This is a genomic window from Streptomyces sp. TAA486 (assembly GCF_000426165.1).
The window spans coordinates 1-56,994 of sequence record NZ_AUEV01000006.1 but is presented as its reverse complement, the minus strand read 5'-3'; the positions used below and the strand labels follow the sequence as shown (position 1 = coordinate 56,994).

Annotated in this window: 52 protein-coding genes and 1 pseudogene (1 of these 53 only partly in view); 21 read left to right on the top strand and 32 right to left on the bottom strand. The window is 69.8% G+C overall.

The window, feature by feature from the left end:
- From I004_RS39420 to I004_RS0109155, 3 genes are all read right to left on the bottom strand, one after another.
- Positions 1-827: the beginning of an NACHT domain-containing protein gene (locus I004_RS39420; protein ID WP_158677018.1), read on the bottom strand. It extends 1,867 nt beyond the left edge of the window; 827 of the gene's 2,694 nt are visible here — the first part of the coding sequence; the start codon lies at positions 825-827; its stop codon lies off the left edge, out of view.
- Between the two features lie 152 nt (positions 828-979).
- A complete protein-coding gene (locus I004_RS0109160; protein ID WP_028435228.1) occupies positions 980-2,386 on the bottom strand; it encodes an ATP-binding protein in 1,407 nt (468 codons plus the stop codon).
- Positions 2,379-3,044, bottom strand: a complete 666-nt coding sequence (locus tag I004_RS0109155) for a response regulator transcription factor (RefSeq protein ID WP_028435227.1) — start codon at positions 3,042-3,044, stop codon at positions 2,379-2,381. Before I004_RS0109155 ends, I004_RS0109160 begins: the two co-directional genes overlap by 8 nt.
- 109 nt (positions 3,045-3,153) lie before the next feature.
- Between I004_RS0109155 and I004_RS0109150 the strand changes: the two genes are divergently transcribed.
- Positions 3,154-3,855 (top strand): PepSY domain-containing protein, encoded by a 702-nt coding sequence (locus I004_RS0109150; RefSeq protein WP_028435226.1) that lies wholly within the window; start codon positions 3,154-3,156, stop codon positions 3,853-3,855.
- Between the two features lie 103 nt (positions 3,856-3,958).
- Here I004_RS0109150 and meaB read toward each other — a convergent pair whose 3' ends face one another.
- Both meaB and I004_RS0109140 read right to left on the bottom strand, forming a co-directional pair.
- A complete protein-coding gene (gene meaB / locus I004_RS0109145; protein WP_028435225.1) occupies positions 3,959-4,918 on the bottom strand; it encodes a methylmalonyl Co-A mutase-associated GTPase MeaB in 960 nt (319 codons plus the stop codon).
- A gap of 119 nt (positions 4,919-5,037) precedes the next feature.
- A complete protein-coding gene (locus I004_RS0109140) occupies positions 5,038-6,228 on the bottom strand; it encodes an acetyl-CoA C-acetyltransferase (protein ID WP_028435224.1) in 1,191 nt (396 codons plus the stop codon).
- Positions 6,229-6,470: 242 nt separating this feature from the next.
- Here I004_RS0109140 and mce point away from each other — a divergent pair, with 242 nt between their 5' ends.
- The 8 genes from mce to I004_RS0109100 all read left to right on the top strand — a co-directional run bounded on the left by mce (position 6,471) and on the right by I004_RS0109100 (position 16,764).
- A complete protein-coding gene (mce, locus tag I004_RS0109135; protein WP_028435223.1) occupies positions 6,471-6,932 on the top strand; it encodes a methylmalonyl-CoA epimerase in 462 nt (153 codons plus the stop codon).
- A gap of 170 nt (positions 6,933-7,102) precedes the next feature.
- Complete coding sequence (gene scy / locus I004_RS0109130) at positions 7,103-10,456, top strand: polarized growth protein Scy (RefSeq protein WP_028435222.1); 3,354 nt, start codon at positions 7,103-7,105, stop codon at positions 10,454-10,456.
- A 123-nt stretch (positions 10,457-10,579) separates the two neighbouring features.
- Positions 10,580-11,539, top strand: a complete 960-nt coding sequence (locus I004_RS0109125) for a cellulose-binding protein (RefSeq protein WP_028435221.1) — start codon at positions 10,580-10,582, stop codon at positions 11,537-11,539.
- A 265-nt stretch (positions 11,540-11,804) separates the two neighbouring features.
- A complete protein-coding gene (locus I004_RS33095; RefSeq protein WP_051344876.1) occupies positions 11,805-12,770 on the top strand; it encodes an ATP-binding cassette domain-containing protein in 966 nt (321 codons plus the stop codon).
- Positions 12,770-13,540, top strand: coding sequence for an ABC transporter permease (locus I004_RS0109115; protein WP_028435220.1), 771 nt, complete (start codon positions 12,770-12,772; stop codon positions 13,538-13,540). Before I004_RS33095 ends, I004_RS0109115 begins: the two co-directional genes overlap by 1 nt.
- Positions 13,541-13,741: 201 nt before the next feature.
- Positions 13,742-14,131, top strand: coding sequence for a DUF4440 domain-containing protein (locus tag I004_RS0109110; RefSeq protein WP_037975603.1), 390 nt, complete (start codon positions 13,742-13,744; stop codon positions 14,129-14,131).
- Between the two features lie 219 nt (positions 14,132-14,350).
- Complete coding sequence (locus tag I004_RS0109105) at positions 14,351-15,691, top strand: ABC transporter ATP-binding protein (RefSeq protein ID WP_028435218.1); 1,341 nt, start codon at positions 14,351-14,353, stop codon at positions 15,689-15,691.
- The gene (locus I004_RS0109100; protein ID WP_028435217.1) at positions 15,688-16,764 is read left to right on the top strand and encodes an ABC transporter permease; all 1,077 of its coding nucleotides are present in this window, start codon (positions 15,688-15,690) and stop codon (positions 16,762-16,764) included. Before I004_RS0109105 ends, I004_RS0109100 begins: the two co-directional genes overlap by 4 nt.
- A 216-nt stretch (positions 16,765-16,980) precedes the next feature.
- On the opposite strand, the gene I004_RS0109095 is transcribed toward I004_RS0109100, so the two are convergent.
- Both I004_RS0109095 and I004_RS0109090 read right to left on the bottom strand, forming a co-directional pair.
- The gene (locus tag I004_RS0109095) at positions 16,981-18,654 is read right to left on the bottom strand and encodes an ATP-binding cassette domain-containing protein (protein WP_028435216.1); all 1,674 of its coding nucleotides are present in this window, start codon (positions 18,652-18,654) and stop codon (positions 16,981-16,983) included.
- A gap of 377 nt (positions 18,655-19,031) precedes the next feature.
- Positions 19,032-19,361, bottom strand: a complete 330-nt coding sequence (locus I004_RS0109090; protein WP_028435215.1) for an ATP/GTP-binding protein — start codon at positions 19,359-19,361, stop codon at positions 19,032-19,034.
- Between the two features lie 214 nt (positions 19,362-19,575).
- Between I004_RS0109090 and I004_RS0109085 the strand changes: the two genes are divergently transcribed.
- Positions 19,576-20,664 carry an LLM class flavin-dependent oxidoreductase gene (locus I004_RS0109085; RefSeq protein WP_028435214.1) on the top strand — a complete coding sequence of 363 codons (1,089 nt, stop codon included), beginning with the start codon at positions 19,576-19,578 and terminating at the stop codon, positions 20,662-20,664.
- A 107-nt stretch (positions 20,665-20,771) separates the two neighbouring features.
- On the opposite strand, the gene I004_RS0109080 is transcribed toward I004_RS0109085, so the two are convergent.
- Positions 20,772-21,164, bottom strand: coding sequence for an SCO5389 family protein (locus I004_RS0109080; protein ID WP_028435213.1), 393 nt, complete (start codon positions 21,162-21,164; stop codon positions 20,772-20,774).
- A 231-nt stretch (positions 21,165-21,395) separates the two neighbouring features.
- On the opposite strand from I004_RS0109080, the gene nucS reads away from it, so the two are divergent.
- Together nucS and I004_RS0109070 are read left to right on the top strand one after the other, a co-directional pair.
- Positions 21,396-22,067: an endonuclease NucS gene (gene nucS / locus I004_RS0109075; protein WP_028435212.1), complete on the top strand. Its 672-nt coding sequence runs from the start codon at positions 21,396-21,398 to the stop codon at positions 22,065-22,067.
- A gap of 177 nt (positions 22,068-22,244) precedes the next feature.
- The gene (locus tag I004_RS0109070) at positions 22,245-23,948 is read left to right on the top strand and encodes a hydrogenase maturation protein (protein ID WP_028435211.1); all 1,704 of its coding nucleotides are present in this window, start codon (positions 22,245-22,247) and stop codon (positions 23,946-23,948) included.
- Between the two features lie 81 nt (positions 23,949-24,029).
- On the opposite strand, the gene I004_RS33090 is transcribed toward I004_RS0109070, so the two are convergent.
- The 3 genes from I004_RS33090 to I004_RS0109055 form a co-directional block, all read right to left on the bottom strand.
- Positions 24,030-26,699 carry an ATP-binding protein gene (locus I004_RS33090; RefSeq protein ID WP_051344875.1) on the bottom strand — a complete coding sequence of 890 codons (2,670 nt, stop codon included), beginning with the start codon at positions 26,697-26,699 and terminating at the stop codon, positions 24,030-24,032.
- Between the two features lie 143 nt (positions 26,700-26,842).
- Positions 26,843-27,175 carry an STAS domain-containing protein gene (locus tag I004_RS0109060; protein ID WP_028435210.1) on the bottom strand — a complete coding sequence of 111 codons (333 nt, stop codon included), beginning with the start codon at positions 27,173-27,175 and terminating at the stop codon, positions 26,843-26,845.
- 190 nt (positions 27,176-27,365) lie between these two features.
- Entirely contained in the window at positions 27,366-28,220 is an 855-nt protein-coding gene (locus tag I004_RS0109055) for a 3-hydroxyacyl-CoA dehydrogenase NAD-binding domain-containing protein (RefSeq protein ID WP_028435209.1), read from the bottom strand.
- A 721-nt stretch (positions 28,221-28,941) separates the two neighbouring features.
- Here I004_RS0109055 and I004_RS0109050 point away from each other — a divergent pair.
- Both I004_RS0109050 and I004_RS0109045 read left to right on the top strand, forming a co-directional pair.
- On the top strand, positions 28,942-30,642 hold the full coding sequence (locus I004_RS0109050; protein WP_037975601.1) for an APC family permease: 1,701 nt from the start codon (positions 28,942-28,944) through the stop codon (positions 30,640-30,642).
- Positions 30,643-30,797: 155 nt separating this feature from the next.
- On the top strand, positions 30,798-31,370 hold the full coding sequence (locus I004_RS0109045; protein WP_028435207.1) for a cob(I)yrinic acid a,c-diamide adenosyltransferase: 573 nt from the start codon (positions 30,798-30,800) through the stop codon (positions 31,368-31,370).
- A gap of 21 nt (positions 31,371-31,391) precedes the next feature.
- Here the strand turns inward: I004_RS0109045 and I004_RS33085 are convergent, their stop codons facing one another.
- Complete coding sequence (locus I004_RS33085) at positions 31,392-32,582, bottom strand: glycoside hydrolase family 3 N-terminal domain-containing protein (protein ID WP_486579877.1); 1,191 nt, start codon at positions 32,580-32,582, stop codon at positions 31,392-31,394.
- Between the two features lie 771 nt (positions 32,583-33,353).
- On the opposite strand from I004_RS33085, the gene I004_RS0109035 reads away from it, so the two are divergent.
- The 4 genes from I004_RS0109035 to I004_RS0109020 all read left to right on the top strand — a co-directional run bounded on the left by I004_RS0109035 (position 33,354) and on the right by I004_RS0109020 (position 36,599).
- On the top strand, positions 33,354-33,965 hold the full coding sequence (locus I004_RS0109035) for a hypothetical protein (protein ID WP_028435206.1): 612 nt from the start codon (positions 33,354-33,356) through the stop codon (positions 33,963-33,965).
- A gap of 62 nt (positions 33,966-34,027) precedes the next feature.
- Complete coding sequence (locus tag I004_RS0109030; protein WP_028435205.1) at positions 34,028-34,645, top strand: DUF4148 domain-containing protein; 618 nt, start codon at positions 34,028-34,030, stop codon at positions 34,643-34,645.
- A 194-nt stretch (positions 34,646-34,839) separates the two neighbouring features.
- Positions 34,840-35,460: a hypothetical protein gene (locus tag I004_RS0109025; RefSeq protein ID WP_028435204.1), complete on the top strand. Its 621-nt coding sequence runs from the start codon at positions 34,840-34,842 to the stop codon at positions 35,458-35,460.
- A 170-nt stretch (positions 35,461-35,630) separates the two neighbouring features.
- Entirely contained in the window at positions 35,631-36,599 is a 969-nt protein-coding gene (locus tag I004_RS0109020; protein ID WP_028435203.1) for a hypothetical protein, read from the top strand.
- A gap of 84 nt (positions 36,600-36,683) precedes the next feature.
- On the opposite strand, the gene I004_RS39415 is transcribed toward I004_RS0109020, so the two are convergent.
- Positions 36,684-36,875 carry a hypothetical protein gene (locus tag I004_RS39415; RefSeq protein ID WP_028435202.1) on the bottom strand — a complete coding sequence of 64 codons (192 nt, stop codon included), beginning with the start codon at positions 36,873-36,875 and terminating at the stop codon, positions 36,684-36,686.
- 166 nt (positions 36,876-37,041) lie between these two features.
- Positions 37,042-37,638, bottom strand: a complete 597-nt coding sequence (locus tag I004_RS33080; protein WP_037975599.1) for a hypothetical protein — start codon at positions 37,636-37,638, stop codon at positions 37,042-37,044.
- A 174-nt stretch (positions 37,639-37,812) separates the two neighbouring features.
- Between I004_RS33080 and I004_RS0109005 the strand changes: the two genes are divergently transcribed.
- The 3 genes from I004_RS0109005 (at position 37,813) to I004_RS0108995 (ending at position 40,863) form a co-directional block, all read left to right on the top strand.
- Positions 37,813-39,084: a sensor histidine kinase gene (locus tag I004_RS0109005; RefSeq protein WP_486579876.1), complete on the top strand. Its 1,272-nt coding sequence runs from the start codon at positions 37,813-37,815 to the stop codon at positions 39,082-39,084.
- A complete protein-coding gene (locus tag I004_RS0109000; RefSeq protein ID WP_028435200.1) occupies positions 39,081-39,776 on the top strand; it encodes a response regulator transcription factor in 696 nt (231 codons plus the stop codon). Before I004_RS0109005 ends, I004_RS0109000 begins: the two co-directional genes overlap by 4 nt.
- Before the next feature lie 163 nt (positions 39,777-39,939).
- Positions 39,940-40,863, top strand: a complete 924-nt coding sequence (locus tag I004_RS0108995; RefSeq protein ID WP_028435199.1) for an AEC family transporter — start codon at positions 39,940-39,942, stop codon at positions 40,861-40,863.
- Between the two features lie 79 nt (positions 40,864-40,942).
- Here the strand turns inward: I004_RS0108995 and I004_RS0108990 are convergent, their stop codons facing one another.
- The 18 genes and pseudogenes from I004_RS0108990 to I004_RS33065 all read right to left on the bottom strand — a co-directional run.
- On the bottom strand, positions 40,943-41,425 hold the full coding sequence (locus I004_RS0108990; RefSeq protein WP_028435198.1) for a DUF2550 domain-containing protein: 483 nt from the start codon (positions 41,423-41,425) through the stop codon (positions 40,943-40,945).
- Positions 41,426-41,615: 190 nt separating this feature from the next.
- On the bottom strand, positions 41,616-41,996 hold the full coding sequence (locus I004_RS0108985) for a F0F1 ATP synthase subunit epsilon (protein WP_028435197.1): 381 nt from the start codon (positions 41,994-41,996) through the stop codon (positions 41,616-41,618).
- 105 nt (positions 41,997-42,101) lie between these two features.
- Entirely contained in the window at positions 42,102-43,544 is a 1,443-nt protein-coding gene (gene atpD, locus I004_RS0108980; RefSeq protein ID WP_028435196.1) for a F0F1 ATP synthase subunit beta, read from the bottom strand.
- Positions 43,545-43,546: 2 nt separating this feature from the next.
- Positions 43,547-44,491: a F0F1 ATP synthase subunit gamma gene (locus I004_RS0108975; RefSeq protein ID WP_028435195.1), complete on the bottom strand. Its 945-nt coding sequence runs from the start codon at positions 44,489-44,491 to the stop codon at positions 43,547-43,549.
- Positions 44,492-44,494: 3 nt separating this feature from the next.
- Complete coding sequence (gene atpA, locus I004_RS0108970; RefSeq protein ID WP_028435194.1) at positions 44,495-46,066, bottom strand: F0F1 ATP synthase subunit alpha; 1,572 nt, start codon at positions 46,064-46,066, stop codon at positions 44,495-44,497.
- 117 nt (positions 46,067-46,183) lie between these two features.
- Positions 46,184-46,999 (bottom strand): F0F1 ATP synthase subunit delta, encoded by an 816-nt coding sequence (locus tag I004_RS0108965; RefSeq protein WP_028435193.1) that lies wholly within the window; start codon positions 46,997-46,999, stop codon positions 46,184-46,186.
- Complete coding sequence (locus tag I004_RS0108960) at positions 46,996-47,538, bottom strand: F0F1 ATP synthase subunit B (RefSeq protein WP_028435192.1); 543 nt, start codon at positions 47,536-47,538, stop codon at positions 46,996-46,998. The genes I004_RS0108965 and I004_RS0108960 overlap by 4 nt, the downstream gene beginning before the upstream one ends.
- A 41-nt stretch (positions 47,539-47,579) precedes the next feature.
- Positions 47,580-47,822: an ATP synthase F0 subunit C gene (gene atpE / locus I004_RS0108955; RefSeq protein ID WP_028435191.1), complete on the bottom strand. Its 243-nt coding sequence runs from the start codon at positions 47,820-47,822 to the stop codon at positions 47,580-47,582.
- Positions 47,823-47,900: 78 nt separating this feature from the next.
- Positions 47,901-48,707 carry a F0F1 ATP synthase subunit A gene (atpB, locus tag I004_RS0108950; RefSeq protein WP_028435190.1) on the bottom strand — a complete coding sequence of 269 codons (807 nt, stop codon included), beginning with the start codon at positions 48,705-48,707 and terminating at the stop codon, positions 47,901-47,903.
- 285 nt (positions 48,708-48,992) lie between these two features.
- Positions 48,993-49,448 (bottom strand): Cg1360 family ATP-synthase-associated protein, encoded by a 456-nt coding sequence (locus tag I004_RS0108945; RefSeq protein WP_028435189.1) that lies wholly within the window; start codon positions 49,446-49,448, stop codon positions 48,993-48,995.
- 228 nt (positions 49,449-49,676) lie between these two features.
- Positions 49,677-51,113 carry an MraY family glycosyltransferase gene (locus I004_RS33075; protein ID WP_037975596.1) on the bottom strand — a complete coding sequence of 479 codons (1,437 nt, stop codon included), beginning with the start codon at positions 51,111-51,113 and terminating at the stop codon, positions 49,677-49,679.
- Positions 51,114-51,204: 91 nt separating this feature from the next.
- The gene (locus tag I004_RS33070; protein WP_486579875.1) at positions 51,205-51,906 is read right to left on the bottom strand and encodes an arsenate reductase/protein-tyrosine-phosphatase family protein; all 702 of its coding nucleotides are present in this window, start codon (positions 51,904-51,906) and stop codon (positions 51,205-51,207) included.
- Positions 51,907-52,066: 160 nt separating this feature from the next.
- Positions 52,067-52,714 (bottom strand): L-threonylcarbamoyladenylate synthase, encoded by a 648-nt coding sequence (locus I004_RS0108930; RefSeq protein WP_028435188.1) that lies wholly within the window; start codon positions 52,712-52,714, stop codon positions 52,067-52,069.
- On the bottom strand, positions 52,714-53,595 hold the full coding sequence (gene prmC / locus I004_RS0108925; protein WP_051344874.1) for a peptide chain release factor N(5)-glutamine methyltransferase: 882 nt from the start codon (positions 53,593-53,595) through the stop codon (positions 52,714-52,716). The genes I004_RS0108930 and prmC overlap by 1 nt, the downstream gene beginning before the upstream one ends.
- A gap of 33 nt (positions 53,596-53,628) precedes the next feature.
- Positions 53,629-54,708, bottom strand: a complete 1,080-nt coding sequence (gene prfA, locus I004_RS0108920; protein WP_028435186.1) for a peptide chain release factor 1 — start codon at positions 54,706-54,708, stop codon at positions 53,629-53,631.
- Positions 54,709-54,809: 101 nt separating this feature from the next.
- Positions 54,810-55,034: a 50S ribosomal protein L31 gene (gene rpmE / locus I004_RS0108915; RefSeq protein WP_028435185.1), complete on the bottom strand. Its 225-nt coding sequence runs from the start codon at positions 55,032-55,034 to the stop codon at positions 54,810-54,812.
- 150 nt (positions 55,035-55,184) lie between these two features.
- Positions 55,185-56,312: an LCP family protein gene (locus tag I004_RS0108910; protein WP_028435184.1), complete on the bottom strand. Its 1,128-nt coding sequence runs from the start codon at positions 56,310-56,312 to the stop codon at positions 55,185-55,187.
- Between the two features lie 340 nt (positions 56,313-56,652).
- Positions 56,653-56,994, bottom strand: a pseudogene (locus tag I004_RS33065) (transcription termination factor Rho); the annotation flags it as partial.

Genomic DNA, 56,994 nt, shown 5'->3' with positions numbered 1-56,994 from the left:
TCCCAGCGGGGCGAGAGCTCAGGCTGAGCGGCCAGCTTCAGATAGTCGACGGCGTCGGCCGCTGCGATCGGCTCGGTCTCGAAGACCGCGGCGCGAGGGAGCACGCGCCCCTCCCTGAACAGCTCGCGATAGGCGTCGCTGCGGCACGTGAGGACGAGCGGCATGTCGTCCGTGAGTTCCGACCGCAGACGGTCGAGAACCCCGCGGCTGCGGTGTGCGGGCAGTTCGTCCAGGCCGTCCAGGACCGGCAGCACCCTGCGCTCGGAGACCAGTCGGGCGGCCGGGTGGCGGCCGTCGACCCCGGGCAGGCCGCGGTGGTCCTCGGTGATACGCCGCGTCAGCCAGGCATCGAAGTGCTCGCGTTCGGTGTCCCACGTCTCGAGGGACAGCACGACCGGCACCAGGTTGCGGTGCTCGGTGGCACGAGGCGAGGAGGAGCGAGGACGCCTCAGCAGTTCGAGAGCGAGCAGCACCGCCTCCGTCGTCTTCCCGGCACCGGGGCCGCCGAGCAGGACCATCCGGCGGTGCGGCAGATCGGCCAGCGCGTCGGCCATGGTGCTCGGCAGGACCTCGTACGAGCTGCCCGGAAGTCCCACGTTCCTCGCGTGGTCGGCGCAGTCCCACTTCAGCGTCCACCGGACGGAGATGCGCTCGGGAGCCGCCATGTCCCAGGCGCTCGCCTCCGCACGCCACTGCCGGAAGAGCGCGCCCCTGAGGCTCTCGGCCGCCAGCTCGACCGGATCTTGTGAGGGCCCGGCCGGTAACTCGACATGGACGTGCAGGTCGAGGACGCCCGCCTGGATCAGGGTCCCCACGGTGCTGTTCACGACCGTGTTGTGTACGTCTCGTACTCCCACAGGCTCCCCCGATGTGTCTGCCACGCGCTGCGCGAGGGGGCAACCCTACGCTTCTCCGGCCACGTCACGCGGGCCTCAACAGGCAGAGCACGCCGGGGAGTTGACGCGGACGCGCACCGCGGTCAGGCCGCGGCCGGCAGCCGCAGGACGAAGCGTGAGCCCTCCGTGACGGTCAGGGTCCCGCCGTGCCGCGTCGCCACGTCGCGGGCGATGGCGAGGCCGAGCCCCGCACCGCCCTCGTCGCGGCTGCGGGCGTCGTCGAGCCGTACGAACCGCTCGAAGATGCGCTCCCGCTCGGCCTCCGGCACGCCCGGGCCGTCGTCGCCGACCTCCAGCTCGACCCATCGGCCGCCCGCGTCCCGGGCCTCCCGTACGGCCACGGAGACCCGCGACGCCGCGTGCCGCTGAGCGTTCTGGAGCAGATTGATCACCACTCGCGCCAGCTGCGCCCGCGAGCCCGTCACTTGACCGTCGGCCATCTCCCCAAGCTCCACCGGGTGCGGACCCCACTCCTGCTGCGCCAGCTCCTCCCGTACGAGCGCGCCCAGCGCGACCGGGGCGTTCCCCGGTCGCTCTCCGGCGTCCAGGCGGGCGAGGAGCAGGAGGTCCGTTGCCAGCTGCTGGAGCCGCACGGTGTCCTGGACGGCTCCGTCCACATCCAGCAGATCGGGGTGCGCGGCGCCCACCTCGAGTTGTGTGCGCAGGGATGCGATGGGGCTGCGCAGCTCGTGCGAAACGTCCGCGACGAACCTTCGCTGCCGCTCCACGGACGCCTCCAGGGCGGCGAGGGTGTCGTTCGTCGTGCGGGCCAGGCGCGCCACCTCGTCCCGTGCGTCCGGTTCGGGCACGCGGCGCGACAGATCGGTGCTGGCCATGATCCCGGCCATCTCGCTGCGGATGCCCTCCACCGGCCGCAGGGCGCGCCGCGTAACGAGCCAGGTGACACCGCCCACGACCACCAGCAGCAGCGGCAGTCCCATGAGCATCGCCTGCGTGACGGAGGAGACCGCTTCCTGCTGATCCTTGAGCGAGGCGCCCGCGTAGACGGTGACGGGGGTTCCGTCGCGGGTCTTCGCCTGCACTCCGACCACGGTGAAGTCCGCCTTGGCCGAACCGTCGTCGTCCGTGGGGAGGGAGAGCGTCCGTTCCTCGCTGTCGCTGTCGACCTCGTCGTCCTCGTCCCGCTCCTCCGGATCCTCGTCGCTCTCGGGCCGGTTGAAGCTCGCGACGGGGCCCATGCCGCGCAGCGTCTCCCCCGCGCCGAGCACCCTTCCGGCGGGGCCGACCACCTGCACCGGCTCGTCCGTGTCGCCGTCGAGCCCGTCGACGTCCTCGCCGACGCTCGACGCGTCCACATCGGAGACCTGCGCAGCCACCTGCCGGGCGGTCGCTTCCGCCTGGAGCCGCGCGTTGCCGGCCAGCCCGTCCCGCAGCACTCCCACCACAGCGATCCCGGCGGCCACGAGCGCGACCGCCACCACGAGGGTCGCGCCCAGCGCGGCGCGCGTACGGACAGGCCACCTACGCACCGGCATCCACCAGCCGGTATCCGGCACCGCGCACCGTGGCGATCCAGCCCGCCCCGAGCTTGCGGCGCAGGGCGCTGACGTAGACCTCGACGATGTTGACGTCGCCCTCGTACGCGAAGTCCCAGACGTGTTCGAGGATGTCCGCCTTGGAGACGACGTCCCCTGCCCTGACCGCCAGATGTTCCAGCACCGCGAACTCCTTCGCCGTCACCTCCACGTCCCGCTCCCCCACGCTCACGCGGCGCGTCCCGGGGTCGACGCAGAGCGCGCCCAGCTGGAGCAGGGTGCGGGCGCCGCGCGTGCGGCGCCGCAGCAGCGCCCTGACCCTGGCGAGCAGCACGACGTACGAGAAGGGCTTGGTCAGATAGTCGTCGGCCCCGGTGTCCAGGCCCTCGGCCTCGTCGTACTCGCCGTCCTTCGCGGTCAGCATGAGCACGGGCGTCTCGTCACCGGCCGCGCGCAGGGCGGCGCAGACGCGGTAGCCGTTCATGCCCGGCAGCATGATGTCCAGGACGATCAGGTCGTACGTGCCCTCGCCGGCCCGGTGCAGGCCTTCCTTGCCGTCGTGCACGACATCGACGGCGAAGCCCTCGGCGCTCAACCCCCGGGCGAGGGAGAGGGCGAGCCGGCGTTCGTCCTCCACGATCAGCAGGCGCATGGCTCCACTCTCCCCCATCGCACCTGAAGTGATCTTCAGGTGGCTTCAGGCTCCCTTCAGCATCCTTCCGCCACGGTGAATCCCACACAGCAACGACTCGGGAGGAACCATGAAGCGCAAGCTCGCCATCGCCACCGTCACCGCCCTGGCGCTGATCGGCGGGGGCTCGGTCGCGGCGTTCGCCAGCGACGACGCCAACCAGCCCGCTGCGTCCTCGGCTTCGTCTGCGTCCTCCGCCTCCGCCGCGTCCCCGGCCGATGCCGACGACCGGGACGACGACCACGACGACGGCAAGGACGACAAGGACGGCAAGGACGACGACAGGAACGAGGGCCGTGCGGCCGGGAACGCCGGAATCACGGCTGCCGAGGCGGCGGCAGCGGCCCTCAAGACCGCCCCGGGCACCGTCACAAGCATCGACCTCGAGGCGGGCAAGCAGGGCCCGGTCTGGGAGGTCGACGTGACCAAGGGCGGCACGTCGCACGAGGTCCGGCTCGACGGGAACACGAAGAAGGTCCTGAGCGACAGGACGGAACAGGAAGAGGACGCGGTCCCCGGCTCGAAGCTCACGGCCGAGGACGTGGCCCGCGAGGCGGCCGAGCACGGCACGGTGACGGCTGTCGAGTTCGACGACGACGCGAAGGCCCCCACCTGGGAGGTGGAGACGACCGACAAGGGCAAGGAGACGGAACTGACCGTCGACGGCCGGTCGGGCAAGGTCACCCAGTCCGCCACGGACCAGGATGACGACGACCGGGACCAGGGCGAGGACCGCGACGACGACGCCGACGATCAGGGCGACGACGACTGACGAGGACCGCAAGGACGCCAACGCAACGCAAGAGGCGCCGGGACCTGAGGTCGCGGCACCTCTTGCGTGTGTGACAGCACGGTGGCCGGGACCGGGTGCGCCGTCAGACCTCCGTCACGCCCGCGACCAGCTCGTCGGCCGCAGCGTACGGATCGAGCGATCCGCCGACGACCTTCTCCGCCAGCGCGCCCAGTCGCTTCCTGCCGCGGAGTTCCCCCATCCGCTCCCTCAGGGCTGTCACCGCGATCGTCTCGATCTCGCGGGCCGCTCGCTTCGTGCGGCGCTCCGTGAGAACCCCGTGCTCCTCCATCCACGCGTGGTGCTTCTCCAGCGCCTCCATGAGCTCGCCGATGCCCTCGCTCCGCGCCGCGACGGTCTTGACGATCGGCGGACGCCAGTCGCCCGGCGAGCGTGCCTCGCCGAGCCCCAGCATGTGATTGAGCTCGCGGACGGTCGCGTCGGCCCCGTCACGGTCGGCCTTGTTGACGACGTACACGTCGCCGATCTCCAGGATTCCGGCCTTCGCGGCCTGGATCCCGTCCCCCATACCCGGGGCGAGCAGGACGACGCTCGTATCGGCCTGCGCGGCGATCTCGACCTCGCTCTGGCCCACGCCGACCGTCTCGACGAGCACCACGTCGCACCCGGCCGCGTCCAGCACCCGGATCGCCTGCGGCGCGGCCCACGCCAGCCCACCGAGGTGGCCGCGGGTCGCCATCGAACGGATGTAGACACCGGGGTCGGAGGCGTGCTCGCCCATCCGCACGCGGTCGCCCAGCAGCGCACCGCCGGAGAAGGGTGAGGACGGGTCGACGGCGAGGATGCCGACCCGCTTGCCCGCGCGCCGGAACGCCGTGACGAGTGCCGACGTCGACGTGGACTTGCCGACGCCGGGCGAACCCGTGAGGCCCACCACGTAGGCGTTGCCGCAGCGCGGCGCGAGCGCCGCCATGACCTCGCGCAGCTGTGGAGAGGCCCCCTCCACGAGGGAGATGAGACGGGCGACGGCCCTCGGCCGGCCCTCTCTCGCCTGATCGACCAGCTCGGAGACGTCCACCGCCATGCTTGCCGCTCTCCCCTGTCCTCTGTGCTCCTCAGACCGCCGGCCCCAGGGCCGACCCCTCTGCCCGCCGGCCCCGGACTCCCGCCGGGGCCGGCTCATCCGGCTCGTACCGGAGGGACCTACCGGCCCGCGTTCCCCGGAACCCGCAGCAGCAGCGCGTCTCCCTGCCCGCCGCCGCCGCAGAGGGCGGCCGCGCCGGTGCCGCCGCCCCTGCGCCGCAGCTCCAGGGCGAGATGCAGGACGATACGCGCACCGGACATCCCGATCGGGTGCCCGAGGGCGATGGCACCGCCGTTGACGTTCACCTTTTCGGGGCTGACGCCGAGATCCTTCGTTGACTGCACGGCGACGGCGGCGAACGCCTCGTTGATCTCGATGAGATCGAGGTCGGCGGCCTTGATGCCCGCACCGTCCTTCGCCAGCGCGTGCTCGATCGCACGGGACGGCTGCGACTGGAGGGAGTTGTCCGGACCGGCGACGTTGCCGTGCGCACCGATCTCCGCGAGCCACTCGACGCCCAGTTCCTCGGCCTTGGCGCGGCTCATCACGACGACCGCCGCGGCGCCGTCGGAGATCTGGGACGCCGAACCAGCCGTGATGGTCCCGTCCTTCGCGAAGGCGGGCTTCAGCTTGCCCAGCGACTCGGCGGTGGTCTCGCCGCGGATGCCCTCGTCCTGGCTGAAGACGACGGGGTCGCCCTTGCGCTGTGGGATCTCCACCGGCGTGATCTCGGCCTCGAACAGGCCGTTCTTCTGCGCCGCGGCGGCCCGCTGGTGGGACCGCGCCGCGATCTCGTCCTGTTCGGGACGTGCGATGCCGAGCCTGGTGTTGTGCTTCTCCGTCGAGGCACCCATCGCGATGTTCTCGAAGGAGTCGGTCAGCCCGTCGTGGGCCATCGCGTCGAGCATCTCGACGGCGCCGTACTTGTAACCCTCGCGGGACTTGGGCAGCAGGTGCGGCGCGTTGGTCATCGACTCCTGTCCGCCCGCGACGACGATGTCGAACTCGCCGGCCCGCACGAGCTGGTCGGCCAGGGCGATCGCGTCGAGCCCGGAGAGGCAGACCTTGTTGACGGTCAGGGCCGGCACGTTCATCGGGATGCCCGCCTTGACGGCCGCCTGCCGTGCCGGGATCTGGCCCGCACCGGCCTGGAGCACCTGCCCCATGATCACGTACTCGACCTGGTCGCCGCCGATACCGGCCCGCTCCAGCGCCGCCTTGATCGCGAAGCCGCCGAGGTCGGCGCCCGAGAAGGACTTCAGCGAGCCGAGCAGCCGCCCCATGGGCGTACGGGCACCGGAGACGATCACCGAGGTGCTGCCGTCCGTACGAGCTGACGTACCAGTCATCAGGTTCAGATCCCTTCCTGAGGGTCCCCCGGGCCGCGGGCTCACGGGGTGGGGTCCACCCGGCCGCGAGGCGCAGGAGGAGGTTAACGAGGGTTAAGGGGACTTCCGCCAATGTACTGAGCGGTACGGTCCCGGGTCACCGGTCGAAGGGTGTGACCGTGCGCACGTTGCGTAACCGGGCACGCAGACGCTGCACTGGGGCAATGCTGACGCGTATCGACCACATCGGGATCGCCTGTTTCGACCTGGACAAGACCACCGAGTTCTACCGTGCCACGTACGGGTTCGAGGTCTTCCACACCGAGGTCAACGAGGAGCAGGGGGTCCGCGAGGCCATGCTCCGGATCAACGGCACGGACGACGGCGGTGCCTCGTACATCCAGCTCCTGGAGCCGGTGCGTGAGGACTCCACCGTCGCGAAGTGGCTGGACAAGAACGGCGAGGGTGTACACCACATCGCCTTCGGCACCGCCGACGTGGACGCCGAGTCGGACGAGATCCGCGGCCGCGGTGTCCGTGTTCTCTACGACGAACCGCGCAGGGGTTCGATGGACTCGCGCATCACGTTCCTGCACCCCAAGGACTGCCACGGAGTCCTCACCGAGTTGGTCACGGCTGCCACCCCGGAGACCTCTGGGAACTCATCAGCAACAACGAGCCACTGACGGCTGCTTCTCGGCCCGGTAGAGTGGCCACTCGGCCGGGGCGGGCCTCTGCACCATCCCGAGGAGGGTCCGGGCTGGGGGTTCCGACCCCGGAGATCTGCCGATGATCTGTCACCCTCGCACGAGGGGCCAGTTCACCACCACGACCAGGGGACGGATGGGACCGCGCAGTGCGGGGCTACGACCGCTACGAGGCTGACGACCACCTCTCGCAATTCGAGGCCGAGATGGAGCGGCTGAAGAAGGAGCGGGAGAAGGCCGTCGACCATGCCGACGACCTCGGCTATCAGGTCGAAGTGCTGCGCGCCAAGCTGCACGAGGCGCGCCGCGCTCTTGCTACGCGCCCGACCAGCTACGACAACCTGTCCCAGCAGGCCGAATCGCTGCTTCGCAACGCCCAGCTCCAGGCCGACCAGATGCGGGCCGACGCCGAGCGCGAGCTGCGCGACGCCCGCATGGAGACGCAGCGGCTGCTCCAGGAGCGGGCCGAGCAGCAGTCGCGGCTGGAGTCGGAGCTGCACGCCGAGGCGGTACGCCGCCGCCAGCAGCTCGACCAGGAGCTGTCCGAGCGCCGCTCCACCGTCGAGTCCCACGTCAACGAGAACGTCGCCTGGGCCGAGCAGCTTCGTGCCCGTACGGAACAGCAGGCGCAGCGCCTCATGGAGGAAACGCGCGCCGAGTCCGAGCGGTCGCTGCAGCAGGCACGCGAAGAGGCCGAACGGCACGCGGACGACACCCGCAGCAGGATGACCTCGGAGGCCGAGAAGGCCCGCGAGGAGGCCGACGCGATCCTGCGCCGGGCCCGGGCCGAGGCGGAGCGGATGCTCAATTCCGCTTCGACGCAGGCCCAGGAGGCCAGCGAGCACGCGGAGCGGCTGCGCACCTCCTCCACCTCCGAGTCCGAGTCCTCCCGCCGCGAGGCCGCCGACCTGGTGCGCCGGGCCGGCGAGCGGATGCAGGAGGCCGAGGCGGCGCTGCGCGAGGCCCGCTCCGACGCCGAGCAGAAGCTGACGAAGGCGTCCGAGGCTGCGGAGAAGCTGCTCGCCGACGCCGAGTCGGACAACGAGCAGCGCCTGCGCACCGCGAAGAACGAGGTGGCCCGCCTGGTCGGCGAGGCCACCAAGGAGTCCGAGGCCATCAAGGCCGAGGCCCAGCAGCTGCGCGACGAGGCGAAGGCCCACGCCGAGCAGATGATCGAGGAGGCCAAGGCCGAGGCCCGCTCCCGGTCCGCCGAGGAGTCCGCGAACCAGCTCGCCGAGGCCGCCCGTACCGCCGAGGACGCACTCGACAAGGCGTCCGAGGAGGCCAAGGCCACGACGCGCAAGGCGTCCGAGGAAGCCGAACGCATCCGCCACGAGGCCCAGGAGGAAGCGGACCGGCTCCGCGCCGAGGCCGAGCGGCTGGTCGACGAGCTCGAGGGCGCCGCCAAGGACGACACCAAGGAGTACCGCGAGCGGACCGTCGAGTTCCAGGAGGAGGCCCGTCGGCTGCGCGGCGAGGCCGAACAGCTGCGCGCGGAGGCGGTCGAGGAGGGCGAGCGGCTGCGCTCGGAGGCGCGTCGCGAGGCCGTCCAGCAGATCGAGGAGGCGGCGAACCACGCCGAGGAACTCCTGATCAAGGCGAAGGCGGACGCCGAGGACACCCGCAGCGAGGCCGGCGCCGAGAGCGAGCGTGTGCGCACCGAGGCCATCGAGCGGGCCACGTCGTTGCGCCGCCAGGCAGAGGAGACCCTGGAGCGCGCCAACGCCGAGGCGGAGGAGCTGCGTTCGACCGCCGAGCAGCAGGCGGGGCAGACGCGCACCGACGCCGACGAGGCCGGCAGGCGCATCCGCGAGGAGGCCGAGCAGGCGGCCAAGGACCGCAAGGCGGAAGCGGCCGCGGAGCTGGAACGGCTGCACACCGAGGCGGAGACGAAGCTCTCGGAGGCCGAGCGCGAGCTCCGCGAGGCGCACACCGAGTCGGAGCGGCTGAGGGACGAGGCGCGCTCCGAGACCGAGCGGCTGCGCGCGGAGACGGCGGAGCGGCTGCGCACCCTCCAGCAGCAGGCGGAGGAAGAAGCCGAGCGGCTGCGCAGCGAGGCGCACTCGGACGCCTCCCAGTCCCGGGCCGAGGGCGAGGCGCTGGCCGTTCAGCTGCGCAGCGACGCCGTGTCGGAGGCCGAGCGCCTGCGCAACGAGGCGCAGGACACCGCCGACCGCATCAGGTCGGAGGCCGCCGCCGCCGCGGAGCGTACGAACACTGAGGCTGCTGAGGCCCTGGAGGCCGCCCGCGAGGAGGCCGACCGGCGGCGGCGCGAGGCCGAGGAGCTGCTCTCCGGCGCCCGCGAGGAGGCACACAGGGAGCGCACGGATGCGCGGCGGCAGAGCGACGAGCTCCTGGCCACCGCCCGGCAGCGGGTCGAGGACGCGCAGAGCGAAGCGGCCCGGCTCGTGGAGGAGGCGGAGCGCCGCGCCGCGGACATGGTCGGCACCGCCGAGGAGACCGCGCAGCAGGTGCGCGACTCGGTCACGGGGCTGCACGAGCAGGCCGAGGAAGAGATCACCCAGCGGCGGGCGGCGGCCGAGAAGGCCGCGGCGGAACTGCGCCGGGAGGCGAAAGAGGAGTCCGAGGCCGCCAAGTCGATGGCGGAGACGACGGTTTCCGAGGCCCTGGACGAGGCGGAGCGTACGCGTGCCGAGTCCGAGCGGGTGCTCGACGAGGCGCGCGAGGAGGCCGCCCGCCGGCGCAACGACGCCGCGGAGCAGGCCGACAGGCTGCTCGCCGAGGCCCGCGAGGAGGCCCGCCGCACCCAGACCTCCGCGGAGGAGCAGGCCGACACCATGGTGGGCGCGGCCCGGCGGGAGTCGGACCGTCTGGTCAGCGAGGCCCGCGAGGACAGCCGTCAGGTCGTGGAGAAGGCCCGCAACGACTCCAACACCATGCTGGAGGAGGCCAGGAGCGACGCCGTCGCGATCAGGGAACGCACGCAGGAGCAGCGGACCCGGGTCGAGCGCGAGATCGAGAAGCTGCACGAGCGGGCCCGCAGGGAGTCCTCCGAGGCGATGCAGGCCGCGGGCGAACGCTGCGACAAGCTCGTGAAGGCCGCGCAGGAACAGCTGCGCGAGGCCGAGGAGAAAGCCGCACGTCTTGTGCGAGAGGCCGACAACGAGGCGAGCAACGTGCGCGTCTCGGCGGTCAAGAAGGCCGAGGGCCTGCTCAAGGACGCCGAGCAGCGCAAGACCGAACTCGTCCGGGAGGCCGAGCAGATGCGCGACGAGGCCAGGACCGAGGCGGAGAGGACCGTCGAGGCCGGGCAGCGTGAGCTGGAGGTGCTGGAGCGCCGCCAGGAGGACATCAACGCTGAGATCTCCCGCGTGCAGGACGTACTGGAAGCACTGGAGTCCTTCGAAACTCCCGGATCCGGCGGTGGCCCGGAAGGCGGGGGTGGCAAGAAGGGCGGCACCGACACGGGATCAACAAATGGCGTGAAGGCGGGAGTTGGCGCAGGTACAACTCGGTCCGCTGGCAAGGAGTCCGGAAGTTAGCCACTCGAACGAGCGCACATTCTCCAGATCAAACCCGCAATGGCTCGATGACACGCCGTCTTGGCCCCTAGGATTCCCCTACAACTCCCCGTCTGATAACCCGTCTGACTCGACAGGAAACCCATGAGCGACACTTCCTCCCCCTTCGGCTTCGAGCTCGTGCGACGTGGCTATGACCGCGGGCAGGTGGACGACCGCATCACGAAGCTCGTCGCCGACCGTGACAGTGCACTGTCCCGTATCACCTCGCTGGAAAAGCGCATCGAGGAGCTTCACCTCGAGACGCAGAACGCCCAGGCCCAGGTAAACGACGCCGAGCCGTCCTACGCGGGGCTCGGCGCGCGGGTCGAGAAGATCCTCCGCCTCGCCGAGGAGGAGGCAAAGGACCTGCGCGACGAGGCCCGTCGCGCCGCCGAGCAGCACCGCGAGCTCGCCGAGGGCGCCGCTCAGCAGGTGCGCAACGACGCGGAGGCGTTCGCCGCCGAGCGCAAGGCCAAGGCCGAGGACGAGGGCGCCAGCATCGTCGAGAAGGCCAAGGGCGAAGCCACCTCGCTGCGCACGGAGGCGGAGAAGGACGCCCAGTCCAAGCGCGAGGAGGCCGACTCCCTCTTCGAGGACACCCGCGCCAAGGCCGCCCAGGCCGCTGCGGACTTCGAGACGAACCTCGCCAAGCGCCGCGAGCAGTCCGAGCGTGATCTCGCCTCCCGCCAGGCGAAGGCGGAGAAGCGCCTCGCCGAGATCGAGCACCGCGCCGAGCAGCTGCGTCTGGAGGCCGAGAAGCTGCGCACGGACGCCGAGCGCCGCGCCCGCCAGACGGTGGAGACCGCTCAGCGCCAGGCCGAGGACATCGTGGCCGACGCCAACGCCAAGGCCGACCGGGTCCGCAGCGAGTCCGAGCGCGAGCTGGCGGCCCTCACCAACCGCCGCGACAGCATCAACGCACAGCTCACCAACGTGCGCGAGATGCTGGCGACCCTCACCGGTGCGGCGGTCGCCGCCGCCGGCCAGGGCGGCGAAGAGGGCGAGGCCGTGGCCGACGAGGAGTCGGCGGCCCGCAGCGTCCCCGCGCAGCAGTCCCGCTGACGGTGCTGACGCACTGACGAGCCCAGTACGCACGGGCCCGGCACATCTCGTGCCGGGCCCGTCGTGCGTGCGGTGGACCCGGGCCGGCGTGCCACGGGGCGGTACTTCCGGCGATCTTTCCTCTCCGTTCCGGTGCTGCGCCGCGGCCCAGGTCGTCCGCAATGTGCGAAAGCACCGGGAACCTGCGGCGCAGCCTTTGCGCACGCATGTGAGTGAGGCCGCGCAGCCCCTGGCATCGGAGGCTTTACGCGCATAGCGTCGGCGCATGATTGAGCTGCGCGGCCTGACCAAGCGGTACGGGGACAAGACAGCCGTCGACCATCTGACGTTCAGCGTGCGTCCCGGCGTGGTCACCGGCTTCCTCGGCCCCAACGGTGCGGGCAAGTCCACGACGATGCGAATGATGCTCGGCCTGGACAGCCCGACCAGCGGTGACGTACACATCGACGGCAAGCGCTACGACCAGCTCCGCGACCCGCTCAACCACATCGGTGCCCTGCTGGAGGCCAAGGCCGTGCACGGCGGGCGCAGCGCCTACAACCACCTGCTGTGCATGGCCCAGGCCAACAACATCCCGAAGAAGCGGATCAGCACGGTGCTGGACCTGGTCGGGCTCAGCGACGTGTCGAAGAAGCGCCCGAAGGGCTTCTCGCTGGGCATGGGGCAGCGACTCGGCATCGCCGCGGCACTGCTCGGCGACCCGAAGATCCTCATGTTCGACGAGCCGGTCAACGGCCTGGACCCCGAGGGCATCCAGTGGATCCGCAACCTCATGAAGCATCTGGCCTCGGAGGGCCGCACGGTCTTCGTCTCGTCCCATCTCATGAGCGAAATGGCGCTGACCGCCGAGCACTTGGTGGTCATCGGACGCGGCAAGTTGCTGGCGGACACGTCGATGGCGGACTTCATCGCCAAGAACTCACGCTCTTTCGTACGCGTGCGCACGCCACAGCCCGAGCGGATGCGGGACGTGCTGGGAAGCGTCGGCGTCATGCCGGTCTTCGAGCAGGACGGCGGCATGCAGGTCGAGGGCATCGAGCCCGCCCGCATCGGTGAGCTCGCAGCCTGGTACCAGGTCGTGCTGCACGAGCTGAGTCCCCAGAAGGCCTCGCTGGAGGAGGCCTTCATGCAGCTGACGGCGGAGTCCGTCGAATACGTGGCACGTGATCAGGCCTCACAGCCCGGACGTCAGCCGGACCGGGGCGTCAAGCCCGTCAGGAGGAAGCGGTAATGCCACACACCACGCGCGTTCTCCGCTCCGAGTGGACCAAGATCCGCTCTGTGCGCTCGACCCTGTGGACGCTGGCCACGGCGCTCGTCGTGACGGTCGGGGTCTCCGCCCTCCTCTGTGCCATCACCGCCTCCCAGTTCGACAAGCTGGGCAAGCAGCAGCAGGCGACCTTCGACGCCACGCAGACGAGCTTCTCGGGCTCCGTCCTCGGTCAGCTCGCGATGATCGCCTTCGGCGTGATGGTCGTCTCCAGCGAGTACAGCACCGGCATGATCCGCAGCTCGCTCGCCGCCGTGCCGCAGCGGACCGTCTTCCTCGCGTCCAAGATCTTCGTCGCCACGATGCTGGTGCTGGTGGTCGGGATGGCCACGAGCTTCCTGGCCTTCTTCGTCGGGCAGGCCCTGCTGGGCGAGAACAGCGTCTCGATCGAGGACGAGGGCGTGCTGCGGGCCGTGCTGGGCGGCGGGGCCTACATGACGCTGATCGCTCTGTTCTCCATGGGTCTGAGTTTCGTACTGCGCAGTCCGATGCTGGCCTTCGCGATCCTGATGCCGTTCTTCTTCCTGATCTCCAACATCCTCGAGGCGGTCAGCGCGACGAAGAAATACGCGCACTATCTGCCGGACCAGGCCGGCAAGACGATCACAGCGGTCGTGCCGGAGTCGCTCAACCGTCCGTACGGGCCCTACGAAGGGCTGGCGATCATGGCGGGCTGGACGTTGGCGGCCCTGATCGCCGGCTGGATCGTCCTCAAGCGCCGCGACGCCTGACACCCGCCGGGCGGGCACGCGCCGGCAAGCACCCGCGTCCGCAGAGCAGTTGCGCACCCCTGGACCGCACCGAAGCCTGCGCCCGGCCCGAGGTCCGTCCCCGGACGGGGGCGGTGCGGGGCCTGCCCGCACCGGCGTGCGACGCGGGCATCGGTGAAGAACTCGCCGTGTACGGGCGAGGGTTGGCCGTAGGGTCTCCGCATGGTGGACGAGAGCGAGCGAGCCGTGAGGTCGGCCGTCGATGGGGAGCTGCGGCTTCTCGTTCCTGAGGTGCGGGCTTCTCCGGCGCTTGTCCTGGAACTTCTGGATCCGGAGTTCGCCGAGATCGGAGCCTCCGGACGCCGGTGGGACGTCGAGTCCGTCCTCACGGTGACGAGTGGCGGCACCGTATCGCCGGAGTCGCCGGTCGAGGTCAGCGAAATGGCCGGGGTGGCGCTCGCTCCCGGCATCGTTCACCTGACGTACCTCGCCGACAACCAGGGGCGCCGGTCGTGGCGGAGCTCCCTGTGGCGCCTGACAGAAGCCGGTTGGCGACTCTACTTCCACCAGGGCACTTCGACCGACGGAACGGTCGATAGCGCCGCCCGTTGAGAGGGCGGTACCTGGGGTCGAGCCCCTGCCGCCGTCACGGTGCCCGGCGGCGCGGGGACCGGGAGCAGGGGACCAGGAGCAGGGGACCGGAAGCGCCGTGGCAGAACGGGCGAGCGGGCGGTTGTAGCGGCCACCGGATGGAACCGATCCGGTGCCTTGTAGCCTCCTAGGCCATGTCCGGGGGCGAGTCAGCCCCGAACTTCGTCCAGGGACAAACGGATGATCGAGGCGTACGGCCTGACAAAGCGCTACGGCGCCAAGACGGCCGTCTACAACCTTTCCTTCCAGGTACGGCCGGGAGCCGTCACCGGCTTTCTGGGGCCCAACGGCTCCGGCAAGTCGACGACGATGCGGATGATCCTGGGCCTGGACACCCCGACCGCGGGCCGGGTCACGGTCGGCGGCCAGCCCTTCCGCAATGTGCCGAACGCTCCGCGTCACGTCGGTGCCCTGCTCGACGCCAAGGCCGTGCACGGGGGACGCTCCGCCCGCAGCCATCTGCTGTCACTGGCCCAGCTGTCGGGCATCCCGGCCCGCCGTGTGGACGAGGTCCTCGGCGTCGTCGGGCTCCAGCAGGTGGCCAAGAAGCGCTCCCAGGGGTTCTCCCTCGGCATGGGCCAGCGGCTCGGCATCGCGGCCGCGCTGCTCGGCGACCCGCAGGTGCTGCTCTTCGACGAGCCGGTCAACGGCCTGGACCCCGAGGGCATCCTCTGGGTCCGCAATCTGATGAAGCAGCTGGCGAGCGAGGGCCGCACCGTCTTCGTCTCCTCGCATCTGATGAGCGAGATGGCGCTGACCGCCGAGCATCTGATCGTCATCGGCCGCGGGCAGTTGATGGCTGACACCTCGGTGAAGGAGTTCATCGCTCAGAACTCCGTGGGCTTCGCCCGTGTCCGTACGCCGGAGGGCGACCCGGGGCAGCAGGAAAAGCTGATGTCCGCCGTGCAGGAGGCCGGCGGCCACGTGCAGCCGGAGGACGACGGAGCACTGCGCGTCAACGGCCTGCCGCTGCCGCAGATCTCCGAGCTCGCGCACAACGCCGACGTACGACTCTGGGAGCTCTCGCCGCACCAGGCGTCGCTGGAAGAGGCGTACATGCGGCTGACGCAGGGCGCGGTGGACTACCGCTCCACCGCCGACCAGCGCGCCGGCTTCCAGCAGCCCCCGCAGCAGGAGCAGTTGGCAGCGGCACAGCTCGGCGTGCCCATGGGCCCGGGCGGACCCGGGGCTCCTGGCATGCCGGGAGCGCCTGGCATGCCGGGTGCGATGCCGCCGCAGGGTCCGCCCATGGGCGCGGGCGCGCCCGGGGCTCCGGGCGGCTGGGGACCTCCGCCCGGAGGGGCGCCTGCGCAGCCAGGAGGCCCGTACGGAGCGGGACCCGGTTACGGGCCGCCGCCGGTGCCGGGCGGTGCCCCGGACCCGTACGCGCACGTGGCCGCCCAGCAGCCTCAGGGCGGGCCCCCGCCGGTACCGCCGGTGCCCGGCGCTCCCGCGGCGCCGGCCGCGCCCGCCGCCCCCACCGACGCTTCCCGGCCCGACAGCGAGGACAACGCCCGATGACCACGCCGAACCACCCGCACCAGCAGCCGCACCCCGCGCAGCAGCCGCCCCAACAGCCGTACCAGGGACGGGAGTTCCGGCCGCAGCCCGGAGCGGCACAACCTGCGCCCGCGGGCGCGTCGGTCGCGGGCACAGCGACCGCCGCGCCTCCCCCGCAGGGCGTCCAGGGAGCGCCGTACGGACCGCCCCAGGGCGGGCCTCAGGGCGGCCCACCGCACGGCGGCGGCTACGTCTCCCCCATTCCTGTCACGCGCACCCACCTGGGCCACGCGATCGTCTCGGAGTGGACGAAGATCCGCTCGGTCCGCTCGACGGTGTGGACGCTCGGTGTCATGTTCGCCCTCGTCGTCGGCATCGGCCTCTTGACCGCGTCCCTGCTCAGCGGCACCGACTTCGTGGGGTTGCCGCTGCTCGCTCCGGGTCTGTTCGGGCTGATGCTCGGTCAGATCTGCGTCATCACCCTGGGCGTGCTCGTGGTCACCTCCGAGTACGGCACGGGCATGATCCGCACCACCATGACGGCGTGCCCCAGGCGCGGCCGTGTGCTGATCGCCAAGTCGTTGATCTTCTTCGTGCTCGCGTTCGTCATGACGACGGCGGCCTGTTCGATCACCGCTCTCATCAACTCCACGATGCTCAGCGGCCAGAAGGTCCCGGAGTACGCGGCGAAGGCCGGACCGCTCAAGGGCTCCGTCGAGGACGGCGAGTTGGTCGCGAGCGGCAGCCAGTGGCTCGGCGCCACGGTCGGAGCGGCTCTGTACGTGGCGCTGCTCGGCCTGCTGGCCCTGGCCGTCGGCGCTCTGCTGCGGCACTCGGCCGGAGCGATCACGACGATGCTCGGGCTCGTGCTGCTGCCGCTGGTGCTCTCCTTGTTCATGTTCGCCGAGAAGCTGAGGGATGTCCGCGAGGTGCTCATGGAGTACTCGCCCCTCAACGGCCTCGCCTCCTTGTACCGCATCCCCATGTCGGAGGATCAGACCGCCACGGGCTGGCCGCTGCTGGGCATCCTCGCCATCGCGACGGCGGTCACGCTGAGCCTCGCCTTCGTGCTGCTGAACCGCCGCGACGTGTGACGCGGAGCGCGCGTACGCACCGTTCGCGTACGCGCGCTCCCGCCAACCCCTCGGCGGTTCCGCCATCCTGAGACCTCCAGGGACCCCAAATACACCGTCGTGCCCCAGCGGGAGCGGCTGCGCCGCCGCAAGCAGGAGGGCGGACTCGCCGGGTGAACCGGCGGCGGGCGCCGGACCTCCGGCATCGGCCGTCCCCGGCGTGAGTCGTCCCCGGCGTCAGTCGTCCCCCGCGTCCGCAAGCAGGTCGCGGACCTCGTCGATGCCCGTCTCCTGGAGTTCCTCCCCGACGAACAGCCAGCGGGTGATTCCGACCGATTCCAGGAAGCCCAGGTCGTGCGCGGCGACGAGCAGCGCACCCTCGTACGAGGCGAGCGCGCTCGTCAACTGCCGCACACCCGCCATGTCGAGGTTGTTGGTCGGCTCGTCCAGCATCAGCAGCTGAGGCGGCGGAGTCGCGAGCAGCATCGCGGCGAGGGCGGCGCGCAGGCGCTCGCCGCCCGAGAGCGTGCCGGCGAGCTGTTCGGCCCGCGCGCCCTTGAACAGGAAGCGCGCGAGCTGCGAACGGATCTGGTTGTCCGTCACCCCCGGAGCCACGCGGGCCACATTCGCCGCGACACTCAGCTCCTCGTCCAGCACGTCCAGGCGCTGGGGCAGGAACCGCAGCGGTACGGACACCTCGGCGTCGCCCGACAGCGGTTCGAGCTGACCGGCGAGGGTGCGCAGCAGGGTGGTCTTGCCCGCACCGTTGCGCCCCACCAGCGCCACGCGTTCGGGCCCGCGGACCTGGAGCTCCGCCTCCCGCAGCCTCCCGTACCTGGGGCGCAGCGCGCGCAGCGTCAGCACGGTGCGGCCCGCCGGTACCGCGGTACGGGGAAGGTCGACGCGGATCTCCTCGTCGTTCCGTACCGCTTCGGCGGCCTCCTCCCGCCTCTCGCGCGCCTCGTGGAGACGGTCCTCCTGCACGCCTCGGAGCCTGCCCGCCGACTCCTGCGCAGACCGCTTGCGCTCACCGGCGACGATTCTCGGGGCCCGCCGCTGGGCGTCCATCTTCCGGCTGTTGCGCCGGCGGCGTGCCACCTTGATCTCTGTCTCCTCCAGTTCGCGCTTCTGCCGGCGTACGTCCGACTCGGCGGCGCGCAGCGTCCGGCCGGCCGCCTCCTGCTGTACGGCCAGCGCCTCCTGGTACGCGGACCAGCCGCCTCCGTACGAGGTCACCGAACCGGAACGCAGCTCCGCGATCCGGTCCACGCGCTCCAGCAGTTCACGGTCGTGGCTGACGACGACCAGGACGCCGGAACGCCAGGAGTCGACGGACTCGTGGAGTCGCCGGCGGGCGAACAGGTCGAGGTTGTTGGTCGGTTCGTCCAGCAGCAGCACATCGGGCCGCTCCAGAAGCAGCGCGGCCAGGCGCAGCAGTACGGTCTCGCCACCGGACAGCTCGCCGACGGTTCGGTCCAGGCCGGCCTCGGCGAGGCCGAGAGAGCCCAGTGTCGCCAGGGCCCGTTCCTCGACGTCCCAGTCGTCCCCGACGGTCTCGAAGTGCTCGTCGCTCACCTCCCCCGCCTCGATGGCCCGCAGCGCCCGGCGCCGTTCGGCGATGCCGAGCGCCTCCTCGACGCGGAGCGCGGTGTCGAGAGTGATGTTCTGCGGGAGGTGGGCGAGGCTGCCGCCCACGGTGACGGACCCCTGTGAGGGACGCAGGCGCCCGGCCAGCAGCCCGAGCAGTGTCGACTTGCCGGAGCCGTTTGTGCCGACGAGGCCGGTGCGGCCCCGTCCGATGGTGAGCGAGAGCTGGTCGAAGACGGCGGTGCCGTCGGGCCACCGGAAGGACAGGCCGGAGCAAGTCACGGAGGAACCAGGGGCGTTGAGGCCGTTGTCGGCGTGGGGCATGGTGATTCTCGCAGTCACGTGCGCGGCGGATAAGGGCGTCGTGTGCGAGCACCACGCGGCGGCGGAACCGTGAGAAGGGGGGGTGGCCCTGGCCCTGCAGAGGGTGGGGACGGCCGATGCCGAGGTCGCATCCACGCGTCGTCACGGGCGGCCGGCAAGCCTGCCCGGAGTGACGGTCGCACGGCCAAGCCGTGGCGCGTGGTGATCGCGGACCTCAGATGCGCAACGTCCACCTCTATCGGAGACGACAGGACCCAGGAACTGTACCGCGGCTTCCCGTACCGTCGCCGGGCCCGAGGACCGCCGGGGCCGGGAGGACGGCGTTCAGTACGGGGGCGGCCGGCGGAGGGTTCGGGACCGGGATCCAGCGGTGGCGTTCAGTACCGGGGGGCGTTACGTGAGCGCTGAACGCGCGTGGCGCGCCGGTCGCGGGCGCCCCAGCAGGCCTTGTGCCAGTGGCGGCGGTCGTCCACGTCGCCCATACGGGGCCAGGCCACCACATGGGGCACCCCGGGCGGGATCTCCTGGTCGCAGCCGGGGCAGCGGTACCGCTTGCCCGCCGAGCCGCCCACCTGCCGTACGGCCCACTCCTCACCGCGCCACTCCTCGGTGCGCTCGAGCCCGTACCGCGCGCCCGCACCCTCCTCGCGGCCGTCGGCGGGGGACTTGGGTGAACCGCCGCGGGGACGGTTGCGACGCGGAGACACGGACACCTCGGAGGTTCGGAGGGCGGGTGCTCCCCACAGTAACCACAGATCCCCCGCATAGCCGCAGCCCCCGTGCAGGAACGGACCGATAGAGCGAACAGCCTGTTGCCGCGTGCAGTTCATCGGAACAATCGGTATCCCCGAGGCCGTGCCCATGGCACGTGTCAGCCGTTAATGCCAGGAGGGGCCCGTACGCTCAAGAGGACGGAGCAGCATGCGAGTTGGAGCATTCGTGCTGGCCGCACAGTTCCCCGGGCAGGACCAGAGGGAACCTCTGCACAGAGCGGTACGCACGGCAGAGATCGCGGAGGAACACGGACTCGATTCCGTCTGGCTCGCTGAGCACCACTTCGTTCCCTACGGCGTCTGCCCGTCCGCGGTGACGCTCGCCGCGCTACTGCTGGGGCGCACGCGGCGCATCGGGGTCGGCACGGCCGTCTCCGTACTCCCCAACGCACATCCGGTCACCCTCGGCGAGCAGTCCGCGCTCCTGCACCTCACCTCCGGGGGCCGCTTCACCCTCGGTGTGGGACGTGGCGGGCCCTGGGTGGATCTGGAGGTACTGGGCGGCGGGATCGACGCCTTCGAGAACGGCTTCCCGGAGTCGCTGGATCTGCTGCTGCGCTGGCTGCGGGAGTCACGGGTCGGCGCCGACGGCGAGCGCTACCGGTTCCGGGAGGTCGACGTCGTGCCCCGCTGCGAGGAGCCCTTCGCGGCCACGGGCGCCCCGGCTGCCGCACAGGACACCGCGGACGAACGGCAGTTGAGCCGTCCCACGGTCGTCGTCGCCTGCACCTCGCCCGGGTCGGTACGCCTCGCTGCACGGCGCTGTCTGCCGATGCTTCTCGGCATGCACTGCGGCGACGAGGAGAAGGCGGAGGTCGTCAGGATGTGGCGACGTGAGGCTCGCGACGCGGGCCACGGTCCGGAGAAGATCGAGCAGGCGGCCTCGCTGCACGTGTCCGCCGGAGTGGCTCAGGTCGGCGACAACACCGCCGAAGCGGTGGAGTCGCTGACGAAGGCGATGCCCGGCTGGTTCAGCGAAGGGCTCGGCGCCCACCGCACCGTGGACGGGCGGGAGCGCAGGATGCGAGATCCGCTCGGCTACACCGAACTGCTCACCCGGCTGCACCCGGTCGGCACCCCGCAGCTGTGCGCCGACCGCCTGGCCGCGACGAGCGAGCGCACCGGCATCGGCCGTTTCGCGCTCCTCGCCGAGGGCACGGGCGACCTCGCCTCGACGGAACGCAACGTCCAACGGCTGGGCGAAGAGGTCCTGTCCCTGCTCCCCCCGGGACAGTGAACTCCCTCACGACTCCCAGCCGTTGGGACAGCACGCGGCCCACCCACAACACGCTGCCGCTGCCCACGGGAGCAGCGGCAGCGTGGCACAGGAAGCCGCTACGCGCGTCAGCAGTCGCGAAGTGTCGGCGACTGGTTGAGCAGCTGACCGCGGACGGAGGTGAAGCGCGCCAGCCTCTCGTCGACCGCGTCGTCCAAGGGGAAGACAGCGACGCGGTGACAGTTCTGGAAAGCGAGCCGTACTCCGAAGTGACGTTCCAGCGCGCCGCGTATCGCGTCGCTGGCGAGAGCACGCAGCAGCTGGCCGCGGGCCTGCTCGTCCGGTGGCGGCGTCAGGTTGTCGGCGAACTCGCCGCCGTCCACCTTGAGCCGGGCCACCAGGGTGCTGATCATCTCCCATGCGTACGGGAGCGAGGTACGGACGCAGTCGACGAAGTCACGCTCGTCGACTTCGCCCCGTTCTGCCTGTGCCAGCAGAGCCGGTGAGACGTCGAGCGACATGGGTTCTCCTCTCGCGACCCCAGGGGATACAGGGGTCTTCATGATGGATTGGAAGGGACCCGCTCGGCGCCGGGTGTTCATACGACTCCGTACGGCGACACCCCCCATCGTTAACCGTAAGGGGCGGAGAGTGACCGCACCATGCGAATGGGCATACATCCGGCCACAGCCGAAGAGGCCCATCAGGGGGCGAATCGCATCGCCGGAGTACGTCCAGTAGCGTGACCGCTCATGCGTCTCGTCATCGCCCGGTGCTCCGTCGACTACGCCGGCAGGCTCACCGCTCATCTTCCGTCGGCTCCACGGCTGATCCTGGTCAAGGCCGACGGCTCGGTCTCCGTCCACGCGGACGACCGCGCCTACAAGCCCCTCAACTGGATGTCCCCGCCCTGCTCGGTGAAGGAGTCCGAGGGGGATGCCTGCCCGGTCTGGACCGTGCAGAACAAGTCGGGCGAGAAATTGATCATCACCATGGAGGAGATCCTCCACGACTCCTCGCACGAGCTGGGCGCCGATCCCGGACTGATCAAGGACGGAGTCGAGGCGCACCTTCAGGAGCTGCTCGCGGACCGCATGGAGACCCTGGGCGAGGGCTGGACGCTGATCCGCCGCGAGTACCCGACGGCCATCGGCCCCGTCGACATCCTCGGCCGTGACGAGACGGGCGCCACGGTGGCCGTCGAGATCAAGCGACGCGGCGAGATCGACGGCGTCGAGCAGCTGACCCGCTATCTCGATCTCCTCAACCGCGATCCCCATCTCGCCCCCGTCAAGGGCATCTTCGCCGCGCAGGAGATCAAACCGCAGGCCCGCGTGCTCGCCTCCGACCGCGGCATCGGCTGCGTCACCCTCGACTACGACTCACTGCGCGGCATCGAGGACGACAAGCTCCGGCTCTTCTGAGCACCACGTGTAGCAGCCACCGAAAATTGATCCGTTCTTCTGAAAAACACACAGCCGTCCGGGTCGTGTCCCTGTCACACGCCCTATGGTGCACGGAACCGCTCGGTATGCCCGGATAGCGTCAGGGGCTGCCGGCGCCGGGGGAACCTCCCGGCCCATAGGACCTGGGAGTGTTCGGTGCGCATCCTGCTCGTGGCCAGCGCCTTCAACAGCCTCACCCAACGCGTGTACGCCGAACTGAGCGACCTCGGCCATAGGTTGGACGCGGTGTGCGGTGGCGACGACGACGCGGTGCGGGAGGCGGTGAACCGGCACGAACCGGCGCTGATCGTCGCGCCGATGCTCAAGACCGCCCTCCCCGAAGACGTGTTCTCGCGTCACGTCTGCCTCATCGTCCACCCCGGGCCGCCCGGCGACCGCGGTCCCTCCGCCCTGGACTGGGCGATCGCGACCGGCGCCCGCCACTGGGCGGTCACGGTGCTGCAGGCGGACGCCGAGATGGACGCCGGGGACATCTGGGCATCGGTCCCGTTCGCGCTGCCCGAAGCCGGCAAGAGCGATCTGTACCGCAACGAGATGTCGGACGCCGCGGCGACCGCGGTGAAGCTCGCCGTCGCCCGCTTCGCCTCGGGTGCCTACAAGCCGCGGCGCCAGGAGGAACTCGGTGCCGAGGTGGTGTGGCGCCCGTACTTCCGTCAGGAGCGGCGGCGGATCGACTGGGCCGCGGACTCCACCGGAACGGTGCTGCGCAAGCTGCGCGCGGCCGACTCCCAGCCGGGGGTGCTCGATGAACTGCTGGGCGCAGAATGGTTTCTGCACGGCGGGCATCCCGAGTCCGCGCTGCCCCTGCGCGGTGCGCCCGGCGAGATCGTGGCAACCCGCGCGGGCGCGGTCTGCCGCGCCACGCGCGACGGTGCCGTGTGGATCCCGCAGTTGAGACCGAGACGCACCCCGGGCGGATCCGCCACGTTCCGGATGCCGGCGGTCGACGCCCTGGGCCCGCGCCTGCCGGAGTCGGTGCCGGAGGTGCCGGCGCGGCTGGAACAGGGCAGATGGGGCAGCCGCGGCTGGACGGACATCCGCTACGAGCAGAGGGGCCCGGTCGGCTTCATCTGGTTCTCCTTCCCCGGCGGCGCGATGAGCACGGACCAGTGCCGCCGGCTGCTGGCCGCCTACCGGCACGCGCTCTCCCGTCGGACGTCCGTGCTCGTCCTCGGCAGCCGCCGTGACTTCTTCTCCAACGGCATCCACCTCGGAGTCATCGAGGCAGCCGCCGACCCCGGCGAGGAGTCGTGGGCCAACATCAACGCGATGGACGACCTGGTGGAGGCCGTACTGCGCACGACGGACCGGCTGGTGGTCGCCGCTCTCGGCGGCAACGCCGCGGCCGGCGGCGTGATGCTGGCACTCGCGGCGGACGAGGTGTGGTGCCGGGAGGGGGCGGTGCTCAACCCGCACTACCGGCTCATGGGTCTGTACGGGTCGGAGTACTGGACGTACACGCTCCCGCGCCGCGTGGGTGCCGTGACGGCGGAGCGGATGACGCGTGAGGCGCTCCCGGTGAGCGCCGCGTCAGCCGCGGACGCGGGGCTGGTGGACCGTCTGGTGGCCACCTCGCCCGCGGACTTCCCCGGCGAGACGTCGCGGATGGCGGCGGAGCTGGCACACGCCCGGGCATGGGCGGAACGTGTCACCGCGAAGGCCGCCGCGCGGGCACGGGACGAGGCGGAGAAGCCGCTGGCGGAGTACCGCGAGGAGGAACTGGCCGTGATGCACCGCCAGTTCTTCGGCCGGCACGAGCCCTATCACGCGCTGCGCAGAGCCTTCGTACGCAAGGAGGCGTTGCGCGGCGCAGAGGTGGAGGGCGTCGCGGGCGGCTGAGCAGCCGCCCGTGCCTGCCCCTGCGTCCGCGCTCCCTCCTTGCTCTGCGTGACCTTGCTGTTCGGTCCGTCCCGCTGCGGGTCAGACGACGAAGTACGAGGGGCCCGTCGAGGGCGCGAAGCCGAGGACGCCGAGGACCGTGCCGCCGGTGTCGGTACCACCGTCGTCCGTGCCGCCGCCGTCGGTCCCGCCGGTGTCGCCGCCCCCGGCGTCGGTCCCGCCCGTGTCAGTGCCACCGGTGTCGGTGCCACCGGTGTCGGTGCCACCGGTGTCCGTACCGCCGGTGTCCGTACCGCCGGTGTCCGTACCGCCGGTGTCCGTACCGCCGTCGTCCGTGCCACCGTTGTCGGTGCCACCGTCGTCCGTGCCACCGCTGTCGGTGCCACCGTCGTCCGTGCCACCGCTGTCGGTGCCACCGCTGTCGGTGCTGCCGCTGTCGCCCGGGCTGCCGGTCGGCGAGCCGTCGCCGCCTCCCGGGTCGCCGGGCTCACTGCTGGAGGGGTCCTCGTCCGGCGCGGAACTGCTCTCGCTCGGCGACTCCTTGCTCGCGCTGTCGGAGGCGTCCGGGGACTTGCTGGACTCGCTCGGGCTCTCCGACTTGCTGCTCTCACTGGCGCCGGGGCTGCGACTGCCGGGATCGTCCGCGTTCACTTCGTTGTGGTCGTCCCGCTGCGAGGTCGATCCGGGCTTGCCGCGGTCCAGCGGGCCGCTGCCGTCGTCCGGCATCCGGCCGAGTCCCACGATCGTGGCGAGCACGGCGATCAGCACCGCACCCGCACCCGCGGCCGCCAGGTTCCTGCGGGCGCCGTAGGCGACCGAACCCCGCACGGGGTGGACGAGCGTCGGCGTCGCATTACGGAAGTCGCCGACGGCGCCGGCGTTCGGGTTGGCGATCGACGCGGCGACCGTTCGCGCCGTCTCGGGCTCCCCTTCCCGGATGTCACCCCGTCTGTGACCCCTGAGGGTGGCGGCGAGCGAGTGCCCAGGGCTGTCGGCGACCTCGTACGCGACGGATTCCGCCTGTTCCTCGTGACCCGCTGCCGCGGCCGCGGCCGTGACGGGAGCCGCCGGAACGGGCTCTCCCGGAGTCGGCACGGTCCGCCGGCCCGCGCCGCCGGGCGCGACGGGGCCTCCCGGGTGCTGTGCGACGAGAAGGTCCGTTGCCAGGGCGAGCACCCGGCGTCCGGTGAACGTGCCCTGCTGGTCCGCGAGCGCACCGCGCATCGCGATCGAGGCCTCCAACTCGGCAGCCGCGCGCTGGAGCTGCCCGGAGCAGAGTGCGAGCACTCCCAACTCATGGTGGAAATAGGCCTCTTGGGCGACTTCGCCCGATGTGCGTGCTGCCTCCAGTCCGCCGCGCAGCACCTTCTCCCAGGCGCTCCAGCGCAGCGAGGCGGCAAGCACCGGAGCGGCCGAGCGGGCCAGCAGGACCGCCGCGCTCGCGTGACCGCCGCGATGGGCGCCCTGGACGGCGGCGAGCACTGCGTCCGCCTCCGTGGCGACCCGTGCGGGCGTGACGGAGGGGTGGTCGACCCACCAGCCGTAGTGATGAGCCGCCATCAGGGCGCGCCCGTCGGTGCCGTCGGCGAATCCGGCGGTGGTCAGGGCGTCGGTGACACCGTCCGCCAGCCGGTAGTGCCCGCCCACGGCGGTGACGAGTCCGGCGCGGGCCAGCTCGCCCTCCGCCTCGTCGGCCTGGCGGTCGCCGACGAGCGCGGGCAGCTGTGTGTGGTGCGGCAGTTCGCCGCCGAGGGAGAGGGCGAAGCGCAGCGCGTCACGTGCGGACGAGGAGAGCCGCTCGGCGACACGGGCGCTCATGGCGCTGGTGCGGCTTCCGCTCAGCTCGCCGGCGCGGCCGCCGTAGCGCAGCAGCGCTCCGGCCTGTACGAAGCGGAGCGGCAGACCCCCGGAGGACTCCTCGGAGGCGAGCCACATGTCCTGCGCCGCGTCGGCTTCCTCGTCCGTGAGTGGCCTTCGTACGGCGTGTTCGAGCAGTTCGAGGCACGCGGTACGGCTGAGTCCGGTGAGCCGGAACTCCTCCACGTGGACGTCGCCGGAGGCAGGAGGGACGTCCGGAGTGGATGAGAAGAGGAAGGCGCATTCGGGGGTGGCGTCGAGGAGTTGGTCGAGGGCCTCACCGCCGAACGAGAGGTCGTCGACGATGACGACCGCGCCGATGCCCCGCAGCGCCTCGCGTATCTCCTCGTCGCTGGGACGGTTGAGAGGCGCGTCGTGGACTGCGGCGAAAAGTTCCTGCAGAAGGTCGGTGGCCGTGCGGCGGTATCCGCTCAGCCGCACCACCCCGTCGGGCGCGAGGTCCGCGACGTCCGCGGCGACGGCTTCCAGGAGGGTGGTGCGTCCGGAACCCGGGAGGCCCGTCAGACGTATGGAGCGCCCGCAGGCGAGCTGCCCCGCCAGCCGCTCGCGCTCCTCGTCGCGCTCGAGCATCGGTATGGCGCGAGCGCCCGGTGCGGCCGGCGACCCGGAGGGCATGCCACCCGAATCCGCCGATCTGGCCGCTTCCGCTTCCGATTTACGCGCGTACAGCGAGCGTTCGCGCTGGGTGAGTCTTCGCGGTTCACCGGGAATCTCCGTGGGAGGGCAGGGTTCGACCTCACTGCCGTCGACCGGGTTCAAGGTGAGCAGCTGTCTTCCGACGACGAGCTTCACGGGGCGTCTGCTGTACGGCTGCCCCTCTTCGGTGCCGCCGTTGCCTTCACCGCCGTGCTGTGTGTTGCCGTGCTGAACCATGGTGGAATGCCCCCAGATACTCCGGTACGAGCACGCCCCGCCAGTTTCGGCTTCTCCCGTCGCAGGTCGACGCGAACGGCAGCACCGGGCGCTGCTTCCGGCACAGTATTACCGCGAGCGCTCAGGCTGAACCGCTGTGCACGTCAAGGCTTGGTGAGAATCTGGGCCTCAGAAACTGTCAAACCACCCTCGATCGCAAGAATGCGGTGCAGCCGAGTGGCCACCAACAGCCGCTGCATCTGGGGCGGAACGTCACGCAGCACGAGCCTGCGGCCGCAGCGGCCCGCCCTTCTGTGAGCGCCCATGATCACGCCGAGCCCCGTCGCGTCCCACGAATCGAGTCCTGCAAGATCCAGCACCAGATCGCCGTCGCCGGAGTCGACGGCGGAGTGAAGGACCGTACGGGCGTCCGCCGCGCTCCGGACGTCGAGGCGACCCCCGACGGCCAGCTCGGCATGGTCGCCCCTGATCTGCATAACCGCTCCCCGGATGTGATTCTGCTGCGCGTACCTTCACGTCTGAATGTCTCACCACAACTGACTGCGTTTGCCGCAACCTGGTTGCCGTCCGTGCTCGAACCGACACGGAAATCACCCTCGCGGGCGATGTTCTCTCGAACGCGCCCACGTGGGGCGGCAGTCGGTCCGCCGTATGTACGTGTATGTCTCAGTGGTCGTAGTAACCCCGGCCGCTCTTGCGGCCGATGTCACCCGCGTCGACCATCCTGCGCATCGACTCGGGCGGCGCGAACTTCGGGTCCTGCGACTCGGTGTAGATGTTCTCGCTGGCGTGCAGAAGGATGTCGACGCCGGTGAGGTCGGCCGTTGCCAACGGACCCATGGCGTGGCCGAACCCCAGCTTGCAGGCAGTGTCGATGTCTTCGGCAGTGGCCACGCCGGACTCGTGGAGCTTCGCCGCCTCGACGACGAGCGCCGAGATGAGCCGCGTGGTGACGAAACCGGCGACGTCGCGATTGACCACGACGCAGGTCTTGCCGACGGACTCCGCGAACTCGCGGGCCGCGGCGAGGGTTTCGTCGCTGGTGCGGTGACCGCGTACGAGCTCGCACAGCGCCATCATCGGAACGGGCGAGAAGAAGTGTGTGCCGACGACCCGTTCGGGGCGGGCCGTGGCTGCCGCGATCTTGGTGATCGGGATGGCGGAGGTGTTGGAGGCGAGGATCGCCTCGTCCTTCACCAGGGCGTCGAGCCTGCCGAAGATCTCCTGCTTCACCTCGATCTTCTCGAAGACGGCTTCGACGACGACGTCCGCCTCGGCGGCCGCGTCCAGGTCGGTGGTGGTCGTGATGCGCGCGAGCGCCGCCTCCGCCGCGGAGGCCTCGAGCTTGCCCTTGTTCACGAACTTCTCGTAGGACGCCTTGATGCCGTCCGTCCCTCGGGTGAGAGCCTCACCGGTCACATCGCGGAGAGTCACGTCCCAGCCGGCCTGAGCCGACACCTGAGCGATGCCGGATCCCATGAGACCGGCACCGATGACGGCGAGCTTCTTCACGACTGCCACCTGGCCCTACCTGCCCTTGCCTTTGCGTGAACGCCTGTTGGGCGGACATTAGCGCTTCGCGCAGACCTTGTGGCGTTGAAGAGACACGCGTCACGTCTCACATGGCGGACATCACACGGGGGGTGTCCGATGCGCGCCGCCTTGCGCGGATCCGACGCCCGCGGGGTCCTTCGTCCGGCGGTCGCGCGCCACCGCGGGAAGCGTCACGGGTCTCATTCCCCGGGCACCTGGGCGTCGTTGGGGTATCCCGCGGATCGAAGCGGCGGACGACACCGGACAGGAAACGCGCACCTGGCCCCGTATCCCCACTTACGGAGGACACCGGCTCGCCGGGGAAGCGGCCTTGGCGCCGCTGACGAACGGCGGTCGCGGACGAACCGGGGTCGGCCGCGGAGGTCCCCGGTGCGCTATTCCCTGGACGGCCGCCGCGATCGGCGCCTTGTGAATTCGTGACGCCGCCACCGCATCCATGCCATCGGAGTCACATTTCCGTCGCCCCAACGACGCACGTCCGGCACAAATGCGGGCGTGCCGTTCATCACGCCATCGACGGAATTCCGCCGAAAATCCTGACTCCGGTTCCTGGAAATTTTTGCGAAACCCGGCTCGTACTGGACAGATATGGGGTACCGCGCGCAGGCTTCTGTGGTTCCGCCGAGCCGTGCAACCGATCACGGCTTCGCAGGCAAGTACGACACAGCATTACGGAGGAGGCCGTTACATGGCCGTGGAAATCCCCGAAGTTCCACTCCACGAGGGCGGGGACGACAAGAAACTCAAACGCGAATTCGGCACGATCGGCCTGCTGTTCACAGCAGTCGGCTCGATAATCGGTTCGGGGTGGCTCTTCGGAGCGCTCGACGCCGCTCAACTCGCCGGACCTGCGGCCATCATCTCCTGGGCCATAGGCTGCGTCATGTTCGTCATCATCGGGATGACGTATTCGGAACTCGGCACGATGTTCCCCCACTCCGGCGGTGTCGCCAGGTATCCGCACTATTCGTTCGGTTCCTTCACCAGTTTCTCCATCGGATGGGTCACATGGATCGCCGCCGCGGCGGTGGCTCCCGTGGAAGTCCTGGCGGTCGTCCAGTATTCCACCAACTACATTCCGTGGCTGCAGGAGATCAAGGACAAGGAAGCGGTCCTCACTCCGGCCGGTACCGGCGTTTCCATCGTATTGATGGCCATCTTCGTCATCGTCAACTTCTTCGGTGTGCGGTGGTTCGCCCGCATCAACAACATCCTGGTGTGGTGGAAGCTGGCCGTCATCGTGGTCGTCATCGCGATGTTCTTCGCGCTGAGCTTCAACCCGGCCCACATCACCGCCCCCGAATACGGCGGCTTCGCCCCGTACGGCTCACAAGGTGTCTTCTCGGCGGTCGCGACGGCGGGCATCGCGTTCTCCTTCTTCGGGTTCCGCCAAGGCGTCGAACTCGCGGGCGAGACGGACAACCCCAAGCGGAACGTGCCGCTGACCCTCATCGGATCCGTCGTCATCTGCGGCATCATCTACATCCTGCTGCAGATCGCCTTCCTCGGCGCCGTGCCGAGCAGCGCGATCAAGGCCGAGGGCTGGCAGGCCGTCGGGGCCCACTTCAGCTCCCACGGCGACGTGCTGGCGACGTTCGGTCCGCTCGCGGCCATCGCGGGCATCCTGGGCGCGGTGTGGCTGGCCGGCGTCCTCTACGCCGACGCCATCATCTCCCCCGGAGACACCGGCCTGATCTACGCGGGTGTCACCGCCCGCATCTCCTACGCGATGGGACGCAACGGCAACGCGCCGGCCGGCCTCTCGAAGGTCAACAAGACCGGCGTCCCGTGGGTCAGCCTCATCCTCGCGTTCGTCGTCGGCTGCTTCTTCTTCCTCCCGTTCCCCGGCTGGAGCAAGCTCGTCGAGTTCGTCACCAACTCCACCGTCCTGTCGTTCGGTTGCGGACCGCTCGTCCTTCTGGCGATGCGCAAGCAGATGCCGGACCACCCGCGCCCGTTCAACCTAGGCGGCAAGTTCGGCTGGGTCATCGGATTCCTCGCCCTGTGGTCGACGAACCTGATCATCTACTGGACGGGCTGGGACACCAACTGGAAGCTCTTCGTCGCGATCATCCTGGGCTACGTCCTGATGGCCGTGTACTACGCCGTCGCCAAGCAGGAGACACCTCCGCTCGACTTCAAGCACGGCTGGTGGCTCCTGGTGTGGTACGGCGGGCTCGCCGTCATCAGCTACCTCGGCGACTACCCCGTGCAGGCGGAGAAGGCCGGAAACCTCGGCCTGCTCGACTTCAACCTCGGTGCGGTCGCATGCCTGGTCCTCACCGCCGTCGTGCTGTGGCTGGCCCTTCGCTGCGCACTCCCCACGGAGCGCGTGGAGGAGATCCTCAGCAAGCAGGACGCGACCGAGAAGGCGCCGAAGACGCACTGACCGGATCGTTCGAGAACCGGAGCGCACCACCCGCGCGGGCCCACGACGTACGGCGTCGTGGGCCCGCGCCCGTGCGGTGCCGGGCGGCCGGGCGCACCGCACGGTGAGCGGAAGCGGCCCGTCCACCGCCGACCACGGACACGTAGTCTCGGTGCATGGTCAATCTGACGCGCATCTACACCCGTACCGGCGACTCCGGCACCACCGCCCTCGGCGACATGAGCCGCACCGCGAAGACGGACACACGCATCGCGGCGTACGCCGACGCCAACGAGGCCAACGCTGCCATCGGAGTGGCCCTCGCCGTCGGCGAGCTGCCGAACGAGATCACGACGGTCCTCGTACGGGTGCAGAACGACCTCTTCGATGTCGGTGCCGACCTGGCCACACCCGTCGTCGAGGAGCCGGAGTTCCCACCCCTGCGCGTCGAGCAGAGCTACATCGACAAACTCGAGACGGACTGCGACGCGTTCCTTCAGGACCTGGAGAAGCTGCGCAGCTTCATCCTGCCGGGAGGCACCGCGGGAGCCGCGTTGCTGCACCAGGCGTGCACCGTCGTGCGCCGGGCGGAGCGCTCCACATGGGCCGCGCTGGACGAGCACGGCGACGTCATGAACCCGCTGACGGCGACCTACCTCAACCGCCTCTCCGACCTGCTCTTCATCCTTGCCCGCTCCGCCAACAAGGAGATCGGCGACGTCATGTGGGTGCCGGGCGAGAACCGCTGAGCCGCGGCCGCCGCCCGGCGGCTACCCGCACCGCAGCAGGCCGACGGCGGCCTTCGCCTTCACCACGCGCTCCGCGTCGGTCCCGACCCGGGCGCGGAACTGCTCGTCGGAGCGGGCGCGTTGGAGCACGGCGTCGACCATGGCGGGCAGCTTGCCCGCGTCGACGCTGAGGGCGACCGTCCCGCCCGCGGAGAGGAACCGCAGCGCCCGCTCGCCCGCGGGGACGTCCTCGACGGCCTTGGCCGCGCCGAGGTCGTCGGAGACGATGACGCCGTCGAAGCCGAGGTCCCCGCGGAGCATGCCGGTGAGGATCGTCGAGGAGAACGCGGCCATGCTGTCGGCGTCGATCTTCGAGTAGCGGGCGCTGGAGATCATCACCAGCGGCTGCCGCTCTGCGGAGAGGGCCGCCCGGAAGGGTTCGAGGTAGGCGTCGTCCCGCGTGGTCACCTCGTCCTTCACGTCCTTGGTGTCGTCGGTGTTCCCCCGCACCCGGCCCAGGCCCGGGAAGTGCTTGACGGCCGATGTCACTCCGGCGTCCGTCATCCCCGCCTGGTAGGCGGTGCCGTGGGAGGTGACCGCGGCCGGCGTGGTGCCGTAGTTGCGCTCCAGGAACCCGATGGGCTTGTTGTCGCTGCCGAGCTCCGCCGGGACGGTGTCGAGTACGGGCGCGAGATTGACGTTGACTCCCGCGGCGCTCAACTGCCCGCCCCAGCCCTTCGCGCGGGAGCGCAGCTCGTCCGGGCCGAGCTTGCCCTGCTCGACGGCGGTGGGCATCGCATCGAAGCCCTGTCCCTTCAAGTGCTGGACCTTGCCGCCCTCCTGATCCGCCGAGACCCACAGCGGTACGCCGCCGGTGGTCGCCGCGGCCTGAACGCGGTCGCTCACCTGGCGCGTCGTGCGGACCCCGTCGCCAGTGCCGCCGGTGAGGATGGCTCCGCCGAGGTGCAGGTCCCGTAGGGCGGCGATCTCGGCCTCCCGAGGTGAGTCGGCGTCGACACCGCTGATGAACAGCTGGCCCACTTGCTGCTCCAGGCTCATGCCGGCCGCCTCGCGTTCGGCGCACGACGGCGCGGGGGCCCGTCCGGCCGTGTCCGCGGGTGACGCGTTGTCAGCGGGTGACGCGTCCGCGGTGAGCGCCGCCGGAACGACGGCCGCGAGGGCGGCGGCACATGCGGCGAGGGCGATGGCGCGGACGGTCGGTTTCCTCGGCATCTTCCGGGGGCCTCCAGGTCGGGTGGAGCAGGTCGGGCGGCTCGGCGCTCGCGCGCAAGGCCGGATGCCGAGCGGGCCGGGCCCGGGCAGGCCGGCTGACGTGGCGGGTCCGGCACACAGCACCGTAGGGCCCGCCGCCCGTACGCGCAGGACGCCGGGGCGACTCTCCCGCCGCTTGACCGAACCGTGCCCGCCCGGATCAGCGGTGCGCCCAATGAGGCTCCCGGCGCCCGATCACGGTATGCGTATGCCCGTTTCCGATCCGTTCCCATGTTTCTCGGGTCGCCGCGCGCATGAATGTGAAGACGAATGGGAAGGACCCTTTCCGATCCGCCTCGCCGAGCCTTTCCTTTCGCTCCGCCCGGGCTCACTCAATCTCTTAAGGAACTCTTAAGGTTGATTTGAGGCTCCCCTGAGCTTTCTCCGCGAATATTGCCGTCAGCTCGACCAGATAAATGTGAAGCCGCAGGTCAGAGCGCATGCGACTTCCGCAACCCGCATTGCAGCGACACTTACTGCAAATCAGCGGGAGCCCGGATGGAATGACCCTAATCCGGACGCACAGGCATTTCCGTTCCGTATCACTGCCGAGCTGCCCCGATGAGAGCTGTGCCACATCGGGACGGGCGACCTCGTGGTTTTCGCGCGTAGATTCTGTGGGCCGGTGACCATTTTTTGGATTCCCTTTCCATTCCGGTTTCTGTGAGTACCATCACTCGAACAAGGCCTGGACCAAGAAGCTGGTGAAAAAACGAGGGGTTGGAGTCACACATGGCCACCGATACCAAGAGGCGTACTCGCATCACCATCGCCGCCGTGGCACTGCTGGCAGGCGTGATCGCCGTGCCGGTGGCGAACGGCGCCGTCTCGGGGGACGAGGGCGGCAGCGAGGCGAAGGCTCAGGGGAAGCACTGCACGCTGAACGCCAAGTCCGGCAAGACCGAGTGCTTCGAGAGCTTCGACGCCGCGACCGGCATACCGGGCAGCAAGCGTCTGCTCGACGCCTCCGCCGGCAAGGCGAAGGCCGACGGCGAGACGCGCGCGGGCGACGAGCCGGTGGCGTCCTCCGGTGTCTCGACGAAGGACGAGGGCGGCGCGATCATCAGCGCGACCATCTTCAAGGACACCAAGTACGGCGGCGGGTCACTGACCATCACCAACGCCGAACTCTGCGACGGGGACGCCGACGACGTGGACTTCCAGATCGACCTCGACGACGAGTGGAAGAAGAAGGTCTCGTCCATCCAGCCGTGGGGCAACTGCACGCTCAACCTGTTCTCGGAGCCCGGCCTCGGTGGTGACCGTGACGGTCCCTTCGACGAACTGACGCCGAACCTCGGCGACGTGATGGACAACCGCACGCAGTCCATCAGCTTCAGCTGAGACACGGTGCTCAGAGAGATCCGTCAAGAGACGTCAGCCTTACCACCCTCGTCGGAGGCACCATGAACCGCCGCAACAAACTGTCCCTGCTGGTGGTCGCAGTCGCCACCCTGGGCGCCACAGCAATCGCACCGTCGTCAGCGCAGGCAGACGAAGAGCAGCCAACGACCAGAGAGCTGCTCGAGCAGTGCAACAACGGCACCGACAAGTGCGTCTTCCACCCGGCCGGTGCGCCCGTCGACTCCATGGGCGACGCCCACCAGGTCGGTGACAGCGCCTTCAACTGCACCAAGGACCTTCAGCGCTCGGCCGTCTCCTGGTCCGACACCACCGGAGAGACCAACACCGTCGGCGTCTCCATGAGCGCCGAGTACGGCTTCACCGACCTGTTCAAGGTCACCATCCAGGCGAGCTACGAGCACTCCTGGCAGAGCTCGCACACCGAGGAGCAGCAGACCAACGTCGAGGTCAAGCCCGGCGAGGTCGGCTGGATCACCCGCGAAGCCGCCATGGAGGAGGTCCAGGGCACCTACGAGATGCACTTCGAGGACCGCTACTACGGCCACTACATCTGGTACGTCCCCTTCACCGCCAAGGGCCCGAAGACCGACGCGCCCAGCACGAAGACCCAGCACACCCGGAAGATGACCAAGAAGGAGAAGAAGCAGCACTGCGGCTGACGCACGGTCCACGTTCCTCGAAGCCGCAAGCGGGCGGGGCACCTCACCCGCGAGGTCCTTCGATGAGCTCGGCCCGGACATCGGCAATGTGATGAACAACCGGGCGCTGGTCCACCGGCTTCGACCGGGAGACAGCGCACGCAGAGACGCTCCCAGCAGCGACTGGGCCGCACCCCCACCTCGTCGGAGACACCATGACCCGCCGCAAGAAGCTGTCGATGCTGGTGGTCGCGATCACGACCGCAGGCGCCACAGCCCTGTTCCCCGCAGCCGCGCAGGCTGAAGACGAAGAGCAGCCCACCACAAGGGAGTTGCTCGAGCAGTGCGACAACGGCACCGACAAGTGCGTCTTCCACCCGGCCGGTGCGCCCGTCGACTCCATGGGCGAGGCGCACCAGGTCGGTGACAGCGCCTTCAACTGCACCAAGGACCTTCAGCGCTCGGCCGTCTCCTGGTCCGACACCACCGGAGAGACCAACACCGTCGGCGTCTCCATGAAGGCCCAGTACGGCTTCACCAAGCTCTTCAGCGTGACCATCGAGACGAGCTACAGCCACTCCTGGGAGAGCTCGCACACCGAGCAGCAGCAGACCAACGTCGAGGTCAAGCCCGGCGAGGTCGGCTGGATCACCCGCGAAGCCGCCATGGAGGAGATCCAGGGCACCTACGAGATGCACTTCGAGGACCGCTACTACGGCCACTACATCTGGTACGTCCCCTTCACCGCCAAGGGCCCCAAGGCCGACGCGCCCAGCACGAAGACCCAGCACACCCGGAAGATGACCAAGAAGGAGAAGAAGCAGCACTGCGGCTGACCCCTCCGTCGGCCTTCCGGCTCCCCCCGGATCGCCACCCCCCACACAATCGGCCCGGCCCCGCGTTCCCCTGCACGCGAGGCCGGGCCGTTCAATGTGCGACCGGGCGGGCACCCGTCCTATGGTGAAAACAGCACTTATGTACCTATTCGCATCCGTCTGGGGGCGGCATGAGTGACAAGGACAAGAGCCCTGAGCAGGGGGAACCGGAAGAGTACGACGAGGGGTACCTCGAGCCGTACGACGCCGACAGCGGCGACGAATACCCCGACGGGTACGCCGACGAGAACGGCCGGAGCGGCCTGTCCGGGGTGACACGTAGCGAGGAGCCCGACGTACTGCTCGACGTGCCGCAGCTCCATGTCGACGAGATCGGTCTGGAGGTCGAGGACCTGCGTGCCCGGGTCTCCCTTCAGGCCGAGGTGCTGGACATGCTCAAGCTCAACGTGGGCGCGGACGTCGCCCTGGGCAAGGTCGAGCTGGACATCAAGGGTGTGGACGCACAGGCCCTGCTGAAGGTCCGCCTCGACAACGTCGCCCAGGTCATCGGCCGGGTCCTGTCGACGATCGACCGCAACCCCCAGATCCTGGAGCAGATCACCTCGGGCCTCGGCTCCGCGACCCGTGAGCTGGGCAGCGGGGCGGGCGAGGCCGTGGGCGAGCTCGGACGGGGAGCGAGTTCGGCGGTCGAGGACGTCGGCGAAGGCGCCGGAGACACGGTCAAGGAAGTCGGCAAGGGCGCCGGAAAGGCCGTCGAGGACGTCGGCGAGGGCGCCGGAGAGACCACGAAGCAGATCGGCAAGGGCGCGGGCAAAGCCGTGGAGGACGTCGGCGAGGGAGCGGCGGAGACCGTCGAGGACGTCGGCGAAGGTGCCGCCGACACGGTCCAGGACGTCGGGGAAGGTGCCGCCGACACGGTCCGGGACGTCGGCGAAGGTGCCGCCGAGACCACCAAGGAGGCGGGCCGCAGCGCCGGCCGGACGGCCGACGAGGCCGGACGGACGGTACGCAAGGCGGGGGACACGGCCACACGCACCGCGAAGAGAGCAGGTGAGGGAGCCGGCCGCCGCTCGGCCCGGTCCGAGGAGCGCCCCAGGCGCCGTCCGGCAAGCAGGCGCGATCGCGACGAGCCGCCGTGAAACGGCAAGGAGCGCCAAGAGGGCCAGGACGGGAGCGCGAACAGGGACAGTCCCCCTGCGCGACCTGACATCGAACTGACGACGTCAGCCGCTGCCGACCGGCTCCGCTTCGGCCGCGAGCCCGAGACCGAGATCCGTTTCCACGGCACGCCCGGCCACGAGTCCTTCTCGGGCAGCGACCGTACGAACCTGCCCGAGCATGTCGAGTCCGGCACCGACTACCACGACGTACGGGTGCACCACCGTCTTGCCGCCGCGCTGAGCCGCGTACGGCACCACCGGTCCCGGGAGGCCGGCGGAGACCAGCGCTAGCCAGCTGTTCCGGTCCCGGGCGGTCGCCGCCCGGGGCATGGAGACGGAAGCCCGCGGAGACGGAAGCACGGAGACGGACCCTGCCGGGCCCTGACCGCCACGGACCGTTCGGGCCGCACTGCCTCACTGATCAGCGCCGTCCGCCGACCGCCCCGGACGCGTCGCGATCACGTTCGGGGTGTGCGCGGCCCGTCCCCGGATCCCGCTTGGGCCAGATCGTGTAGCTCAGCGCGATGACCAGGCTGATGCCGGCCACCACGCCCATCCGTCCCTGCCACATCCGCAGCGACTCGCTCTGCCCCGCGTCGCCCACATACCAGGCGGCCAGTTGCAGCAGCGCCGCGGCGATCGCCGCGGCCCCGATGGCACGCGCGCTCATCTTCCACTCGTGCACCGCCCGCGCCGTCCCGTACCGAGGAGGCCTGACGGGCGCCGGGCCCCCGCCGAAGCGGTGCAGGAAGTGAGCGTCGGCCCACTTGATCATGTAGTGACCGTGGGTCGCGGTGAAGCCGATGTAGACGGCGGCCAGGCCGTGCTTCCAGTCGGGCTGCGCTCCCCCTCGCAGGTCGATGGCCGTGACGACCAGCAGAGCCAGCTCCAGCAGCGGCTCGCACAGCAGCACCGCGGCCCCCGTACGCGGCATGCGTGCCAGATAGCGCAGTGCGAGTCCGCCCGCGAGCAGCACCCAGAACGCGACCTCGCAGATGATGATCAGCGTGACGATCACGCCTGTCCCCCTTGCCTCGACGTCCCCTCCACGATCCCGGCCGGGCAGGCTCGCACGCATCCTCACCAGCGACGATTCGCCGCGACCGCCCTGCATCCTTCGATGTACCGCGAGGCGGGCAGGTTGGTCCCCGAGGCCGACGCCCGCGCCCGCCCGGCGTGCTGAGATGGACCCATGCCACGCAGCCCGTCCCTGATGCCGCCGCCGTGGGTGCGTCCGCACCGCGACGGCGTGCTCATCGCGCTCGCCGGTCTCCTCGGCGGGCTGATCCTGTGGCGGTTCGGCCTCTACAACAACGCGCGGGTGGGCGCGAGTTACGGCGCCTGGCTGCTGCTGCCCCTCACCGCCATGTGCCTCGCCGCTCTGTGGCGCAGGTCCGCTCAGCCCTGGGCACTGGTGGTGGCCGTCGCCGCGCTCGCGTCGGATTTCGCGATGGGGTCGCTGCTGGCCACCGTGATCGTCTTCACCGACGTCGTCTACGCCGCGGTGCTGTACGGGCCGCCGCGTCTGTCCCGCACGCTGCTGCCGGCGAGCGTCGCGCTGACGGTCGCGGTGACTCTGGGGCTGGTGGCGGTCCTCCGTACCCCCGCGACGCTGCTGCTGGGCGTGTTCTGCGCGGGCATCACGATCGCGCCCGCCTGGACGGGCGTCGTCATCCGCGACCACCGGAACGCCGCCGCGGCCGAGCGGCTGCGCGCCGAACAGACAGCGCTGCTCGCCGAGATGGACCGCGTCCAGGCGGTGACCGCCGAACGTGGCCGCATGGCAAGGGAGTTGCACGACCTCGTCGCCAACCACCTGTCCGCCATCGCGATCCACTCCACGGCGGCCCTCTCCCTGGATCCCCCCGACGAGGCGGCGACCCGCGACTCGCTCCGCGTCATCCGCGAGAACAGCGTGCAGGGCCTGGCGGAGATGCGGGGCCTCATCGGGCTGCTGCGTGACGCGTCCGGCGACGGAGCGGAGCCCGCGGCCTCCCCGACACTCGCCGGGCTGGACGCGCTCATCGGGCGGGCGCGGGCCGGCGCGGGCAACCCAGGACTCAGCTTCGCGCTGCGCGACGAGCGCGGAGCAACCGGCAGGACGCTGCCCGCCCCCGTCGAACTGGCCGCGTACCGGGTCGTACAGGAGTCGGTGACGAACGCGCTGAAGCACTCGGCTCCGGGCACCGTCACCGTCGAGCTGACGCGCGCCCCTACGCACGGCCCGCTCACGGTCCGCGTCACGAGCCCCCTCCGCGACCTGCTCGGTACCGGGCGTGAAAATCCCGACGGGACTCCGGTCCCGCGTGCGCCCGGCTCCGGTTCGGGCCTGATCGGCATGCGGGAGCGCGTGGAGCTGCTGGGCGGAGCCCTGAGCGCCGGGCCTTCGGACGCCTCCCACGGACGCACAAAGGTCTGGCAGGTACGGGCCGAACTTCCCATCGAGGAAGGGCGTTTGCCGTGACACGGGACGACGGCGCACGGCCCCCGGTCCGCGTCCTAGTCGCCGAGGACCAGCTGTCCGTACGGGCAGGTCTCGTCCTCATCCTGCGCGGCGCCCCCGGCATCGAGGTGGCGGGCGAGGCCGGGGACGGCGAGGAGGCGGTCCGCCTCGCCCGTGAACTGCGCCCCGACATCGTGCTGATGGACGTCCAGATGCCGCGTCTGGACGGTGTCTCGGCCACCGCGCGCATCACGGGCGAACAGCTTGCGGACGTTCTGGTGCTGACCACCTTCGACCTCGACGAGTACGTCTTCGGGGCACTGCGCGCCGGGGCGTCGGGCTTCCTGCTGAAGGACAGCGAGGCCTCGCAGGTCATCGACGCCGTACGGACGGTGGCACGCGGCGAGGGCCTGATCGCTCCCGCGGTGACCAGGCGGCTGATCGCGGAGTTCGCCCGTCCCGGAGGGACGGGACCACCTCCCGTCCCGAGGGCGGGAGGCATCGCACCGGGCCTGGACGAGCTGACCCGACGCGAGCACGACGTGCTGCTCTGCCTCGGGGAAGGGCTGTCCAACGCGGAGGTGGCGCAGCGCCTGGGCATGGCAGAGGCGACGGTGAAGACCCACGTCAGCCGGCTGCTGGGCAAACTGGGGCTGCGCAGCCGCACCCAGGCGGCGGTGCTGGCACAGGAATCGGGCCTGACGAGGGGCTGACGTCAGGCCGAGGGCGGTAGCGGCGCCGAGGTCGCCTGCAGGCCGAACGACGCTGCCCCGCACGGGTGTCCGTACCCGCCCGCAAGCGGTTGCGGGCGGGTACGGACAATCGATCCGTGAACGATGTGACGACGTCGGCGCGCGTGCCGAGGAACGGCCCACCGTGGGTGGAGTGATAGCGGGATTCGCGGTCATCACCTGCGTCATCGCCACCGGCTATCTCCTCGGCAGACGGGGACTGCTCGGCGCCAACGGGCCGGAGATCCTCACGAAACTCGCCTTCCACGTGGCCACGCCCGCGCTGCTGTTCGAAACCATGGCCAGGGCGGATCTCCGTGTGCTGGTCTCGGGCCAGGTGCTGACAACGGCGCTGAGCACCTTCGCCGTCGCCGCGGTCTACTGCGCGGTGGCGGCTCTGCGGCGCTGGCCGGCGGGTGAGAGCACCGTCGGCGCCATGTGCGCGAGCTACGTCAACGCCGGCAACCTCGGCATCCCCATCTCCGCGTACGTCCTGGGTGACGCCTCACTCGTAGCGCCCGTCATCCTCTTCCAGCAACTGGTGGTCTCCCCGGTGGCGTTGACCGCGCTCGACGTCTTCTCCGCACCGGACGAACGCAGCGGCCCCCTGCGGCTGCTGACGACCCCGTTCCGCAACCCGGTGGTCATCGGCTCGCTCAGCGGCGTCGCGGTGGCGGCCACGGGCCGGCCCCTGCCGGGCCCGGTGCTCGAACCGTTCCACCTGGTGGGGGCCATGTCCGTGCCCGCGGTGCTGCTCGCGTTCGGGATGTCCCTGCGGGGCAGCGCCGTCCTCTCACGTGAACACGACCGGTCCCCGGTCCTGCTGGCGGTCGGCTGCAAGGCGGTCGGTCAGCCGCTCGTGGCGTGGGCACTCGGCGCCGCCGTCTTCGAGCTGCCGCCCCCGGCCCTCTTCGCGGTCGTGGTGACCTCCGCCCTGCCCTCGGCGCAGAACCTGTTCACGTACGCCTCACGCTACGGGACGGGGACGCGCATCGCCCGCGAATCGATCCTCATCTCGACCCTTGCGGCGGCGCCGGTGCTCGTCCTCGTCGCCGCACTGCTGGGCTGATCAGGCTGCGGCGGACTCGCGGAGCGCCGAGAGCCCGGCGGCGACAGCGGAATGCTCGGCAAACCAGCGTGCCTCCTACTCAGGCAACGTTGACGCGCTGGCCGGGCGGAGCCGCCTCCAGCCAGGCGAGGAACCCCGTGAGCGCGTCCTCGCTCATGGCCAGTTCGACGCGGGTGCCATGCAGGGAACACGCGAGGATCACGGAATCGGAGAGCAGGGCCAGCTCCTCCTCACCCTCGGGATTCCGCCGCTGCAGCACCTCGATGAGGTTGCGCTCCAGAAAGCGGCGGGGGCGCGGCGCGTACGAGAAGACCCGGAACCACTCGATCTGGTCACCGTTGTAGCGCGCGACGCCGTACGCCCAGCCCTTGCCGTCCGCGAGCGGGGGCGGGGCTTCCGCCGGTGCCTCATCGGTGTACGCGGCGGGCTGTGGTGCGTTCCAGCGCAGGTTGCAGTCGAACGTGCCTCCCGAGCGCTGAAGCAGGCGGCGCCGCAGCCCGAAGGCGAAAAGACCCAGCGCCAGCAGCAGGGCCACGCCGACCAGTGACAGAACGAGGACCATCATCACCGACCTCCTCGCACTCTCTCGTACCACGCGTGGCGCGGTGCTCCCGGAGCCGTGAGATCTTGTGGATCCCGCGTCCCCCTCTGTATTGGCTCAGCCGCGGGTAGCTCCGGGGTGACCCGGAACAGCCCGCGGCTGAACTTCGTACCTGTCGTGCCCGGCTCCGTGCAGGGCGTCGGCCGCCTCCTCAGCGGACCGCCACCGCTCGCTTGCGGACCTCGGCACGCCGTTCGGCGGCGGCGTCGTCCTCCGACTTCGCACGCTCCAGCGCCCGCTCGGCACGTTCGACGTCGATCTCGTCGGACAGCTCGACGACCTCCGCCAGCAGCGACATCTTGTCGTCCGCGAAGGAGACGAACCCGCCGTGCACCGCGGCCACCACGGTGCCCTCGCCGGTTTCGCCGGCGGTGCGGATGATGACCGCGCCCGGCTCCAGCACGCCGAGCAGCGGCTGGTGGCCCGCCATGACGCCGATGTCGCCGGACGTGGTGCGCGCGACGACCAGGCTGGCCTCGCCGGACCAGACCTTGCGGTCCGCGGCGACCAACTCGACGTGCAGCTCAGCCACTGTGGCTCCTTCGTAGGTTAGGAAAAGGATAAGGGGTGCGGGGACGGGGACGGACCGGAGGGCTGCGCCTCACGGTCCGGCCCCGCCCGGCCCCGGCCCCGTGCGTCAGGAGACGCCGAGACGCTTGGCCGCGGCCTTGAGGTCGTCGAGGCCACCGCACATGAAGAACGCCTGCTCCGGGTAGTGGTCGAAGTCACCGTCGGCGATCGAGTTGAACGCCGAGATCGACTCGTCCAGCGGGACGTCCGATCCGTCCAGACCCGTGAACTGCTTCGCCGCGTGGGTGTTCTGCGACAGGAAGCGCTCGATACGACGGGCCCGGCTGACGGTGAGCTTGTCCTCCTCGGACAGCTCGTCGATGCCGAGAATCGAGATGATGTCCTGGAGGTCCTTGTACTTCTGCAGGATTCCGATCACGCGGTTCGCGCAGTCGTAGTGCTCCTGCGAGATGTAGCGCGGGTCCAGGATCCGGGACGTCGAGTCCAGCGGGTCCACCGCCGGGTAGATGCCCTTCTCCGAGATCGGCCGCGAGAGCACCGTGGTCGCGTCGAGGTGCGCGAACGTGGTGGCCGGAGCCGGGTCGGTGAGGTCGTCCGCGGGCACGTAGATCGCCTGCATCGAGGTGATGGAGTGGCCACGGGTCGAGGTGATGCGCTCCTGGAGCACACCCATCTCGTCCGCCAGGTTCGGCTGGTAGCCCACCGCGGAGGGCATGCGGCCGAGCAGCGTGGAGACCTCGGAACCGGCCTGCGTGAAGCGGAAGATGTTGTCGATGAAGAACAGCACGTCCTGCTTCTGCACATCGCGGAAGTACTCCGCCATGGTCAGACCCGCGAGGGCGACCCGGAGACGCGTGCCCGGCGGCTCGTCCATCTGACCGAAGACGAGCGCGGTCTGCGGGAGAACGCCGGACTCGGCCATCTCGTCGATGAGGTCGTTGCCCTCACGCGTGCGCTCGCCGACACCGGCGAACACGGAAACGCCCTCGTGCAGCTTCGCCACACGCATGATCATTTCCTGGATGAGGACGGTCTTGCCGACGCCGGCGCCGCCGAACAGGCCGATCTTGCCGCCCTTGACGTACGGGGTCAGCAGGTCGACGACCTTCAGGCCCGTCTCGAACATCTCGGTCTTGGACTCGAGCTGGTCGAAGGCGGGGGCCTTGCGGTGGATGGACCACCGCTCGGTGACCTCGGACTCGGCCTCGGGCTCGTTGAGGATCTTGCCCAGGGTGTTGAACACCCGGCCCTTGGTGACGTCGCCGACGGGAACGGTGATGCCCGCGCCGGTGTCGGTCACCTCGGCCTGGCGGACCAGACCGTCGGTGGGCTCCATGGAAATGGCCTTCACGAGACCCTCGCCGAGGTGCTGTGCGACCTCGAGGGTGAGGGTCTTCTTCTTGCCCGCCTGGGCCGGGTCTGCGACCTCGACCGTCAGCGCGTTGTAGATGTCGGGCATCTGGTCGACGGGGAACTCCACGTCGACCACCGGGCCGATGACGCGTGCGACGCGGCCCGCCGCCGTGGCCTTCTCAAGAGTTTCGGTCATGGTTAGCGGTCACTCCCCGCAGAAGCGTCAGCCAGCGCGCTCGCGCCACCGACGATCTCGCTGATTTCCTGGGTGATGTCGGCCTGGCGGGCCGCGTTGGCAAGCCGCGTGAGCGACTTGATGAGGTCTTCGGCGTTGTCCGTCGCCGACTTCATCGCACGCCGGGTGGCGGCGTGCTTGGAGGCGGCGGCCTGCAGCAGCGCGTTGTAGACGCGGCTCTCGACGTACCGCGGCAGCAGTGCGTCGAGGACCTGCTCGGCCGACGGCTCGAAGTCGAAGAGCGGACGGACCTCCGGGCCTCGCTTGATGTTGTCCTGGATGACCCCGGCCGACTCCTCCGCGGTCTCCTTCAGGCTGAGCGGCAGCATCCGGTCGTCGACCGGCGTCTGCGTCATCATGGAGACGAACTCCGTGTACACGATGTGGAGTTCGTCCACGCCGTTCTCGGCGCCCGTGTCGCTCTGGATCGCCTCGATGAGCGGCGCGGCCACGGCCTTGGCGTCCGCGTACGTCGGGTTGTCGGTGAAGCCGCTCCAGGACTCCCTGATCGCACGCTCACGGAAGCGGTAGTACGTCACACCGCGGGTGCCCACGATGAAGTTGACGACTTCCTTGCCCTCGCCGATCAGCCGGTTGGTCAGCCGGTCGGCCGCCTTGATGGCGTTGGAGTTGTAGCCGCCCGCCAGACCGCGGTCGCTCACGATGAGCAGGACCGCGGCCCGAGTCGGGTGCTCGACCTCCGTGGTGAGCGCGTGCTTCACGTTCGAGCCGGTGGCGACCGCACGCACGGCGTTGGTCAGCTCCTGGGCGTACGGCTCGGAGGCCGCCACCCGGCGCTGCGCCTTGATGATGCGCGACGCAGCGATCATCTCCATCGCCCTGGTGATCTTCTTGGTCGCCGTGACGGACTTGATCCGCCGCTTGTAGACCCTGGTCTGAGCGCCCATCGCTCAGTCCTCGCCCAGCAGCTTGCCGTCCGCGGTCTGGAACTGCTTCTTGAACTTGTCCACCGCTTCGCCGAGCTCCTGGATCGTGTCGTCGGTCATCTTGCCGCCCTCGACGATGCTGGTCAGGAGACCCTTGTTCTCGCGGTGCATGTACTCGAGCAGCTCACGCTCGAAACGGCGGATGTCCTCGACGGGGACGTCGTCCATCTTGCCGTTGGTGCCGGACCAGACGGAGACGACCTGGTCCTCGGTCGAGTACGGGTTGTACTGCGACTGCTTGAGCAGCTCCGTCATCCGCTTGCCGCGCTCCAGCGCGCCCTTGGAGGCGTCGTCCAGGTCGGAGCCGAAGGCGGCGAACGCCTCGAGCTCGCGGTACTGGGCGAGGTTCACACGGAGCGAACCGGTGATCTGGCGGATCGCCTTGTGCTGCGCGGAACCACCGACACGGGAGACCGAGATACCGACGTTCAGCGCGGGCCGCTGGCCGGCGTTGAAGAGGTCGGACTCCAGGAAGCACTGGCCGTCGGTGATGGAGATGACGTTGGTCGGAATGAACGCCGACACGTCGTTCGCCTTCGTCTCGACGATCGGCAGGCCCGTCATCGAGCCCTTGCCCATGTCGTCGGAGAGCTTGGCGCAGCGCTCCAGCAGGCGGGAGTGCAGGTAGAAGACGTCGCCCGGGTAGGCCTCACGGCCCGGCGGGCGGCGCAGCAGCAGGGACACGGCGCGGTAGGCGTCGGCCTGCTTGGTCAGGTCGTCGAAGACGACGAGGACGTGCTTGCCCTGGTACATCCAGTGCTGGCCGATGGCGCTGCCGGTGTACGGGGCGATGTACTTGAAGCCGGCCGGGTCGGACGCCGGGGCGGCCACGATCGTCGTGTACTCCAGCGCACCGGCCTCCTCCAGGGCGCCGCGCACGGACGCGATGGTGGAGCCCTTCTGGCCGACGGCGACGTAGATGCAGCGGACCTGCTTGTCCGGGTCGCCGGAGCGCCAGTTGTCGCGCTGGTTGATGATCGTGTCGACGCAGAGCGCGGACTTGCCGGTCTGGCGGTCGCCGATGATCAGCTGACGCTGGCCGCGGCCGATCGGTGTCATGGTGTCGACGGCCTTGTAGCCCGTCTCCATCGCCTCGTGCACCGACTTGCGGTCCATGACCGAGGGGGCCTGCAGCTCGAGCGCGCGGCGGCCCTCGGACTCGATGTCACCGAGGCCGTCGATCGGGGCGCCCAGCGGGTCCACGACGCGGCCGAGGTAGTTGTCGCCGACCGGAACCGACAGGACCTCGCCGGTGCGGCGCACCTGCTGGCCCTCCTCGATGCCGCTGAACTCACCGAGGACGACCGCACCGACCTCTCGCTCCTCGAGGTTGAGGGCGAGGCCGAGGGTTCCGTCCTCGAACTTCAGCAGCTCGTTCGCCATGGCCGAGGGAAGACCCTCGACCTTCGCGATGCCGTCACCGGCAACGCTGACCGTCCCGACCTCTTCGCGCGAGGCCGCGTCCGGTTCGTACGACTGGACGAAATTCTCCAGCGCCTCCCGGATCTCATCCGGCCGGATCGTGAGCTCCGCCATCTGGGTTCCCTGCTCTCCTTGTTGGGACCGTATCGATCTTCTACGGCCCAACTCGGGCCGCTAAGTGATGCTGTTGAGTTGGTGTGGCGCGAACGCCGTCGCACCTCGTGTCCGGCGTCAGCCGGCCAGGCGCCGCTCCGCCTCGCTGAGACGGTCCGCGATGGAGCCGTTGATGACCTCGTCGCCGACCCGCACCCTGATCCCGCCGAGGATCTCCGGGTCCACGTCGAGATTCAGATGCATCTCGCGTCCGTAGAGCCTCGCCAGCGCCGAACCGAGACGCTGCCGCTGCTGGTCACTCAGCGGCACCGCGGAGGTGACGACAGCCACCGAGCGGCCGCGCCGCTCGGCCGCCAGCCGGGAGAGGGACTCGAGCCCGCCCTCCAGGCTACGTCCCCGCGGGTGTACCACGAGACGCGTGACGAGACGCTCCGTCGCCGGCCTCGACCTGCCGCCGAGCAGCGTGTGCAGCAGCTGCACCTTCGACGACGCCGGGGCCTTGCTGCCGGTCAGTGCCGCACGCAGGTCGGGGGACGAGGCGACGGTACGGGCGAACCGGAACAGCTCGTCCTCGGTCTCGTCCAGCGCACCGTCACGCTCCGCGGCGACGAGGTCGGCGGTGTCCGCCAGCTCCTCGGTCGCGTCCACCAGGTCGCGCGGGGCGGACCAGCGGGACCGCACCATTCCGGAGACCAGGTCGACGGTCGACCCGCCCACCTGGCCGCCGAGCACGCTGGCGACCAGCCCGGCCTTGCGCTCACCGCTGTGCGACGGGTCGGTCAGCACACGGCGCAGTGAGACCTCGCGGTCCAGCAGCGCCGTGACTTCGGCCAGCTCGTCCGCGAGCTGCTTCGGGTCGACCGACGTGCTGTCGGTCAGCGCCGTCAGGCTCTCGCGGGCTGCGGCGAGTGCGTCACGGCTCGCGCCGATCATCGGGTGGCCTCTGCCTTCTCCTCGAGGTCCTCGAGGAAGCGGTCGATGACGCGGCTCTGACGTGCGACGTCGTCGAGGGACTCACCGACGACGCGACCGGCCAGGTCCGTGGCCATGCGGCCGACTTCCTGACGCAGCGCGACGGTCACCTGACGGCGGTCCGCCTCGGTCTGCGCATGGCCCGCGGCGATGATCGTGTCGCGCTGGCGCTGACCCTCTTCGCGCATCTCCGCGATGATCGCAGCACCCTGCTCACGTGCCTGCTCGGTGATCCGGGCCGCCTCGTGGCGGGCCTCGGCGAGCTGGGCCTTGTACTCCTCAAGAGTCTGGTTGGCCTCGGTCTGCGCCTCTTGCGCTCGCTCCAGGCCACCCTCGATCGCGTCCTGCCGCTCGTCCAGAGTCTTCTGGATGGTGGGCAGCAGCTTCTTACCGAGGACGCCGAAGACGATGAAGAAGGCGATCAGGCCGACGACCAGCTCGACGGTCTCAGGGATCAGGGGATTCTGCGCGTGCCCCTCCTGAGCCAGGAAAGTCATCATGTCCGAACCTTTCGTCGGGAATGGCTACCGGCCGTCCCGGCTTACGAGAAGATGAAGGGGACGACGAGGCCGAGGAGCGCGAGGACCTCACAGAGCGCGAAGCCGAGGAACATGTTGGTACGGATGATGCCCATGGCCTCGGGCTGACGGGCCATGGCCTCGATGGAGTGACCGAAGACCACGCCGATACCGACGCCGGGGCCGATGGCGGCGAGACCGTACGCGACGGCTCCGAGGTTGCCCTTGATGTCGACGGCAGCGAGGTTGACAAGCTCAGCAGTCATCTTCTTCTTCCTATGTGATGCGGTCCGCTGGGGGCCTTCCCAGCGGAGTTCCGTTGGTACGAGGGGAGTTCGGGCGAATCAGTGGGCCTCTTCGAGCGCTCCGCTGATGTAGATCGCGGCGAGCAGCGTGAAGATGTACGCCTGCAGGAACTGGATCAGGACCTCGAAGGCCGTCATGCCGACCGCCAGGAGGAAGGATCCACCCGCAACGGCGGCAAGGAACGAGGGGGTCACCAGATACCAGGCGGCGGCGCTGAACATCACGATCAGCATGTGGCCGGCGAACATGTTGGCCCACAGCCGCACCGCGAGGGTGAACGGCCGGGTGATCACATTCTGGATGAACTCCAGGAGCACGATCAGCGGAACGAGGGGCTTGGGAAGACCCTCGATCCACACCAGGTTCTTGACGCCGCCCTTGAAGCCGTGGGTCTTGAACGTCAGGAACATGTACGTCACGAACACCAGCAGCGCGAGTGCCACCGGGAAGGCGAATCGTGACGTCGACGGGAACTGCGCCAGCGGGATGATGGCCATGATGTTCATGATCCACACGAAGAAGAAGATCGACATCAGGAAGGGGACGTACTTCTTCCCCTTCTTGCCGATCACATCGCCGGCGATGCTCTTCGCGATGAAGTTGTAGCCGATCTCGCCGACCAACTGCAGCTTCCCCGGGACCAGCTTCGGCTTGCTGAACGCGGACCAGAAGAAGCCGACGACGATCACCATGCAGATGATCGCGAGCAGCATCGGCTTGGTGAACTCGATGCCGCCGACGGTGAAGATCGGCTTGAACTGGAACGAGTGAAGGCCCGGCGCGGGAAAGGCGCAGCCTGCATTGATGTGGCAGTCGGTGCTAGCCAGCAGCGTTAGGGCGCTCACCCGTGACTCCTTCGTCGTGACGCATAAGTGACGGCAACCTTGTGTGTCAGCGCGGCTGGTGAGACCGCTTGTCGGCACGGGGGACAGAGTGTGGCGATGCCACGGCGGTCGACCCGGAGTGTGCACCGAGGACCGGGCACCCGGGATCCACGCTGCGGCCACAGCTCCGGATCCGAGTACACCGCAGGCCGCCGGGGCGCTGCGCTCCTCTGGCGAGCGGGCCCCACACGGCCGGATGCGTTTCCGGACGATAGCAGATCGGGATCAAGCCCCTGCCGCTCCCCCTCACGTCTCATCCCGCGACTCCGACTTCCCCGTGTGCGCAGCCCCCTTGGCGGGCGCGGACGGTACGGGATCGACGTAGAGCATCTTGCTCGTGAGGCTGTGGCGGACCTGTCCGCCGACCCACGCCAGGGCGGTGACGAGCAACGTGAGGGCGAAGGCCCGGCTGTTGAAGAGCGTGGTCCCGCTGAAGACGATGATGAAGACGCCGATGAGGAGCATCTGCACCGTGTAGACCAACATCCCGGCCATCATCGTGACTTGCGGCTTGTCCTGGGTGATGCGCATGAGCGCTGCGAACCCGAGACCGAAGAAGACGGCGACGACGGCGACTGCCACGAGCGCGCCGACGAGGCCCTTTCCACCTGCCGTCAGCGCACTGACAACCGTGGCGACGACTCCCACTGGGGCGGCGAAGACCGCCGAGCCGCGGAGAATCCGGGCATCGTTGGACTGCATGAGGGCAGCTCCGGCGAGGTCGGGGGCGGGCGATGCTTGCCTCGACGGACCACACTCCTTGAGGAGTTGTGCGTCAGCCGAAGGCTGTTCGCCGGTGACGACGTCCCGTTCTCCGGTCTGGATACGAGGAGTCGAAAACCACAGATCCGGTGCGGCGTCCTCCGCCCCGGTCCCCGGTTCATCCGGCTTTCGTGAACGCTATCACAAACTATTTGATGAGGTCTTTACCTACTTGGTGTGCTCGCTGTCACACGCAGGGCCCGAACTCCGTGCGGCCCGTTGACCGTTACGACCCATCGCGGTGGCGCCGTTGAGCCCCGCGAATGCGGGCTGAGGTGCGCTTTCCGCCTTTTCGGTTTTCTCCTTCTCGGCCACCTCGGCCGAATTCCCGTTGGCCGCCGCGAATTGCGTATTCTTCTCGATATCCACCAAAGACGGTGAATCGGGCGAAGTATCGGAAACCGGATCGGTGTCGTTCTGATTGTCCGCATTGCCGGTCTCACGCCTGTAGCGCGGCGGCACGAACGCGTAGGCCCACCGCGGCACTTGCGGCGTGAAGCGCGGCATCAGCAGCACCACGAGCCCCACGGCGCTCAGCAGAACGATCGCGAGCACGATGCCGAGGCTGGAGGACTGCACGGAGAACGCGACCGCTCCGAAGGCGATGAGCGCCGACCAGAAGTACATGATCAGGACCGCGCGGCTGTGCGAGTGCCCGATCTCCAGCAGCCGGTGGTGCAGGTGCCCCTTGTCCGCCGCGAACGGCGACTCCCCGCGCCAGGTCCTGCGGACGATCGCCAGCACCAGGTCGGCGACGGGGATCGCGATGATCGTCAACGGCAGCAGCAGGGGCATGTACAGCGGCACCATCGTGTGGACCGCGGACCGCACGGAGCCGGTGTGCTGCACCATGAGGTCCGGGTCGACCTGACCGGTGATCGAGACCGCGCCCGCGGCCAGTACGAGACCGATCAGCATCGATCCCGAGTCGCCCATGAAGATGCGCGCCGGGTGCATGTTGTGCGGCAGGAAGCCCAGGCACATGCCCATCAGGAGCACGGCGAACAGCGTGGCCGGCGCGGCCGCCTCGACGCCGTAGCCGTACCAGATCCGGTAGGCGTACATGAAGAACGCTGCCGCGGCGATGGTGACCATGCCGGAGGCCAGACCGTCGAGGCCGTCCACGAAGTTCACGGCGTTGATGGTGATCACGACGAGCGCGACCGTCAGCAGCGTGCCCTGCAGCTGAGTCAGCGCGACATTTCCCACACCCGGGACCGGCAGCCACAGGATCGTGAGCCCCTGAAGCACCATGACGCCCGCGGCGATCATCTGGCCGCCCAGCTTGACCAGCGCGTCGACGCCCCACTTGTCGTCCAGGACGCCCAGCAGCCAGATCAGCCCGGCACCGGAGAGCAGTGCGCGCGGCTCGTCGGAAAGGATGAACAGCTCGCCGATGTTCGTGAGTTGGGAGGCGACCAGAAGGCCCGCGCACAGACCGCCGAACATCGCGATGCCGCCGAGGCGCGGTGTCGGTTCGCGGTGCACATCGCGCGCCCTGATCTGAGGCATGGCCTTCGCCGCGATGGCGAACTTCCGCACCGGCCCGGTCAGGAGATAGGTGACCGCTGCCGTGACACAGAGCGTCAGCAGATATTCACGCACGGGTTCCCCAGGGGTTTCGCTGTTCCTTGGCCCCACACCATAGGACACCTGCGCGGGGCCGGCGGTTTCACGTATGCGGACAACAGCTCCCCTAACGGGCGGGAACGCCCGTCAGAGCCGTCACGACCGGGTCCAGGGCCTTGCTGATCTCGTCCCCCACCGACCGGAAGTACGGGATTGGAGCACCGTATGGATCATGGATCTCGTCCGCCTCGGGGCTGGGCGCCAGCAGCCAGCCGCGCAGGGCCGCAGCGGCCTGCACCAGGGCATACGCACGCTCGACGACGCCCTCGGCGGACCGGGGATCGGGCAGGGTCGCCGCGTCTATCGCCCTCACGAGGCGTGTGAACTCCTTGAGCGTGAACGTACGCAGCCCGGCCGAATGCCCCATCGAGACGACCTGTGCCCGGTGGTCGCGGGTCGCGGTGAGCACGAGGTCCGCCCGGATCACGTGCTCGTCCAGCAGCTCGCGGCCGCGGAAGCCCTCGGGGTCCGCCCCGTGCTCGAGCAACACCTCGGCCGCGTGGTCCTCCATCGGTGCGCCCTCGTGCCCCCAGGTGCCGGCGCTCTCCACGAGGATGCCCCCGCTGCGGCCGTCTCCCAGCCGCTCCTCCAGGGCATGCCGGGTCAGCCGCTCGGTCAGTGGTGAGCGGCAGACGTTGCCGGTGGAGACGTGGAGGATGCGGAAGGCACCGGCGGCGCCCGTGCCGGAGGCCTGTACCGCGCCCCATGCCGAGCCCTTGCCGTTTATGCCGCCGGGTTCCGCGGTGCCACGCCCGTGCGGGGTGTTCACTGCAGATATCTCCCGGCCTGCCCGTCCGCCGGCCGCTTCCTCCGGCTCCTCCGCCCGGCCCGGCCGGGATCGCCCACGGGCGTGGGCCAGGGCCGGAACCGGGGCCCTTGCGGGAAGGACGCACCGGACGGGACGAGGACCGCCGCGGCCCTCATCCCGGTCACGGGGCCACCTCCAGGTCGGGAACGACCTTGCGGAGCTCCTCGGCGCTCAGTGCGCCCGTGCGCAGCAGCACCGGCGTCCTGCCGGTGACGTCGACGATCGAGGACGGCACGGAGTCGGGCGTCGGACCGCCGTCGAGGTAGACGGCCACGGAGTCGCCGAGCATCTCCTGCGCCGCGTCGCAGTCCTGCGGCGCGGGGTGACCCGTGAGGTTCGCCGAGGAGACGGCCATCGGACCGAACTCCTTGAGCAGCTCGATGGCGACGGGGTGCAGGGGCATCCGCACGGCCACGGTGCCGCGGGCATCGCCCAGGTCCCACGTCAGCGACGGCTGGTGCTTGGCGACGAGCGTGAGCGCACCCGGCCAGAAGGCGTCGACCAGCTCCCAGGCCGCCTCGGAGAAGTCGGTGACGAGACCGTGGAGCGTGTTCGGGGATCCGACCAGCACCGGCGAAGGCATGTTCCTGCCACGCCCCTTGGCCTCCAGCAGATCGCCGACGGCATCCGGGCTGAAGGCGTCGGCGCCGATCCCGTACACCGTGTCCGTGGGGAGCACGACGAGTTCACCGCGGCGCACCGCCGAGGCGGCCTCACGAAGGCCGGTCTTGCGGTCGGTCACGTCGGTGCAGTCATAACGCCGTGCCATCACGGCACCTCCCTGCGGGCTGTGGCGAATCGGGGCCTGTTGTTGAGGTCGGGGTGGTCCGCCGCGTCGGCCCAGCCGCGGTCCTCGGTGAAGATCCAGGGGACTTGGCCGCCCTGGGTGTCGGCATGCTCGATGACGACGAGACCACCGGGGCGCAGCAGCCGGTGTGCCGTGCGCTCCAGACCGCGGATCGTGCTCAGCCCGTCCTCCCCGGAGAACAACGCCAGTTGCGGGTCGTGGTCGCGGGCTTCTGGTGCCACATACTCCCATTCGGTGAGCGGGATGTAGGGCGGGTTGGAGACCACCAGGTCGACCTGGCCGTCGAGTTCGGGGAGCGCGGTGAGCGCGTCGCCGTGGTGCAGCGTGACGCGGCTGCCCTGGACGTTCTTCACGGCCCAGCCGTAGGCGCCCTCGTCGAGTTCGACGGCGTGCACCCGCGAACGCGGCACCTCCTGCGCGAGGGCGAGCGCGATGGCTCCGGAGCCGGTGCACAGGTCGACGATGAGCGGTTCGGCAACGTCCATTGCCCGTACGGCCTCTATCGCCCAGCCGGCCACGGACTCGGTCTCGGGACGGGGCACGAACACCCCTGGCCCGACCTGAAGTTCGAGGTAGCGGAAGAAGGCACGGCCGGTGATGTGCTGCAGGGGCTCGCGGGCCTCACGGCGCGAGACGGCCTCCCAGTAGCGGGCGTCGAAGTCGGAGTCCGGGACCAGGTGGAGTTCGCCGCGCTTGACGTCGTGCACGTACGCGGCCAGCTCCTCGGCGTCGAACCGCGGCGAGGGCACCCCGGCGTCGGCGAGCCGCTGGGTCGCCTGTGCCACCTCGGCGATCAGCAGACCGCGTGGGTTCGGGGACCGCCCCCCGGAGGAATGCAGCATCTTCTCTTCCGTACCAACCGTCCGTACGCGCGCTTACTGGGCCGCGGCCAGCTTGGCCGCGGAGTCGGCGTCGACGCACGCCTGGATCACCGCGTCCAGGTCGCCGTCGAGAACCTGGTCGAGGTTGTATGCCTTGAAGCCGACGCGGTGGTCGGAGATCCGGTTCTCGGGGAAGTTGTACGTCCGCACCCGCTCCGACCGGTCCACCGTACGCACCTGGCTGCGGCGGGCGTCCGAGGCTTCCTGGTCGGCCTCCTCCTGCGCTGCGGCCAGCAGCCGGGCGCGCAGGATGCGCAGCGCCTGCTCCTTGTTCTGCAGCTGGCTCTTCTCGTTCTGGCAGGAGACGACGATGCCGGTCGGCTCGTGGGTGATGCGCACCGCGGAGTCGGTGGTGTTGACGGACTGGCCACCGGGGCCGGAGGAGCGGTAGACGTCGATGCGCAGATCGTTCGCGTTGATCTCGACGTCGACGTCCTCGGCCTCGGGCAGCACGAGGACACCGGCGGCCGAGGTGTGGATGCGGCCCTGGGACTCGGTCGCGGGTACGCGCTGCACGCGGTGCACGCCGCCCTCGTACTTCAGACGGGCCCACACGCCTTGGCCGGGCTCCGTCGCGCCGCCGCCCCCCTTGGTCTTCACGGCGACCTGGACGTCCTTGTAGCCGCCGAGGTCGGACTCCGTGGACTGGATCAACTCGGTCTTCCAGCCGACGCGTTCCGCGTAGCGCAGATACATGCGCAGCAGGTCGCCGGCGAAGAGCGCGGACTCGTCGCCGCCCTCCCCCGCCTTGATCTCGAGGATGACGTCCTTGTCGTCGCTGGGGTCGCGCGGCACGAGCAGCAGCCGCAGCTTCTCCGTCAACTCCTCGCGCTGGGACTCGAGTTCCTTCACCTCGGCGGCAAAGTCCGGGTCGTCCGCGGCGAGTTCGCGAGCGGTGGTGATGTCGTCCCCGGTCTGCTTCCAGGATCGGTACGCAGCGATCACCGGCGAGAGTTCTGCGTACCGCTTGTTGAGCTTGCGGGCGCGCGCCTGGTCGGCGTGGATCGCGGGATCGGCGAGCTGGTTCTCCAGCTCGGCGTGCTCACCGATCAGTTCCTCGACCGCCTCGAACATCGTTTGTCCCTTTACGTGAAGAAGGAAGAGCCAGGCAGCGCGAAAGAGCGCCGGCCCCTCACGCCCGGGGGCGTGCCGAGGAGACCGGCGCTCGGGTGATGCTACTTCTTGGCGGAACCGGCGCCCTTGCCGAAGCGGGCCTCGAACCGGGCCACGCGGCCACCGGTGTCGAGGATCTTCTGCTTGCCGGTGTAGAACGGGTGGCACGCGGAGCAGATGTCGGCGCGGACGACGCCGCCGCTCACGGTGCTGCGAGTCGTGAAGGAGTTGCCGCAGGTGCAGCTCACCTGGGTCTCTACGTACTCGGGGTGGATGTCGCGCTTCAAGGTGTCTCCTATTTCCTGGAGGGCACCGGGTCGGAGGACGGGCTTGTCCGCCGTGAACCGGGGCCGACGGTCCAGTCTGCCATCACTGGCCGTACCTCCCAAAACCGGGGGCGGGCGCCCGATATTCCCGTGCGCGCCCCCGGGAGGGCCTCAGCCGACCACGCTGCCGACGTCCCCGGCCTCGCTCGCCGAGCCCTTCTCCGCGGACTTCGGTATGGCGGCGTCCCGCTTGATCGCGGTCCACATCTTGGCGGCCTTGGACTCCATCGGCACGACGCGGTTGGGGTCCTGCGGGTCGTAGGTCACCGGCAGCGTCGACATCTGGATGTCGTCGGACTTGATCCCCTTGAGCATGCCCGCCAGCCCGGCCAGATCGCTGACCGAGTCCAGATCGGAGTCGGTGGTGACGGCCGAGGTGGCGCTGTCGGCGAGGTCGTAGAGCTTCTTCGGGCTGCTGAAGACTCCCACGCTGTTGACCTGGTCCATGAGCGCCTTCAGGAACGCCTGCTGCAGCTGGATGCGGCCCAGGTCGCTGCCGTCGCCGACCCCGTGACGCGTCCGGACCAGGCCGAGGGACTGCTCCCCGCCGAGCTTGTGCGGCCCGGGATCCAGGTCGAGGTGGCTGTCGGGGTCGTTGATCGGCTTCTTGGTGGTGACCTCGACGCCGCCGAGGTTGTCGATCAGCTTCTTGAAGCCGGCGAAGTCGACCTCCGCGTAGTGGTCCATGCGTACGCCGGACATCGACTCCACGGTCTTGACCGCGCACGCGGGGCCGCCGACCTCGTAGGCGGAGTTGAACATCGCCCGCTGCGGCGGCACCGTCCCGCGGCCGTCGTCCTTCACGCAGCCGGGGCGCTCGACGATGGTGTCGCGCGGTATCGAGACGACGCTCGCCTTGTCGTGCCTCTTGTTGATGTGCACGACCATCGCGGTGTCGGAGCGGGCGCCGGCCTGGCCCTTGCCGTACTTGGCGTTCGCGCCGGACCGGGTGTCGGAGCCGAGGACGAGGATGTCCATCGAGCCGTTCGGGGTGTCACCGGGCCTGTGCTTGCCGAGCTTGGCGTCGATGTCCACGCCGGAGATGTTGCCGTTGAGCTTGAAGTAGGCGAAACCGAGGCCGGTGCCGCCGAGGACCACGGCTGCCGCGGTGGTCCAGGCAGCCGCCTTGAGGATCTTCCGGCGGCGGGTGTGCGGCCTGCGCCGGCGGCCGCCGGCGCGCAGCACGCTCCGGGAGCGGCCCGTGGCCGCGTCCGGCCCGCCGGGACTCTCGTCCGCCATCGTCACTTACCTCAGTCCTGCCGTGCGGCCTTGCCGTCTGTCTTGCGGCGCGTGGCATGCACCCGTTGGTCACGCCTTCGGGCAGGGTTGCACACGGTGTGACGGTGATGCTCCGCCGGTGAACGCCGACGCACTTCGCACCGGTGGGCCCCCGAAAGGGAACTTCACCCGTACGACCTGGGCGGACGCCTCTCCACGCGATGTGCGGCAAGGTCCGCGGCCCGGTCAACAGCTGTGGCCAAGCTCTCAGGTCTCGTCACACAGAGCGAGGACCACCCCACCAGAAGTGGCGGAGCGGTCCTCACTCCCGAGCCCGCGGGGCCCGGTACGTACTCCCCGGTCAGTCGCCGCCGTTGCCGGGGGTGGGGGTGGTCTTCTGGATCTGGAGCAGGAACTCGGTGTTGGACTTGGTCTGCTTCATCTTGTCCAGGAGCAGTTCGATGGCCTGCTGCTGGTCCAGGGCGTGCAGGACCCGGCGGAGCTTCCAGATGATCTGCAGCTCGTCGCCCGCCATGAGGATCTCCTCCTTACGGGTGCCGGAGGCGTCCACGTCCACGGCGGGGAAGATCCGCTTCTCCGAGAGCTTGCGGTCCAGCTTCAGCTCCATGTTGCCGGTGCCCTTGAACTCCTCGAAGATCACCTCATCCATGCGCGAGCCGGTCTCCACCAAAGCGGCGGCCAG

Coding starts and splice junctions, on each gene's coding strand:
- I004_RS0109155 (WP_028435227.1), bottom strand. CDS start 3,044: ATGCGCCTGCTGATCGTGGAGGACGAACGCCGGCTCGCCCTCTCCCTC.
- I004_RS0109150 (WP_028435226.1), top strand. CDS start 3,154: ATGAAGCGCAAGCTCGCCATCGCCACCGTCACCGCCCTGGCGCTGATC.
- meaB (WP_028435225.1), bottom strand. CDS start 4,918: ATGGCGGTGGACGTCTCCGAGCTGGTCGATCAGGCGAGAGAGGGCCGG.
- mce (WP_028435223.1), top strand. CDS start 6,471: ATGCTGACGCGTATCGACCACATCGGGATCGCCTGTTTCGACCTGGAC.
- I004_RS0109125 (WP_028435221.1), top strand. CDS start 10,580: ATGAGCGACACTTCCTCCCCCTTCGGCTTCGAGCTCGTGCGACGTGGC.
- I004_RS33095 (WP_051344876.1), top strand. CDS start 11,805: ATGATTGAGCTGCGCGGCCTGACCAAGCGGTACGGGGACAAGACAGCC.
- I004_RS0109115 (WP_028435220.1), top strand. CDS start 12,770: ATGCCACACACCACGCGCGTTCTCCGCTCCGAGTGGACCAAGATCCGC.
- I004_RS0109110 (WP_037975603.1), top strand. CDS start 13,742: ATGGTGGACGAGAGCGAGCGAGCCGTGAGGTCGGCCGTCGATGGGGAG.
- I004_RS0109105 (WP_028435218.1), top strand. CDS start 14,351: ATGATCGAGGCGTACGGCCTGACAAAGCGCTACGGCGCCAAGACGGCC.
- I004_RS0109100 (WP_028435217.1), top strand. CDS start 15,688: ATGACCACGCCGAACCACCCGCACCAGCAGCCGCACCCCGCGCAGCAG.
- I004_RS0109095 (WP_028435216.1), bottom strand. CDS start 18,654: ATGCCCCACGCCGACAACGGCCTCAACGCCCCTGGTTCCTCCGTGACT.
- I004_RS0109085 (WP_028435214.1), top strand. CDS start 19,576: ATGCGAGTTGGAGCATTCGTGCTGGCCGCACAGTTCCCCGGGCAGGAC.
- I004_RS0109080 (WP_028435213.1), bottom strand. CDS start 21,164: ATGTCGCTCGACGTCTCACCGGCTCTGCTGGCACAGGCAGAACGGGGC.
- nucS (WP_028435212.1), top strand. CDS start 21,396: ATGCGTCTCGTCATCGCCCGGTGCTCCGTCGACTACGCCGGCAGGCTC.
- I004_RS33090 (WP_051344875.1), bottom strand. CDS start 26,699: ATGGTTCAGCACGGCAACACACAGCACGGCGGTGAAGGCAACGGCGGC.
- I004_RS0109060 (WP_028435210.1), bottom strand. CDS start 27,175: ATGCAGATCAGGGGCGACCATGCCGAGCTGGCCGTCGGGGGTCGCCTC.
- I004_RS0109050 (WP_037975601.1), top strand. CDS start 28,942: ATGGCCGTGGAAATCCCCGAAGTTCCACTCCACGAGGGCGGGGACGAC.
- I004_RS0109045 (WP_028435207.1), top strand. CDS start 30,798: ATGGTCAATCTGACGCGCATCTACACCCGTACCGGCGACTCCGGCACC.
- I004_RS33085 (WP_486579877.1), bottom strand. CDS start 32,582: ATGCCGAGGAAACCGACCGTCCGCGCCATCGCCCTCGCCGCATGTGCC.
- I004_RS0109035 (WP_028435206.1), top strand. CDS start 33,354: ATGGCCACCGATACCAAGAGGCGTACTCGCATCACCATCGCCGCCGTG.
- I004_RS0109030 (WP_028435205.1), top strand. CDS start 34,028: ATGAACCGCCGCAACAAACTGTCCCTGCTGGTGGTCGCAGTCGCCACC.
- I004_RS0109025 (WP_028435204.1), top strand. CDS start 34,840: ATGACCCGCCGCAAGAAGCTGTCGATGCTGGTGGTCGCGATCACGACC.
- I004_RS0109020 (WP_028435203.1), top strand. CDS start 35,631: ATGAGTGACAAGGACAAGAGCCCTGAGCAGGGGGAACCGGAAGAGTAC.
- I004_RS0109005 (WP_486579876.1), top strand. CDS start 37,813: ATGCCACGCAGCCCGTCCCTGATGCCGCCGCCGTGGGTGCGTCCGCAC.
- I004_RS0108990 (WP_028435198.1), bottom strand. CDS start 41,425: ATGGTCCTCGTTCTGTCACTGGTCGGCGTGGCCCTGCTGCTGGCGCTG.
- atpD (WP_028435196.1), bottom strand. CDS start 43,544: ATGACCGAAACTCTTGAGAAGGCCACGGCGGCGGGCCGCGTCGCACGC.
- I004_RS0108975 (WP_028435195.1), bottom strand. CDS start 44,491: ATGGGCGCTCAGACCAGGGTCTACAAGCGGCGGATCAAGTCCGTCACG.
- atpA (WP_028435194.1), bottom strand. CDS start 46,066: ATGGCGGAGCTCACGATCCGGCCGGATGAGATCCGGGAGGCGCTGGAG.
- I004_RS0108965 (WP_028435193.1), bottom strand. CDS start 46,999: ATGATCGGCGCGAGCCGTGACGCACTCGCCGCAGCCCGCGAGAGCCTG.
- I004_RS0108960 (WP_028435192.1), bottom strand. CDS start 47,538: ATGATGACTTTCCTGGCTCAGGAGGGGCACGCGCAGAATCCCCTGATC.
- atpE (WP_028435191.1), bottom strand. CDS start 47,822: ATGACTGCTGAGCTTGTCAACCTCGCTGCCGTCGACATCAAGGGCAAC.
- I004_RS0108945 (WP_028435189.1), bottom strand. CDS start 49,448: ATGCAGTCCAACGATGCCCGGATTCTCCGCGGCTCGGCGGTCTTCGCC.
- I004_RS0108930 (WP_028435188.1), bottom strand. CDS start 52,714: ATGGCACGGCGTTATGACTGCACCGACGTGACCGACCGCAAGACCGGC.
- prmC (WP_051344874.1), bottom strand. CDS start 53,595: ATGCTGCATTCCTCCGGGGGGCGGTCCCCGAACCCACGCGGTCTGCTG.
- prfA (WP_028435186.1), bottom strand. CDS start 54,708: ATGTTCGAGGCGGTCGAGGAACTGATCGGTGAGCACGCCGAGCTGGAG.
- I004_RS0108910 (WP_028435184.1), bottom strand. CDS start 56,312: ATGGCGGACGAGAGTCCCGGCGGGCCGGACGCGGCCACGGGCCGCTCC.